The organism is Candidatus Planktophila sp. (assembly GCF_040402315.1).
Classification (GTDB): Bacteria; Actinomycetota; Actinomycetes; order Nanopelagicales; family Nanopelagicaceae; genus Planktophila.
Genome location: NZ_JBBAMU010000007.1, coordinates 1 through 43,093 on the forward strand (window position 1 = coordinate 1; position 43,093 = coordinate 43,093).

Annotated in this window: 42 protein-coding genes; 37 read left to right on the forward strand and 5 right to left on the reverse strand. The window is 49.0% G+C overall.

Annotated elements, in window-relative coordinates; genetic code table 11:
• From AC9UEP_RS02360 to AC9UEP_RS02425, 14 genes are all read left to right on the forward strand, one after another.
• Positions 1-554: DNA polymerase (locus AC9UEP_RS02360; protein WP_509543656.1), on the forward strand; the 554-nt coding region annotated here is incomplete at its 5' end.
• A 123-nt stretch (positions 555-677) separates the two neighbouring features.
• A complete protein-coding gene (rpsA, locus tag AC9UEP_RS02365; protein ID WP_509543658.1) occupies positions 678-2,012 on the forward strand; it encodes a 30S ribosomal protein S1 in 1,335 nt (444 codons plus the stop codon).
• 100 nt (positions 2,013-2,112) lie between these two features.
• Complete coding sequence (gene coaE / locus AC9UEP_RS02370) at positions 2,113-2,709, forward strand: dephospho-CoA kinase (RefSeq protein ID WP_509543660.1); 597 nt, start codon at positions 2,113-2,115, stop codon at positions 2,707-2,709.
• Positions 2,710-2,713: 4 nt separating this feature from the next.
• On the forward strand, positions 2,714-4,789 hold the full coding sequence (gene uvrB, locus AC9UEP_RS02375) for an excinuclease ABC subunit UvrB (protein WP_509543662.1): 2,076 nt from the start codon (positions 2,714-2,716) through the stop codon (positions 4,787-4,789).
• A gap of 2 nt (positions 4,790-4,791) precedes the next feature.
• Positions 4,792-7,662 carry an excinuclease ABC subunit UvrA gene (gene uvrA, locus AC9UEP_RS02380; protein ID WP_509543720.1) on the forward strand — a complete coding sequence of 957 codons (2,871 nt, stop codon included), beginning with the start codon at positions 4,792-4,794 and terminating at the stop codon, positions 7,660-7,662.
• On the forward strand, positions 7,662-9,581 hold the full coding sequence (uvrC, locus tag AC9UEP_RS02385; RefSeq protein WP_509543664.1) for an excinuclease ABC subunit UvrC: 1,920 nt from the start codon (positions 7,662-7,664) through the stop codon (positions 9,579-9,581). Before uvrA ends, uvrC begins: the two co-directional genes overlap by 1 nt.
• Positions 9,582-9,596: 15 nt before the next feature.
• Positions 9,597-10,463 carry an RNase adapter RapZ gene (gene rapZ, locus AC9UEP_RS02390; RefSeq protein ID WP_509543666.1) on the forward strand — a complete coding sequence of 289 codons (867 nt, stop codon included), beginning with the start codon at positions 9,597-9,599 and terminating at the stop codon, positions 10,461-10,463.
• Entirely contained in the window at positions 10,460-11,407 is a 948-nt protein-coding gene (locus AC9UEP_RS02395; protein WP_509543667.1) for a gluconeogenesis factor YvcK family protein, read from the forward strand. Before rapZ ends, AC9UEP_RS02395 begins: the two co-directional genes overlap by 4 nt.
• 4 nt (positions 11,408-11,411) lie before the next feature.
• Positions 11,412-12,392 carry a DNA-binding protein WhiA gene (whiA, locus tag AC9UEP_RS02400; RefSeq protein WP_095674737.1) on the forward strand — a complete coding sequence of 327 codons (981 nt, stop codon included), beginning with the start codon at positions 11,412-11,414 and terminating at the stop codon, positions 12,390-12,392.
• Positions 12,393-12,536: 144 nt separating this feature from the next.
• Positions 12,537-13,535, forward strand: coding sequence for a type I glyceraldehyde-3-phosphate dehydrogenase (gene gap, locus AC9UEP_RS02405; protein ID WP_509543669.1), 999 nt, complete (start codon positions 12,537-12,539; stop codon positions 13,533-13,535).
• Complete coding sequence (locus AC9UEP_RS02410; protein ID WP_509543670.1) at positions 13,535-14,722, forward strand: phosphoglycerate kinase; 1,188 nt, start codon at positions 13,535-13,537, stop codon at positions 14,720-14,722. The genes gap and AC9UEP_RS02410 overlap by 1 nt, the downstream gene beginning before the upstream one ends.
• Before the next feature lie 24 nt (positions 14,723-14,746).
• The gene (tpiA, locus tag AC9UEP_RS02415) at positions 14,747-15,520 is read left to right on the forward strand and encodes a triose-phosphate isomerase (protein WP_509543672.1); all 774 of its coding nucleotides are present in this window, start codon (positions 14,747-14,749) and stop codon (positions 15,518-15,520) included.
• A gap of 59 nt (positions 15,521-15,579) precedes the next feature.
• Positions 15,580-15,810: a preprotein translocase subunit SecG gene (gene secG / locus AC9UEP_RS02420; RefSeq protein WP_509543673.1), complete on the forward strand. Its 231-nt coding sequence runs from the start codon at positions 15,580-15,582 to the stop codon at positions 15,808-15,810.
• 3 nt (positions 15,811-15,813) lie between these two features.
• Positions 15,814-16,152 carry an RNA polymerase-binding protein RbpA gene (locus AC9UEP_RS02425; protein WP_509543674.1) on the forward strand — a complete coding sequence of 113 codons (339 nt, stop codon included), beginning with the start codon at positions 15,814-15,816 and terminating at the stop codon, positions 16,150-16,152.
• 19 nt (positions 16,153-16,171) lie between these two features.
• Here the strand turns inward: AC9UEP_RS02425 and AC9UEP_RS02430 are convergent, their stop codons facing one another.
• Genes AC9UEP_RS02430 through AC9UEP_RS02440 form a run of 3 tightly spaced genes read right to left on the reverse strand, consistent with a single transcriptional unit; the run spans position 16,172 to position 20,646 of the window.
• Positions 16,172-17,707, reverse strand: a complete 1,536-nt coding sequence (locus AC9UEP_RS02430) for a phosphoglucose isomerase-related protein (protein WP_509543676.1) — start codon at positions 17,705-17,707, stop codon at positions 16,172-16,174.
• Positions 17,708-19,756, reverse strand: a complete 2,049-nt coding sequence (tkt, locus tag AC9UEP_RS02435) for a transketolase (protein ID WP_509543678.1) — start codon at positions 19,754-19,756, stop codon at positions 17,708-17,710.
• A gap of 11 nt (positions 19,757-19,767) precedes the next feature.
• The gene (locus AC9UEP_RS02440) at positions 19,768-20,646 is read right to left on the reverse strand and encodes a COX15/CtaA family protein (protein WP_509543680.1); all 879 of its coding nucleotides are present in this window, start codon (positions 20,644-20,646) and stop codon (positions 19,768-19,770) included.
• Between the two features lie 82 nt (positions 20,647-20,728).
• Between AC9UEP_RS02440 and AC9UEP_RS02445 the strand changes: the two genes are divergently transcribed.
• From AC9UEP_RS02445 to AC9UEP_RS02485, 9 genes are read left to right on the forward strand one after another with little or no spacing between them, the layout of a single operon-like run.
• A complete protein-coding gene (locus tag AC9UEP_RS02445) occupies positions 20,729-21,403 on the forward strand; it encodes a helix-turn-helix transcriptional regulator (protein ID WP_509543682.1) in 675 nt (224 codons plus the stop codon).
• Entirely contained in the window at positions 21,400-22,809 is a 1,410-nt protein-coding gene (gene sufB, locus AC9UEP_RS02450; RefSeq protein WP_509543683.1) for a Fe-S cluster assembly protein SufB, read from the forward strand. The genes AC9UEP_RS02445 and sufB overlap by 4 nt, the downstream gene beginning before the upstream one ends.
• Entirely contained in the window at positions 22,809-23,900 is a 1,092-nt protein-coding gene (gene sufD / locus AC9UEP_RS02455) for a Fe-S cluster assembly protein SufD (RefSeq protein ID WP_509543685.1), read from the forward strand. Before sufB ends, sufD begins: the two co-directional genes overlap by 1 nt.
• A 1-nt stretch (position 23,901) precedes the next feature.
• Positions 23,902-24,198, forward strand: a complete 297-nt coding sequence (locus tag AC9UEP_RS02460; RefSeq protein ID WP_509543686.1) for a non-heme iron oxygenase ferredoxin subunit — start codon at positions 23,902-23,904, stop codon at positions 24,196-24,198.
• Between the two features lie 11 nt (positions 24,199-24,209).
• Positions 24,210-24,962, forward strand: a complete 753-nt coding sequence (gene sufC / locus AC9UEP_RS02465) for a Fe-S cluster assembly ATPase SufC (RefSeq protein ID WP_095674749.1) — start codon at positions 24,210-24,212, stop codon at positions 24,960-24,962.
• Between the two features lies 1 nt (position 24,963).
• Positions 24,964-26,208, forward strand: coding sequence for a cysteine desulfurase (locus AC9UEP_RS02470; RefSeq protein ID WP_509543688.1), 1,245 nt, complete (start codon positions 24,964-24,966; stop codon positions 26,206-26,208).
• Between the two features lie 2 nt (positions 26,209-26,210).
• Complete coding sequence (gene sufU, locus AC9UEP_RS02475; protein ID WP_509543690.1) at positions 26,211-26,654, forward strand: Fe-S cluster assembly sulfur transfer protein SufU; 444 nt, start codon at positions 26,211-26,213, stop codon at positions 26,652-26,654.
• Positions 26,655-26,674: 20 nt separating this feature from the next.
• The gene (locus AC9UEP_RS02480; protein WP_509543692.1) at positions 26,675-26,986 is read left to right on the forward strand and encodes a metal-sulfur cluster assembly factor; all 312 of its coding nucleotides are present in this window, start codon (positions 26,675-26,677) and stop codon (positions 26,984-26,986) included.
• Between the two features lie 27 nt (positions 26,987-27,013).
• On the forward strand, positions 27,014-28,879 hold the full coding sequence (locus AC9UEP_RS02485) for an ABC transporter ATP-binding protein (protein ID WP_509543694.1): 1,866 nt from the start codon (positions 27,014-27,016) through the stop codon (positions 28,877-28,879).
• Here AC9UEP_RS02485 and AC9UEP_RS02490 read toward each other — a convergent pair.
• Positions 28,826-29,542, reverse strand: a complete 717-nt coding sequence (locus AC9UEP_RS02490; RefSeq protein WP_509543696.1) for an SURF1 family protein — start codon at positions 29,540-29,542, stop codon at positions 28,826-28,828. The two genes, AC9UEP_RS02485 and AC9UEP_RS02490, sit on opposite strands and share 54 nt — an antisense overlap.
• Positions 29,535-29,807 (reverse strand): DUF3099 domain-containing protein, encoded by a 273-nt coding sequence (locus AC9UEP_RS02495; protein ID WP_509543697.1) that lies wholly within the window; start codon positions 29,805-29,807, stop codon positions 29,535-29,537. The genes AC9UEP_RS02490 and AC9UEP_RS02495 overlap by 8 nt, the downstream gene beginning before the upstream one ends.
• A 27-nt stretch (positions 29,808-29,834) precedes the next feature.
• Here AC9UEP_RS02495 and fabG point away from each other — a divergent pair, with 27 nt between their 5' ends.
• The 14 genes from fabG to tyrS all read left to right on the forward strand — a co-directional run.
• Positions 29,835-30,548, forward strand: a complete 714-nt coding sequence (fabG, locus tag AC9UEP_RS02500; RefSeq protein ID WP_509543699.1) for a 3-oxoacyl-ACP reductase FabG — start codon at positions 29,835-29,837, stop codon at positions 30,546-30,548.
• Positions 30,523-31,314 carry an enoyl-ACP reductase FabI gene (gene fabI, locus AC9UEP_RS02505; protein ID WP_509543701.1) on the forward strand — a complete coding sequence of 264 codons (792 nt, stop codon included), beginning with the start codon at positions 30,523-30,525 and terminating at the stop codon, positions 31,312-31,314. The genes fabG and fabI overlap by 26 nt, the downstream gene beginning before the upstream one ends.
• A 179-nt stretch (positions 31,315-31,493) precedes the next feature.
• On the forward strand, positions 31,494-32,123 hold the full coding sequence (gene infC, locus AC9UEP_RS02510) for a translation initiation factor IF-3 (protein ID WP_223298193.1): 630 nt from the start codon (positions 31,494-31,496) through the stop codon (positions 32,121-32,123).
• A 33-nt stretch (positions 32,124-32,156) separates the two neighbouring features.
• Positions 32,157-32,354: a 50S ribosomal protein L35 gene (rpmI, locus tag AC9UEP_RS02515; protein WP_095674758.1), complete on the forward strand. Its 198-nt coding sequence runs from the start codon at positions 32,157-32,159 to the stop codon at positions 32,352-32,354.
• A 14-nt stretch (positions 32,355-32,368) separates the two neighbouring features.
• The gene (gene rplT / locus AC9UEP_RS02520; protein WP_095674759.1) at positions 32,369-32,728 is read left to right on the forward strand and encodes a 50S ribosomal protein L20; all 360 of its coding nucleotides are present in this window, start codon (positions 32,369-32,371) and stop codon (positions 32,726-32,728) included.
• 29 nt (positions 32,729-32,757) lie between these two features.
• Positions 32,758-33,543 carry a TrmH family RNA methyltransferase gene (locus AC9UEP_RS02525; protein WP_509543703.1) on the forward strand — a complete coding sequence of 262 codons (786 nt, stop codon included), beginning with the start codon at positions 32,758-32,760 and terminating at the stop codon, positions 33,541-33,543.
• A gap of 10 nt (positions 33,544-33,553) precedes the next feature.
• Positions 33,554-34,561, forward strand: a complete 1,008-nt coding sequence (gene pheS, locus AC9UEP_RS02530; protein WP_509543705.1) for a phenylalanine--tRNA ligase subunit alpha — start codon at positions 33,554-33,556, stop codon at positions 34,559-34,561.
• Positions 34,562-37,018: a phenylalanine--tRNA ligase subunit beta gene (gene pheT / locus AC9UEP_RS02535; protein WP_509543706.1), complete on the forward strand. Its 2,457-nt coding sequence runs from the start codon at positions 34,562-34,564 to the stop codon at positions 37,016-37,018.
• Positions 37,019-37,056: 38 nt separating this feature from the next.
• Positions 37,057-38,076, forward strand: a complete 1,020-nt coding sequence (gene argC / locus AC9UEP_RS02540; protein ID WP_509543708.1) for an N-acetyl-gamma-glutamyl-phosphate reductase — start codon at positions 37,057-37,059, stop codon at positions 38,074-38,076.
• The gene (gene argB / locus AC9UEP_RS02545) at positions 38,073-38,858 is read left to right on the forward strand and encodes an acetylglutamate kinase (RefSeq protein WP_509543710.1); all 786 of its coding nucleotides are present in this window, start codon (positions 38,073-38,075) and stop codon (positions 38,856-38,858) included. Before argC ends, argB begins: the two co-directional genes overlap by 4 nt.
• Positions 38,855-40,012: an acetylornithine transaminase gene (locus tag AC9UEP_RS02550; RefSeq protein WP_509543712.1), complete on the forward strand. Its 1,158-nt coding sequence runs from the start codon at positions 38,855-38,857 to the stop codon at positions 40,010-40,012. The genes argB and AC9UEP_RS02550 overlap by 4 nt, the downstream gene beginning before the upstream one ends.
• Positions 40,005-40,481, forward strand: a complete 477-nt coding sequence (locus AC9UEP_RS02555) for an arginine repressor (protein ID WP_509543714.1) — start codon at positions 40,005-40,007, stop codon at positions 40,479-40,481. Before AC9UEP_RS02550 ends, AC9UEP_RS02555 begins: the two co-directional genes overlap by 8 nt.
• Positions 40,481-41,908, forward strand: coding sequence for an argininosuccinate lyase (gene argH / locus AC9UEP_RS02560; protein ID WP_509543716.1), 1,428 nt, complete (start codon positions 40,481-40,483; stop codon positions 41,906-41,908). Before AC9UEP_RS02555 ends, argH begins: the two co-directional genes overlap by 1 nt.
• Positions 41,905-43,093, forward strand: a 1,189-nt coding sequence (gene tyrS / locus AC9UEP_RS02565; RefSeq protein WP_509543718.1) for a tyrosine--tRNA ligase, incomplete at its 3' end; no start/stop codon positions are given. The genes argH and tyrS, both read left to right, overlap by 4 nt.

Genomic DNA, 43,093 nt, shown 5'->3' on the forward strand with positions numbered 1-43,093 from the left:
CAAGTGATGTGGATCCGGAAATGCGCAGACAGATCAAGGCGATGTCATATGGCCTGGCCTATGGCCTGAGTTCTTACGGTTTAGCTATTCAGTTAGATTTAACTCCACCTGCCGCCCAAGATCTAATGGATCGATACTTCGAACGTTTCGGAGGGATTCGTGATTACTTAAAGACGGTTGTCGAAGATGCACGCAAGGTTGGTTACACCGAAACGGTGATGGGGCGTCGCAGATACTTGCCCGATTTGCTTCATGATAATCGCCAACGGCGAGAAGTAGCAGAGCGCATGGCGCTAAATGCTCCGATTCAAGGATCGGCAGCTGACATCATTAAACAGGCAATGCTTAACGTGCAGCAGGCGTTGGTTGCTGGCGAATTCAAATCTCGGCTCTTGTTGCAGGTTCACGATGAATTGATCCTGGAAGTAGTAAAGAGTGAAGTTGATAAAGTCTCTGATCTTGTCCGTATCCAGATGGGCAGTGCATTTCCTCTTCGGGCACCACTGGATGTCTCAGTTGGGGTCGGTAGAAGTTGGAATGAAGCAGCGCACTAGCGATTTAGCCGGATAACTGGCGTTGGTTGTCCATATTTTGAGGCTGGGATTTGCTACTAAATCACCTTCGCACGTATTCTTGCGCAGTCCCATCCCTACTACTTTCTATCCCTACGGAGCACCTTGACTACTCAAATTGCAATAAATGACATTGGTTCAGCGGAAGATTTCTTAGCCGCAATTGAAGGAACAATCAGAAATTTCAGCGACGGAGATCTCGTCGAAGGTACAGTTGTACAAATTGATCGCGAAGAAGTACTCCTTGATGTCGGCTACAAGACAGAAGGTGTGATTCCAGCACGCGAACTTTCAATCCGCCACGATGCAGATCCAAATGACATCGTTAAGGTCGGAGATCGAATCGAAGCCCTTGTATTGCAGAAGGAAGATAAAGAAGGTCGCCTCATCCTTTCCAAGAAGCGTGCTCAGTATGAGCGTGCTTGGGGAGATATCGAAGGCAAGAAAGAGCGCGACGAAGTTGTCGTGGGAACTGTTATTGAAGTTGTTAAGGGTGGACTCATTGTCGACATCGGATTGCGCGGCTTCTTGCCAGCTTCACTTGTCGAAATGCGTCGCGTCCGTGACCTCACTCCTTACATCGGTAAGCAAGTTGAATGTCGCATCATCGAACTTGATAAGAATCGCAACAACGTAGTTCTTTCACGTCGAGCATTCCTTGAGCAGACTCAGTCACAATCACGTACTGAATTCCTGAACCAGCTCCAAAAGGGCCAGGTTCGCACAGGTGTTGTTTCATCAATCGTTAACTTCGGTGCATTCGTTGACCTTGGTGGCGTAGACGGTCTTGTTCACGTCTCTGAACTTTCATGGAAGCACATTGATCACCCAGGTGAAGTTGTTGAAGTTGGCGACGAGGTAACCGTTGAAGTTCTCGAAGTTGATTTCGAGCGTGAGCGTGTCTCACTCTCACTTAAGGCCACACAGGAAGATCCATGGCAGGCATTTGCTCGCACTCACACAATTAACACAGTTGTGCCGGGCGTCGTAACGAAGCTTGTTCCATTTGGTGCATTCATCCGTGTCCACGAAGGTATTGAAGGCCTAGTTCACATTTCAGAGTTGGCAGAACGCCATGTTGAAATTCCAGAGCAGGTTGTTGCCGTAGATGACGAACTATTCGTGAAGATCATCGATATCGATCTTGAGCGTCGTCGCATCTCACTCTCACTTAAGCAAGCAAATGAAGGCCAAGAAGTAGAGATCGAAGCATTTGATCCAACTCAATACGGAATGTCTGCTCGTTATGACGCAGAAGGAAACTTCATCTATCCAGAAGGATTCGATGCTGATACCCAAGAGTGGAAGCCAGGCTTTGACTCACAACGCGAGGAGTGGGAGCGTCAATACGCTGTTGCGCAAGAGCGCTTCCTTGCACACAAGAAGCAGAAGGCAGAAGCAAAGGTTGCGGAAGAAGCAGCTGTAGTCGCCGCCGAATAAGTCTTAAAGAAAGAGAGACTCATACGGGTCGCGGGGTGTCACTTAACCTCGCACACCCCACATGGGTCTCTTTTTTCATGCTCAGAGATAGGCTAGCTTCATGTTAGTTGTTGCACTCACTGGTGGCATTGGTGCAGGAAAGTCGACCGTTGCGCAATGCTTTGCCGAACTTGGGGCGCTAGTAATCGATGCGGATCAACTCGCTCGTATGGTCATTGAAAGAGGAACCGATGGTTTTGCCGAAGTCTTACTTCGTTTCGGAGATGAGGTAATTCAAAATGGTGATATTGACCGCAAAAAACTTGCTGAGATTGTTTTCAGCGATGAGTCAGCACGAGCAGATTTAGAGTCAATTATTCATCCGCGGGTTCAGGCGCTCTTTGCCGAAGCAGTGGCTGACCTAGATCACGATGACATCCTGATTTATGAAATTTCGCTATTGGTTGAGACAAATGCGGCTGAGAAGTTTGACTATGTCATCACTGTTGAATCAGATTTAGAACTACGCAAGGAACGCTTGCTTAAACGAGGACTTTATATTTCACAGATCGAGAAGCGGATTGCAGCCCAGGCGTTGCCAGAATCTCGTGAAGCTCTCGCTGATACTGTTATTTACAACAACTCCGATGAAGATTCACTCTTGCGCCAGGTCGAAAATCTCTGGGAGAGCGTTCTTCTGCCGCTGTCGCTAGGCTAAGTGTGTGCGACCAGTAACTGATCTCCAGCGGAAAGTTGCGCCCTTTCAGGTCATAAGTGATTACATTCCAGCCGGGGATCAACCAGCGGCAATCGAGGAGATCGCAAAACGGATCAATAACGGGGCCCAGGATGTTGTTCTCCTAGGTGCCACCGGAACTGGAAAGTCGGCAACCACGGCTTGGCTGATTGAACGTTTACAACGCCCCACACTTGTTCTTGCTCCCAATAAAACTTTGGCAGCCCAGCTTGCCAATGAATTTAGAGAACTGCTGCCAAACAATGCCGTTGAGTACTTTGTTTCATATTACGACTATTACCAGCCGGAAGCCTACGTTCCACAGACTGACACCTTTATTGAGAAGGATTCAAGTGTTAATGATGAAGTGGAACGACTTCGGCACTCTGCTACTAACTCACTTCTAACGCGGCGCGATGTCATCGTGGTTGCAACGGTTTCATGTATCTATGGGCTTGGAACACCGCAGGAATATATCGACCGGATGATTCGCCTGAAAGTGGGCGATGAAATCGAACGTAATGCGCTGCTACGTAAGTTTGTCGATGTTCAATACAAACGTAACGATATGGCCTTTGAGCGAGGCACCTTCCGGGTTCGAGGCGACACGGTAGAGATCATTCCAATGTATGAAGAGTTGGCTGTTCGTATTGAAATGTTCGGGGATGAGATTGAGAAGATCATGACCCTCAATCCACTGACCGGTGAGATTGTGCATGATGAAACCGAGATCTATATCTTCCCGGCAACCCACTATGCCGCTGGTCCAGAGACGATGAAGCGCGCAATGGGCGAGATTCAAGATGAGCTTCAGGTGCAACTCAACCTATTCACTAAGCAAGGCAAGTTGCTCGAAGAGCAGCGCCTTCGCATGCGCACAACATTTGATCTGGAGATGATGGAGCAACTCGGTTTCTGTTCAGGAATTGAGAATTACTCACGCCATCTAGATGGTCGCGCTCCTGGTTCTGCTCCCAACTGTCTCCTTGATTACTTCCCGGAAGATTTACTTGTTGTCATCGATGAAAGTCACGTGACTGTTCCACAAATTGGTGCGATGTTTGAAGGCGATGCATCACGTAAACGAACCTTGGTGGAACACGGATTTAGATTGCCCAGTGCTCTTGATAACCGACCACTGAAGTGGCCGGAGTTTCTGGAACGCACAGGGCAGAAGGTTTATCTCTCTGCGACTCCCGGAAAATATGAGATGGAGAAGGTCGGAGGAGATGTAGTTGAACAGGTGATTAGACCGACCGGGTTGGTTGATCCACAAATTATCATTAAGCCCATTAAGGGGCAGATTGATGACTTGCTACACGAAATCAATATTCGGGCAGAGAAGAATGAGCGCGTATTAGTTACTACTCTGACTAAGAAAATGTCGGAAGATCTGACTGATTACTTGCAAGAGCGAGGAGTGCGAGTTCGCTATCTTCACTCTGAGGTAGATACCTTGCGCCGTGTTGAATTACTACGTGAGCTTCGAATGGGTGAATATGATGTGCTTATTGGAATCAATTTATTGCGCGAAGGACTCGATTTACCGGAAGTTTCACTTGTCGCCATTCTCGATGCTGACAAAGAAGGCTTCTTGCGCTCTGCAACTTCACTGATTCAAACAATTGGTCGCGCCGCTCGAAATGTTTCAGGTGAAGTACATATGTATGCCGACAATATGACCGCGGCCATGACCAAAGCTATTGATGAGACCAACAGACGAAGAGCGAAGCAGGTTGCCTATAACCTCGAGCGCGGGGTGGATCCCCAACCGCTACGTAAGAAGATTAGCGATATCACCGACCTCATCGCCCAAGAAAGTGATGACACTGATGACATCATGGCTGGAATTAAGGGTAAGAAATCTTCAGCGGCCCTACCATTCTTATCGAAATCAACCGATTCCATGCCGCGCCAAGAACTCATTGCATTGATAGGCTCCCTCACCGAGCAGATGCGTGGCGCAGCCGATCAACTTCAATTCGAACTTGCTGCTCGCCTGCGTGATGAATTAAAAGAGCTAAAGCGTGAACTTCGTGGAATGGATGAGGCTGGTACGTGAGCATCGATAAGTTAGTTGTACGTGGTGCGCGCGAGCATAACCTCAAGGATGTTTCCATTGAACTTCCACGCGATGCACTCATTGTCTTTACCGGCCTTTCAGGCTCTGGTAAATCAAGCCTTGCCTTCGACACTATCTTTGCTGAAGGTCAACGACGCTATGTTGAATCACTTTCAGCCTATGCCAGACAATTCTTGGGTCAGATGGATAAGCCTGATGTCGATTTCATTGAAGGTTTATCTCCGGCAGTTTCTATCGATCAGAAATCAACGAATCGAAACCCACGCTCAACGGTGGGAACAATTACCGAGGTCTATGACTACTTCCGACTGCTCTTTGCACGTGCTGGCCGCCCGCACTGCCCGAAATGTGGCAAGGCAGTTTCGCGCCAGAGTCCACAACAAATCGTGGATCAAATCCTCACCATGCCGCCCACAACTAAGTTCCAAGTACTGGCACCAGTCATCCGTGAACGTAAAGGTGAGTTTGTTGATCTCTTTGCTGAGTTAGTAACGCAGGGCTATTCCCGGGCTCGAGTTGATGGAGAGATTATCCAACTTACCGAACTGCCGAAGCTCAAAAAGCAGGAGAAGCACACCATTGAAGTTGTTATCGATCGCCTGACTGCTAAAGCTGAGAGTAAATCTCGCCTGACGGATTCGATTGAGACTGCCCTCAAACTCGGCAATGGGTTAGTACTTCTTGATTTTGTCGATGCCAAGGGCGGCGAAAAAGAACATACCTATAGCGAACATTTAGCTTGCCACGATTGCAATCTCTCCTTTGAAGAACTTGAACCGCGCTCTTTCTCATTTAACTCACCATTTGGAGCATGTGAAGAGTGTTCGGGAATCGGAACTAAGTTAGAAGTCGATGAAGAACTCATCATCCCTGATGACTCAATCTCCATCAATGAAGGTGCTATTGCACCTTGGGCTGGGGGACAGTCTTCGGAGTACTTTCTGCGCTTACTTGAAGCGCTAGCGCTGGAACTGAAATTCTCACTCGATAATCCTTGGAAGAAGCTTTCAGTGAAGACCAAAGAAGCGATTATGAATGGCTTTGATTATGAGGTTCATGTGAAGTATAAGAATCGTTACGGCCGTGTCCGTAACTATTCCACTGGCTTTGAAGGCGTCATTCCCTTTATTCATCGCCGCCATGGTGAGACCGATAGTGATTACAGCCGTGATAAATACGAGGCATATATGCGCGAGACGCCATGTCCTGCCTGTAAGGGTGCGCGCTTAAAGCCGGAGGTACTTGCTGTCACACTCGGCGGGAAATCAATCGCTGAAGTATGCGCACTTTCCATTGATGACTGCGCAATATTTCTCAAGCAAGTTACCCTCAATAAGCGCGAGGCACAAATTGCTGAGCGCGTTATGAAGGAAGTCCATGCGCGTTTAGGTTTCTTACTTGATGTGGGCCTTGATTACTTGTCACTCGATCGCCCTGCGGCAACACTGTCCGGTGGTGAGGCACAACGTATTCGCCTTGCAACCCAGATTGGTTCCGGACTTGTCGGAGTTCTCTATGTCTTAGATGAGCCATCCATCGGACTTCATCAACGCGATAACCGTAGGCTGATTGAGACTCTTACCCGATTACGCGATCTTGGAAATACTCTGATTGTCGTCGAACATGATGAAGAGACCATTCGCACTGCAGATTGGGTCGTTGATATCGGACCCGGAGCTGGTGAACATGGTGGTCGAGTCGTTGTCTCAGGTTCCTACGAAGAACTTATTGCATCGCAGGAATCAATCACCGGTGCTTATCTATCGGGTCGTAAATCTATTGAGATTCCAAAGACTCGTCGGGCAGTTGATTCAAAACGTCAATTAGTAATAAAAGGTGCGAAAGAGAATAACCTTAAAGATGTCGAGGTTAGTATTCCGTTGGGGCTCTTTGTCTCCGTCACCGGAGTATCGGGTTCTGGTAAATCAACGCTGGTTAATGACATTCTCTATACAACCCTGGCAAATAAACTCAATGGCGCACGCCTTGTTCCAGGTCGTCACCGCACAATCACTGGCATAGATCAGCTCGATAAAGTTGTGCACGTTGATCAATCACCTATTGGGCGCACCCCGCGTTCTAACCCAGCGACATATACCGGTGTCTTCGATAAAGTGCGGGCTCTCTTTGCCGAAACTACAGAAGCTAAGGTGCGTGGCTATCAGCAGGGTCGCTTCTCCTTTAACGTCAAAGGCGGACGCTGCGAGAACTGTTCTGGAGATGGCACCATCACCATTGCGATGAACTTCTTACCTGATGTCTATGTTCCGTGCGAGGTCTGTCATGGCGCGCGATATAACCGGGAAACTCTTGAGGTTCACTACAAGGGAAAGACCATTGCTGAAGTTTTAGATATGCCGATTGAGATTGCGCACGCTTTCTTTGAATCCGTTCCCACTATTGCGCGCTACCTCAAGACCTTATGTGATGTTGGCCTTGGATATGTGCGTCTAGGTCAATCAGCTCCCACTCTTTCAGGTGGAGAAGCCCAGCGCGTGAAGCTTGCAACTGAGCTACAACGCAGATCAACAGGGCGCACGATCTATGTCTTAGACGAACCAACGACAGGGCTGCACTTTGAGGATGTCAATAAACTACTGGGCGTACTCAAGCGTTTAGTGGAGAGTGGAAATACCGTAATTGTGATCGAGCACAATCTCGATGTCATTAAGTCTTCCGATTGGGTCATCGATATGGGCCCAGAAGGTGGATTCCGCGGCGGAACCGTCGTTGCCGAGGGTACTCCAGAAGATGTGGCAAAGGTGAAAGCTAGTTACACCGGGCAATACTTAGCTGAAGTCCTGGCAACTAATCGCGCGATCGTTAAGAAAAGCCCAGCGAAGAAGAAATAATGGCGGAACCTTCCAGTTATCGCCCGCGCGAGATTCCTGAAGAGCCAGGGGTATATCGCTTCTATAACGCTGATGACAAAGTCATTTATGTGGGTAAGGCGAAAAATCTAAAGAATCGATTGACAACCTATTTTGGTTCCAATCTTGCGCAGAAGACCTATCGCATGGTGCATGAAGCGGTGCGGGTGGACTGGACCATTGTTGCAACTGAGCTCGAGGCGTTGGCGCTGGAATTTTCGTGGATCAAGCAGTATCACCCGACCTATAACGTGCAATTTAAGGACGATAAGTCCTATCCATATCTGGCGATTTCAATGGCCGATGAATTTCCACGGATTTTCATAACTCGCAAAGAGAAGCGCCCTGGCCTTAAATACTTTGGTCCATATACAAATGCCTGGGCGCTACGAAACACGTACGAAGTTCTCCTAAAAGTCTTTCCAGTTCGCTCCTGCAGTGCTGGAAACTTCCAGCGTGCGCAACGAACAAAGCGGCAATGCTTACTTGGGGATATTGGTAAATGTGCCGCGCCTTGCGTTGGCTGGGTAACACCACAGGAGCATAAAGAAATTGCGGAGAAGCTCGATTCATTTATGGAAAAAGGGATGGAGAACTTGCTGCCAACCTTACGTACGGAGATGGAATCGGCGTCTGTGTCAGAAGAGTTTGAACGAGCTGCACGTCTGCGAGACCAGATTGAGTCTTTTGAGAAAGCACAACGTTCAACGCAAGGTAATCTCTCTGATGACCTCGATGGTGATTTCATCTCGATTCATGAAGAAGGACTTCATGCTGCGGGCTCAATCTTCATGGTCAGACGCGGTTCCATCAAAGGTTCGCGTTCCTGGATAGTGGATCAGGAGAAAGCACTCGAAGGAGATGATCAGATTGCCTCACTGTTCTTCTCCATTTATAGCCAGAGCGCACCAACAGATATTCCACATGAGATATTCCTTAATCAAGAACCGGTAGATCGCACTGCACTAGAAGACTGGCTCTCTTCCATCCGTGGCGCTCGAGTTGCTATTAAAGTTCCGCAGCGTGGTGAGAAGGTTGAGCTACTCCAAACAGTGGAGCGCAATGCTCATTACGCACTTGTTCAGTACTTAAGTAAGCGCGCAACAGATGCTGCAGTATCGGGTAAAGCACTACTCGAACTTGAGGAAGAGCTACAGCTTTCGCGCACACCTCTTCGCATTGAGTGTTATGACATCTCCAATATTTCAGGAACTACAGTTGTTGCATCTATGGTCGTCTTTGAAGATGGCCTGGCAAAGAAGAGTGAGTATCGTCGATTCATTATTGATACCGATACCGCCCAGGATGACACTCGAGCCATGCACCAAGTGATTACCCGTCGGATGAAGAGGTTGCTGGCAGATAGAGATGTCAATAAGAGCGAGGTTGCCGAAACTGGCGGCAAGCTGAGCAAGTTTGCTTATCCGCCACAACTGATTGTTGTTGACGGTGGTGCACCTCAGGTTACTGCGGCCCAGCGAGCCCTCGAGGAACTTGGAATTACAGATGTTGCCTTGTGTGGGTTAGCAAAGAGACTGGAAGAGGTCTGGATGCCAGGAGATAAGGATCCTTTGATACTGCCACGAACAAGTGAAGGTATGTATTTACTACAGCGCATCCGCGATGAAGCTCATCGATTCGCAATTACCTTTCACCGTAGCCGTCGTTCCAAAGTGATGCTGGAATCTCTCCTTGATGAGATTCCACAATTAGGAGAAACTCGAAGGGCCGCGCTCCTTGATCGTTTTGGGTCAGTCACTGCGATGCGCAAAGCCAGTACGGATGATTTAGCTGCAACACCTGGAATTGGAGCCACCATTGCAGCCATTATCTATAGCCATCTAGCATCGCTATCAATTCCAGCGGTGGATATGAATACTGGCGAGATACTTGACAGCTAGGGGAGAATACGAAGCATGAGCACAAAAGAGCTGCTGGTTCTCACTGGAATGTCCGGCGCCGGGCGATCCACAGTTGCCCACGCGCTAGAAGATCTCGGCTGGTATGTCGTTGATAATTTACCGCCAGCACTCGTTCCTCAGTTGGCAGAACAAGCCCACGACACACACGCATCGTTAGCCGTTGTCGTCGATGTTCGTGGCGGAAAGTTCTTCGATGAACTCAGTAGCGCACTTGATACCTTAAAAAAGTCGAGCGTTCCTTACCGATTGCTCTTTCTAGATGCCACAGACCAAGCACTTGTGCAGAGATTTGAATCAACGCGAAGGCCACACCCGCTACAAGGGAAGGATCGAATCGTCGATGGAATTGCACGTGAGCGAGCAAAATTGGAAGAGATACGAGCCTCGGCAGATATTGTGATTGATACATCTAACCTTAATGTGCACCAATTAGAGAAGCGCACTAGTGAAATCTTTGCCGCTGGAATGCTTGCTAGTCTTCGCATCAACGTTCTCTCCTTCGGTTACAAGTATGGAATACCGGTCGACTCCGACCTGGTTCTAGATTGCAGATTCATTCCCAATCCCCATTGGATTCCGGAGCTGCGACCACTCAATGGTTTAGATGCACCGGTCTCAGAGAAAGTTCTCTCCAGTGAAGGTGTTGCTGATTTTGTGTCGAGTTATGTTTCGGTCGTGCGACAGATGATTCCGGGATATTTTCGAGAAGGAAAGAAGTATGTGACGATTGCAATTGGTTGCACCGGAGGTAAACATCGCTCGGTTGCCATTGCCGAAGAAATTGCCAAGCAGTTGATTACCGTTTCTCCTAATCTCGAGATATCAGCGCACGCAACTCATCGCGATGTAGGGCGGGAATGATTTCCCAGAAAAAAGTTGTCGCACTCGGTGGTGGTCATGGATTAGCTGCCACCCTGACAGCGCTACGACAATTCACAACTGAGATCACTGCGATAGTCACCGTTGCCGATAACGGCGGATCCAGCGGAAGATTGCGGGAAGAATTTTCGATCATGCCACCGGGTGATTTAAGAATGGCACTAGCTGCGCTATGTAGTGATGATGAGTGGGGTCGAAGTTGGGCGCAAATCATGCAATATCGCTTCACCAGCACCGGTGAACTCAATGGCCATGCAGTGGGAAATCTTCTCTTAGCAGCGCTCTGGGATCGTGATGAAGATACCGTTGCTGGCCTTGATCGCGTGGGTGCGCTATTAAAAGTTGTTGGTCGCGTTCTACCCATGGCAGCGCAGGCACTTGATATCGAAGCAACCTTTGAAGACTCTCATGGCACGCATATTGTCCGCGGACAGGCAGAAGTGGCAACAAGTAACGGAAGATTGAAATCACTTCGCATCATCCCGGAAAACCCTGATGCCCGTGCAGAATCGATTGCAGCAATTTCCGATGCGCAGTGGATCACGATGGGACCGGGCTCCTGGTTTTCAAGTGTTATTCCGCATTTACTTGTGCCCGCGCAGCGAGCAGCGTTGGTGGCTTCGCCTGCCAAAAAGATTCTCTTACTCAATCTAGATTCCACCGATAAATCCGCAGGCGAGTATGCCGGGTATTCACCACTAGAGCATTTGATGATTCTCAATGAGTATGCACCGGAGTTAGTATTTGATGTCGTTGTAGTAGATGCCTCATCTTCGGGGGCCAATGAATTACAGCGCCATCTTTCAACTACAGGTTCAGAGTTTATTGCGGCCGATTTGCGCAGCAAAAGCTCGCCTTTGCATCATGATGTCAATAAATTGGGTCAGCTTTTCGCACACATAGATGCAGAAATACTGGTTGGATAACCCCATGGCAATGACCGCTGCAGTCAAAGATGAGCTCAGCCGTCTTTCGGTAACCAAGCCTTGTTGCCGAAAGGCCGAAGTGTCATCGCTACTTCGTTTTGCAGGTGGTTTACATATCGCAGCCGGCAAGGTAGTCATTGAAGTTGAGCTCGACACATCTCAGAGCGCTAGACGGCTGAAGAAAGATATCGCCGACATCTACGGTCACGATAGTGATTTGGCAGTTCTTTCTTCCAGTGGCCTACGTAAAGGTTCACGCTATGTGGTGCGTGTGATTGAGTCAGGTGATGCCCTTGCTCGCCAAACAGGTTTGATTGATGCCAATGGTCGCCCGGTGCGCGGACTTCCGCCACAAGTGGTTGCAGCAAATGTGTGTGATGCCGAAGCAGCTTGGCGTGGTGCCTTTATCGCACATGGTTCACTGACTGAACCTGGTCGTTCCTCATCACTTGAAATTACCTGTCCCGGACCAGAAGCGGCACTTGCCCTAGTTGGCGCAGCTCGCCGTTTGAATATCGTGGCCAAAGCTCGGGAAGTGCGCGGAGTCGATCGTGTTGTTATTCGAGATGGCGATGCCATCGGTGTTTTGCTTACTCGCTTAGGTGCGCATGAAAGTGTGCTCGCTTGGGAAGAAAGGCGTATGCGCCGTGAGGTACGCGCGACAGCCAACAGACTTGCAAACTTTGATGATGCAAATCTGCGGCGTTCTGCGCGGGCAGCTGTTGCGGCCGCAGCTCGCGTGCAACGTGCGATGGAAATTCTCGGTAGTGAGATACCGGATCACCTCAAAGAAGCTGGCGAACTCCGTATTTCACATGGACAGGCAAGCTTGGAAGAACTTGGATCACTTGCAACACCACCTATGACCAAGGATGCAATCGCTGGGCGGATTCGAAGATTGCTGGCTATGGCCGATAAACGTGCCGGTGAGTTAGGTATTCCAGACACCGAAGCCGGATTATCACCTGACTTATTGGGTGAATAGCAGGTTAAAGCTGCGCGGTTACGTGCAAGCAACCGGGGAGTAGTACCTAGAGCACTGGTAGAGTGCGCACTAAGCCCCCAACGTTGTGGCGTTAACAAAAGCCACCTTTATCTGGGGCAATAAAGAATATAAAAGAGGTTTCACATGATTAATGTCGGAATTAATGGTTTTGGACGCATTGGACGTAACTTTTTCCGTGCCGCAATGACCAACCCAAATATCAATATCGTCGGTATCAACGATCTGACTGATAATGCAACACTGGCACATCTACTCAAATATGACTCAATCTTGGGTCGACTCGGACTAGATGTCACATATACCGATGACAGCATGAGCGTTGGCGGTAAGACATTCGCAGTATTTGCAGATCGCGACCCAGCAAATCTTCCATGGGCATCAGTTAAGGCAGATATCGTGATTGAATCAACCGGCCACTTCACCAAGGCTGCAGATGCCAAGAAGCACATTACAGCCGGTGCTAAGAAGGTAATTATCTCAGCGCCAGCATCGGATGAAGACATCACCATCGTGATGGGTGTTAACCACGAAAAGTATGACCCAGCCAACCACCACGTGATTTCAAATGCATCGTGCACAACAAACTGTCTAGCTCCAATGGCAAAAGTTCTCCACGATAACTGGGGAATTGTTAAGGGCTTGATGACCACTATTCACGCCTATACCAATGACCAGGTAATCCTTGATTTCCCTCATAAGGATCTCCGTCGTTCGCGCGCAGCTGCCACAAATATGATTCCTACATCTACTGGCGCAGCGAAAGCGATCTCGCTCGTTTTGCCAGAGCTCAAGGGCAAACTCGATGGTTATGCGATGCGCGTTCCAGTTCCAACAGGATCCGCGACCGACCTCACAGTAGAGCTAGCAAAAGAGGCAACAGTTGCCGAGATTAATGCGGAGATGAAGGCGGCTTCAAACGGAGCACTCAAGGGATTTCTTTCATATACCGAAGATCCAATCGTCTCTTCAGATATCGTCACAGATCCATCTTCTTGTATCTTCGATTCCGGCCTGACTAAGGTAATCGGAAATCAAGTCAAAGTTGTTGGTTGGTATGACAACGAATGGGGTTACTCAAACCGACTAGTTGACCTAGTGGGATATGTTGGTAAATCTCTCTAATGACTTCATTGGTCGATCTAGATGTTGCTGGTAAGCGGGTATTTCTCCGGTGTGATCTCAACGTGCCGCTAAAGGAATCAAAGATCATAGATGACGGGCGTATCCGCGCATCACTACCAACAATTAACGCACTCCTTGCAAAAGGTGCCAGCATTGTTATCGCAGCCCATCTAGGTCGTCCCAAAGGTGAAGTAAAACCAGAACTATCACTAGCTCCAGTAGCCGTGCGTTTAGCTGAATTGCTTGGAAAACCGGTGCAATTTATCCCGGCAATTACAGGAACCGATGTGACAGCAAAGGCGCAAGCCCTTGCACCCGGTGAGATTTTGCTTCTGGAAAACATTCGCTTCGCATCAGTTGAGACATCTAAAGATGAGAGCGAGCGTTTAGCTTTAGCCACAGAGCTAGCGAAGTTAGCTGATATCTATGTGGGCGATGGCTTTGGCGCTGTGCACCGTAAACATGCTTCGGTATTTGATCTTCCTAAGTTGCTGCCGCATGCAGCAGGAACCTTGGTAGCTGCCGAAGTTGAGGTATTGAAAAAACTCACCGTTGATCCGGTGCGCCCTTATGGTGTTGTCCTCGGTGGGTCAAAAGTTTCCGACAAGATTGGTGTCATCGCTAACCTGCTTGGAAAAGTAGATGTGATGGCTATTGGTGGTGGAATGCTCTTTACCTTCTTAGCTGCACAGGGCAAAGAGGTTGGCACTTCATTGGTCGAACTTGATCTAATTGATACCGTCAAAGGACTCATCAAGCAGGCGGAGGACGCCGGGGTTAAATTATTAATCCCTACAGATATCGTAATTGCTCCCACATTTTCAGCCGATGCAACTGCAACTCTGGTCAGCTCAGATGCGATTCCAAAGTATCAGATGGGACTTGATATCGGTCCGGAATCAGCTGCCGCCTTTGCTGCTGCGATTAAAGGTTGCAAAACAGTTTTTTGGAACGGTCCCATGGGTGTCTTTGAATTTCCTAAATTTGCAGCGGGAACTAAAGTTGTCGCACAAGCGTTGACTGAGGTTTCTGGAATATCGGTAGTGGGCGGCGGCGACTCAGCGGCGGCAGTTCGAGCCCTTGGATTCAAAGATTCAGAATTTGGTTATATCTCAACTGGCGGCGGAGCATCACTTGAATACCTTGAAGGTAAAGAGCTCCCTGGCCTGACCGCACTTGATCTGTAGCATTCGACACCAAAGGAGAACGAAATGCGCAAACCGTTAATGGCGGGCAACTGGAAGATGAACCTCAATCACCTGGAGGCGATTGCAGTGGCTCAGAAACTCGTCTACTCACTTGCTGATAAAGATTACGACGAGGTCGATGTTGCAATTATTCCCCCCTTTACCGATATCCGTTCCATTCAGACCATGGTCGATGGTGATCGCCTTCGTCTGCAATACGGTGCGCAAGATCTCTCTCCGGAAGCATCCGGTGCGTTCACAGGCGATATTTCTGGCGCCATGCTTGCAAAATTAGGCTGTACTTTTGTTGTTATTGGTCACTCGGAACGACGTGCAATTCATCAGGAAGATGATGCACTAATCAACCGCAAGATCAGAGCCGCGCTTACACATGAGCTCACACCAATATTCTGTGTCGGCGAAGATTTACCAGTGCGCGAATCAGGTTCTCACGTTTCACATGTCATCCGTCAGGTGCTGGCAGGACTTGCGGGATTTCATAAACCAGAACTTAAGAAAATTGTGATTGCATATGAACCGATATGGGCAATTGGAACTGGCAAGAGCGCCACACCAGAAGATGCGCAAGAAGTATGTGCAGCAATCCGAGAAGAGATCGAGCAGATTGGCTCGGCTGAGATTGCGGCAAATATGAGAATCCTCTACGGGGGTTCAGTGAAATCTTCCAACGCTGCTGAAATCATGAAGCAGCCCGATGTCGATGGCGCCCTCATTGGGGGAGCAAGCCTTGACCCAGAAGAGCTGGCAAAGATTGCCAAGTTCCACGCCCAGGCGTGATTCAAGAGTTTTCCATTCGTTCGGGTATCCTTTACCCCTACCTCTAGAGGAGTTTCACCGTGGCTTTAGCGCTTTCAATCTTTCTCGTCATCACCAGTTTCTTGATGATTCTCTTAGTTCTTCTGCATAAGGGCAAAGGATCAGGACTCTCTGATCTCTTCGGTGGCGGAATCTCATCTAACTACGGAGGCTCATCTGTAGTGGAAAAAAATCTTGATCGCATCACCATTGCCGTTGGTGGTCTTTGGTTCGCCAGTGTCGTAGCTCTCTCTCTTGTTTTGAAAGGTTAATTCATGGCAAGTGCAATTCGCGGCAGTCGTGTCGGTGCTGGCCCAATGGGCGAGGCCGAGCGCGGAGATCAGATTGAACGCGCCACAGTTTCGTATTGGTGTGCAAAAGGCCATGAAGTAAGACCATCATTTGCAGTTGAAGAGACAGTCGTTATTCCTGATCAATGGGATTGCCCTAAGTGTGGACTTCCCGCAGGTCACGATAAGGCTAATCCACCATCAGCTGTAGTAAACGTTCCTTACAAGACTCACCTTGCCTATGTGAAGGAACGACGCACAGATAAAGAGGGCGAAAAGATTTTAGAAGATGCCCTGCGCAAACTTCGCGGTGACGATATTTAATAAGGGAAAAGTGTAAAGCTTAGAGATTCTTCGCTGCGGCGAGAATCTGGTCAATACCCGCGTTGCGGTTCTGCAGATGCAGGCGCAATAGCGGGTATTTTCTTGCGGCAAGTGCTCGGTAATCACCGATTGCTTGCGCCATTAACAAGGTGCGCAATGAGAACGCGCTACCTGGAATTAGATAATCTCTTTCAGTCGCACCTGTTATCTGCAAGAACGAGCCATTGCTCTGTCCGCCTTTATGGAACTGTCCGGTGGAGTGCAGAAATTGCGGACCCCAACCAAAAGATGTGGGACGTCCTGATTTTCCGGCCAAGATTGAACGAAGCTCCGAAATTTTCTGATCATCTCTGCGGTCTAGGTAAGCCATGATGGCGATGTAGCCGCCTTCTTTGACATCTTCAATAAATGTGGCAAGTGCATCTGTCAGTGATTGCCCATCTCCAAAGATTTCAACTCCGGAATCCACTTGCTCAGGTTTCAGCTCGGGAAGTTGGTTATTCCACTCTGCTAAACAGGAAGAAGTATGTTCTTTCGCCTCGTTGACATTGGGTTGGTTAAATGGATTAATCTTTAGCGCCACTCCAAGGAGTGCGGTGACCCATTCCCAAAAAATAAAGTGAGCACCTAGTGCGCCTTCAACAACTAGGTCTGTCTCCGTTCCTGCAAAACTTACTGTGAACGCACCACCTGTTGCAGCGTTAGTGGCGCTTTCTGTGACAATCGGCAGCCGACCCGCTGAGTTCTTTCCAGTTGACTCTGCTATCAGTTGTTCGATCCAATCGGATAAACCAGGCATATCCGATAGCGCATCTGTGAAGCCGATGTATTGTGCGCTTTGGGTGGCTAAGAGATAGGCGGTATCTAGAACTGGTTGGGCTTCAGCGATGAAAGAATCTTTTTCAATGCGGGAATCTTCCAGCACTGTTTTCATGGGCGAACCAGATAGCGCAGCGGGTGCGAGTCCGAAGGCGCCCAGAACACTAAATCTTCCACCGACATTTGGGTCAGCGTTTATCACTGTGAAGCCTTGTGCGCGAACATCAATATCTAGCGGAGAACCAGGGTCGGTAATAAATAGGAAGTGGTCTATTGGGTTAAGTCCTGCATTCTTAATCTGTTCTTCCAGAAGCGCACGCTGGGAAGCAGTCTCAATAGTGGATCCAGATTTAGAACTGACTATCACTAGCGTCTTACTCAGATCACCATCGAGTGCATGAACTGCATAGTCCGGATCAGTTGAGTCAAAGATGAAAATATCTTTTTTGAAAGTCTTAGCGATGACCTCAGGGCCAAGTGAGGAGCCACCCATACCGCAGAGGATGATGCGCGAGAGAGCGGAAAATTTCTTGCCTAGGTCATCTAGCTGGGGGAGTAAGGCGGTAGAGGTCGATGGTAAATCAACCCAGTTCAAACGGATGGCAGCTTCTGGCGCAGCATCTGCTCCCCACGTAAGTGGATCTTTTGCAAGAATTTTCAGATGTACCTGCTGCAAAGTTTGATAGAGCTCCGAATGGCGGTCGATCTTGGAAAGTGAACGACCAGATAATTTCATCTAGCCCAGTGCTTTCTTTACCGTGCTCACAATCGCATCGGGTGTGAAACCAAATTCGGTGAATAGCTTATTACCTGAGGCTGAGGCTCCAAAGTGGTCGAGCGAGATAATCACACCGTTATCGCCAACGTATTCACGCCAACCTTGAGCGATTCCCGCCTCGATACTCACTCGTAGCGATTTCTTTGGTAGTACCGATTCCCGATATGCAGGAGTCTGCTCGTCAAACCATTCCAGGCATGGCGCACTCACAACGCGAGTTGAGTGGCCCTCCTGTTCTAGCAAAATCTGAACATCGAGTGCGATGCCAACCTCTGATCCTGTTGCAATAATGACAACTCCTGGATCAGTAGAGGCTTCCTTCAAGATGTATGCACCCTTATCAACACCTGTTGCTGGGCCATGGGTCGTGCGATCAACGGTTCGTAAGTTCTGACGAGACAGAAGCATGCCTGCGGCTTTGCGGCGGGTGAGTATTGAACGCCACGCTTCGGTAACTTCATTAGCATCTGCAGGGCGAATGACAGCAAAGTTCGGAATTGCACGTAGCGCGGCAAAATGTTCAATAGGTTGATGTGTAGGGCCATCTTCACCTAACCCAATTGAATCGTGGGTCCAGATGTAGGTGCTGGGAATATCCATCAGAGCTGCCAGGCGAACTGCAGGTCTCATGTAATCGCTAAAGACTGCAAATGTTCCACCGAAAGCTCGGGTCAGACCATGCAGCGTTATTCCATTAAGGATGGAGCCCATTGCGTGCTCTCTAATACCGAAGTGAATAATGCGACCATATGGATCGGCGTTCTTCATCGCACTAGTTGCAGGCAAGAATGAGTTGCCGCCTTCAATAGTTGTGTTATTGCTATCTGCTAGATCGGCAGATCCTCCCCAGAATTCAGGTAGTACCTTAGCAATTGCGTTTATGACGTGTCCTGAAGCAGCGCGAGTTGCTACCTCTTTTCCACTTTCGAATACAGGCAGGTCTTTATCCCAGCCTTTCGGCAGTTCATTTGCCACAAGGCGTTCCAGAAGACCGGCCCGCTCTGGATGTGAAGACTTCCATTCGGTGAACTTCTCACTCCAGGTGGCATGGGCCGCGGTGCCACGATCCTTAACAGCGCGCACATGCGCAAAAACATCTGCTGGCATGGCGAACTTCTCTTCAGGATTAAGACCCAATTCAACTTTAGTTGCCGCAATTTCTTCATCGCCTAGCGCTGAACCATGAGATTTCGCGGTGCCACGCAACCTTGGCGCTGGCCATGCGATAACAGAGTGCATGTGAATTAGCGAAGGCCGAGCAGTGTTGCCTTTCGCCGCAATCATCGCTTTATCTAGTGCAGCAAGATTGATGTTGCCATCAGGTAGGGCTGAAACTTCGTGCACATCCCAGCCATATGCGCGATAGCGAGCAGCGACATCTTCAGTAAAGGCCAGGTGTGTGTCACCCTCGATTGAGATGCGATTAGCATCGTAAATAATATTGAGATTACCTAGCGCCTGCGTTCCGGCAAGTGAAGATGATTCACCTGATACGCCTTCTTGTAGATCACCATCAGAACAGATAACCCAGATCGAGTGATCAAAGAGAGATTGGCCAAGTGGTGCATCTGGATCGAGTAATCCTCGTTCAAAACGCGCAGCCATTGCAAAACCAACAGCAGTGGCAACTCCAGCACCAAGTGGGCCAGTTGTCATCTCAACTCCGACTGTGTGGCCGTATTCGGGATGTCCTGGAGTCAGTGAATCAAAAGTTCTAAATGATTGCATATCTTTCATCTCGAGCCCGTACCCACTGAAGAAGAGTTGTGTGTAGAGAGTTAGTGATGAATGACCACAAGAGAGAATGAAACGGTCGCGGCCAAGCCAATTTGGGGCAGCCGGATCGTGCACAAGATGTCTTTGAAATAAGTTATACGCTACTGGAGCGAGTGACATCGCGGTTCCGGGGTGTCCATTTCCCACTTTTTGTACCGCATCCATCGCGAGGGCGCGAGCATAGGCAACCGCGCGATCATCGAGTTCGGTCCAACCGGCTATCTGAGTCATCTTTCTTCTCCTTATGCGTGTTTACGTATAACTGAAAGACGGATTCGCCACGCTGCTATCCAGACGAGAACGGATCCGATGAGATGCATTACAACCAAACCTTCCGGCACCCCTAGGAAATACTGAAGGTATCCAAAGCCACCTTGCAGGAGCGCGAGAAAAAAGAATATTTTAAGCCAACGCTTCGTTTCATAGCGCAAATTGGGGGAGAGATAGAAAACAACAGTACAAATCATTAAGGTCCAGACCGCGGCGCTATGGAAACGTGTGATGGTAGTAATAGCAAAATTTAGCCGGGGAGCATCGAGATCACCGGCGTGTGGTCCTGTACCGGTCACCAAGGTTCCAATAGTTATGGCTATGAATGCCAGGCTCACATGGAGTGAGGAAATACGTGAAATGCGTACTTGCGTTGAAGATGTTCGAACTTGTGCGTGATGGCGCCGTGAATGTAATGAGGTAGCTGCCGCAATCAGAAATATTGAAAGAATAAAGTGTGATGCCACAGTTAGCGGATTGAGATCAGTTAATACTGTAACGCCGCCCAAAACTCCTTGTCCTAATATTCCCAATATCTGAGTGATGGCTAAAAATCTAAGGTCGCGACGTCTGCTGCGAAATACTGCAATGAAGGTCGCAACTGCTGCGATGAGAAGAGCGAATGTGAGTAAGCGATTTCCAAATTCAATCCATGCGTGTAAAGCACCTTCAGCTTGGCCTTCAACAGGCAGATAGGAACCTGGCACGCATTCTGGCCAGGTAGGACATCCAAGTCCTGAGCCTGTCACGCGGACCGCGCCACCAGTAACCACTAGCGCTGACTGAAGAAAGAGCAGGAGGCCGGTCAGTGTCGGAAGTAAGCGATTTGCGATGCTCCCGTATTTACTCATGAAGCGAAGCCTATGACCTACACATCAGAAGGACACGCCGGCTCGAGTGGCAAGGTCGAGCGAATTACGACACAATAGTGTTGTGAAAATAGATGACCTCAGCACACGTGATGCTGTGGCGCGCTCGGTCCTAGAAAATGGCCCCTCCACCGCGGTAGACCTGGGAGTACGTCTGCGACTGACTCCGCCGGGGATTCGCCGACACCTGGATCTTCTCATAGCTAATGGAATCTTAGAAGCTCGCGATCCACATTTTGCGCTCACTCGCGGCCGCGGCCGCCCTTCCAAAGTTTTCGTGATGACCGATGCTGGTCGTGAACAGTTTGAGCATTCCTACGATGACTTAGCGGTTGCCGCGTTGAAATTCATGTCATCGCAATCTGGTGAACATCAGGTCTATGCCTTTGCGCAATCTCGCGCCGATGACATTGAACGCAAAGCAACTGTGGCCCTTGCGAAATCACCGAATAAAACAGAATCACTTGCAACATTTTTGACCGAGCAGGGTTACGCCGCCAGCATTGAGGTTCATGCAAATGGCGAGCAACTCTGTCAGCATCATTGCCCGATTGCACACGTAGCGGCTGAATTCCCACAGCTATGCGAGGCCGAGACTGAGATCTTCTCCAAGATTCTAGGAACACATGTGCAACGACTTGCAACCATTGCTCATGGTGATGGGGTGTGCACAACGTACATTCCAAAGACTGCCAATAATAAAAAAGTAATAACTACCGCTAGAAAGGCACACAAATGACAACAGCACATCCAGAACTCGAAGGCCTCGGAAATTATGAGTACGGCTGGTCAGATAGCAACGACGCCGGATCTAATGCAAAGCGTGGTCTGAGTGAAGAGGTAGTTCGTGATATTAGCTCAAAGAAATCAGAACCACAGTGGATGCTTGACCTGCGCCTGAAAGGCCTTGATCTCTTCTATAAGAAGCCAATGCCATCATGGGGTTCAGATCTCTCCGGAATTTTCTTCGACACCATTAAGTACTTCGTGCGCTCTACTGAGAAGCAGGCAGCTACCTGGGATGACCTTCCAGATGATATTAAGAACACATACGATCGCCTTGGTATCCCAGAGGCAGAAAAGCAACGCCTAGTTTCTGGTGTTGCAGCCCAGTATGAATCTGAAGTTGTCTATCACTCAATCCGGGAAGACCTTGAGAAGCAAGGCGTCATCTTCCTTGATACCGATAGTGGTCTAAAGCAGCACCCAGAACTCTTCAAAGAGTACTTCGGAAGCGTTATTCCGGTTGGTGATAATAAGTTTGCAGCTCTTAATACCTCTGTCTGGTCTGGTGGTTCATTTATTTATGTTCCTAAGGGTGTCCATGTTGATATTCCTTTACAGGCATATTTCCGCATCAACACTGAGAACATGGGTCAATTCGAGCGCACACTGATTATCGCTGATGAAGACTCATATATTCACTATGTTGAAGGTTGCACCGCACCTATCTACAAGTCAGATTCGCTTCACTCAGCAGTTGTTGAAATCATCGTTAAGAAGGGTGCCCGCGTTCGTTACACAACGATTCAGAACTGGTCGAATAACGTGTACAATTTGGTAACCAAGCGCGCTACATGTGCCGAAGGTGCAACGATGGAATGGGTCGATGGAAATATTGGCTCAAAGGTCACCATGAAGTATCCAGCTGTCTTGTTAATGGGTCCTCACGCAAAGGGTGAGACTCTCTCACTTGCATTTGCCGGTCCTGGTCAACACCAAGATTCTGGTGCAAAGATGGTTCATGCTGCGCCATACACATCTTCTTCAGTTATCTCTAAATCAGTTGCCCGCGGGGGAGGCCGTACCTCTTATCGCGGACTCGTTCAGGTTCAAGAAGGCGCTCATCACTCAGCAAGCACAGTTAAATGTGATGCGTTGCTGGTAGATACCATTTCGCGTTCTGACACATACCCGTATGTAGATATTCGTGAAGATGATGTTTCCATGGGTCACGAGGCAACCGTTTCGAAGATTTCAGATGATCAGCTCTTTTATCTCATGTCACGTGGACTTAATGAGGATGAAGCGATGGCGATGATTGTTCGCGGCTTTATCGAACCTATCGCACGCGAACTTCCGATGGAGTACGCACTTGAACTTAACCGCCTGATTGAATTGCAGATGGAAGGTGCTGTCGGGTAATGACAACACTGCAATCAAATATTCTGGAAAAGCACACTCCTTCCGGTCGCGAAGAGGCGTGGCGCTTTACCCCGCTCAAACGATTAGGTGGAATGCACGATGGCAGCGCCACACCGGTTCTGCGAAACTCCCTGATCGCTAAAGGAGAATTACCTGCAGGAGTCTCTTTAACTCGTACCACAATCACTGCGGTGACAGAGACTGATGATGCAATCGTTAATCGAATTCGTGAATTCACTGATCAGGGAATAATCCTTGAAATTGCACCCAACACTGAAGTCGCGAGCCCAATTTTCCTGGGCCGCGCACCTGGTGCGCTAGATTCTGCAGAGTTTGCTCGAGTACTAATCAAGGTTGGTACACATGCGAAAGCAACGGTCATTATCGAAAATACCGGTGATACTCATCTTGCAGAAGATTTAGAAATTGTGGTGGGACCAGGCTCTAACCTGACTCTCATCAGTCTCCAGGAGTGGGGCGCGCAGACAATCCACGCGGGTCGACATCACGCAATCGTGGATCGCGATGCAACATTTAAATCAATCGTGGTCACTGTTGGTGGCAATCTAGTTCGCTTACTTCCCACCGTTGATTTCATAGCACCGGGTGCATCATGTGATCTCTCTGGTGTTTATTTTGCAACTGCCGGTCAATTCTTTGAACATCGTATGTTCGTTGATCACAAGGTACCGAATGCTAAGTCGCGCGTTAATTACAAGGGTGCACTAGCGGGGGATAAGGCACACACAGTGTGGATCGGTGATGTCTTCATCCGCGCAGCAGCTGAAGGCACTGACACCTATGAACTTAATCGTAATCTCTTGCTATCAGATGGGGCACGAGCTGACTCTGTGCCCAACCTAGAGATTGAAACCGGGGAAATTGTTGGCGCAGGACATGCATCCACAACTGGACGCTTTGATGATGAACAGCTCTTCTATCTGATGTCTCGTGGTATCAATATGGAAGATGCCCGTCGCCTTGTAGTTCGAGGCTTCTTCAATGAAATAGTTTCAGAAATTGGAATTGATAAGATTCAAGACCGTATAATGTCGCGCATCGATAACGAATTAGCAAAGGCAGGCAAGTGAAATGTCTGATCTGTCGCTAGCTACCCTCACGGAGGGAAAACCACTACGCATTGAGAAAAATGGTGAGTCAATCTGCCTTACCCGAGTGGGCTCTGAAGTGTTTGCAATATCTGACACATGCAGTCATTCCGAAGCCTCGCTTTCTGAGGGCGATATTGAAGGATTCAAAATTGAATGCTGGCTCCATGGCGCAGAGTTTGATGTGCGCACGGGTGAAGCCCTTACACCACCAGCTGTAGCACCAGTGAAGTCATACCCAGTAACCATCGACGGAGACTCCGTCACGGTAGAGATGTAACGGAGATAGATATGAGTACTCTAGAAATTCGCGGACTGAAAGTATCTGTCGAGACAGAACAAGGTGCTATTGAAATTCTTAAAGGTGTAGACCTGACAATTAAGTCTGGTGAAACTCACGCAATCATGGGTCCCAACGGTTCTGGTAAGTCAACACTTGCCTACTCCATTGCCGGACACCCGAAATACACAATTACTGGCGGAACAGTGACACTCGATGGCGCAGATGTCTTAGAAATGACTGTTGATGAGCGTGCAAAAGCTGGACTCTTCTTAGCGATGCAGTATCCAGTTGAAGTTCCTGGAGTTTCCGTCTCCAACTTCCTTCGCACCGCAGCCACTGCGCTACGCGGTGAAGCACCAAAGCTTCGTGAATGGGTCGGAGAAGTTAAAGCCGCGATGGAGACACTAAAGATGGATCCGTCATTTGCACAACGCAATGTCAACGAAGGTTTCTCAGGCGGAGAGAAGAAGCGCCACGAAATCATGCAGCTCGAGCTGTTAAAGCCTAAGTTTGCCATCCTTGATGAGACAGACTCTGGGCTTGATGTCGATGCTCTTCGTATCGTTTCAGAAGGTGTTGTTCGCGCAAAAGAAGCCAATAACCATGGCATCTTGCTCATCACGCACTACACCCGAATCTTGAAGTACATCAAGCCAGATTTCGTACATGTTTTCGCAAATGGCCGCATTGTGGAAGAAGGCGGCCCAGAGCTTGCAGATAAACTCGAAGCCAACGGATATGCCGAGTACGTGAGCGCTTAATATGTCCTTGAATGCATCTGTCATCGCACAGGATTTTCCAATTCTCTCCCGGAAAATTCGTGATGGAAAACGCCTTGTTTACCTCGATTCCGGTGCAACAAGTCAGAAACCAAATGTAGTTATTGAAGCTCAAAGTGATTTCTATCGACTTCATAATGCTGCAGCGCATCGAGGTGCGCATCAGCTCGCTGAGGAAGCAACGAACGCGCTCGAAGGTGCTCGTCAGATCGTGGCGACCTTTATCAACGCTCATGTCGATGAAGTAGTTTTCACTAAAAGTGCGACAGAGTCTCTCAACCTAGTTGCTTATGCGATGGGCAACGCTGAAAAAGGTAATAGATTTTATTTGACTGCCGGTGACGGAATTGTCGTCACTGAGATGGAGCACCACGCCAATCTCATTCCTTGGCAGCAATTAGCTGCGCGTACCGGCGCTTCGCTTTCCTGGTTTGAAGTAACCCCTGATGGACGCCTTGACCTATCGAACATCGAATCTGTCATCACTGAGAAAACCAAAGTTGTCGCACTCACACATCAATCAAATGTCTTGGGCACAATAATTCCGCTGGATGAAATTGTGAAGCGCGCTCACGCAGTTGGCGCCGTCGTTGTACTAGATGCATGTCAATCCGTTCCGCACATGGCCGTTGATATGAAAGCACTCGATATCGATTTTCTAGCTTTTTCTGGACATAAAACTGTTGGTCCCACAGGTATTGGAATCTTTTGGGGACGCAGAGAACTTTTAGCTGAACTTCCCCCATTTCTCACTGGTGGCTCCATGATTGAAAACGTGACAATGACGGGTGCGACGTGGGCACCTGCGCCTAAGAAGTTTGAGCCTGGAGTGCCAAGTATGGCTCAGGCTGTTGGGCTCGGCGCTGCGCTTTCCTATCTCTCAAAAATCGGTATGAATGAAATTCATCATCATGAAATAACGCTCACTGAGTATCTTCTTAATGAGTTTTCAACTATTGACGATTTAAAGGTGATTGGCCCGCGAGATTTGCATATGCGCGGTGGCATTGTGTCATTCTCGCTGGGAGACATTCATCCGCATGATTTAGGACAATATCTTGATAGCCAGGGGATAGCCGTACGAACTGGTCATCATTGCGCATGGCCATTGACTCGTAAGTTAGGCGTTCCGGCTACCACTCGAGCATCCTTCCACTTATATAACACCAAAGATGATCTCGATGCCTTAGTCGTAGGAATTCGCGGCGCACAGAAGTATTTTGGATAGCCATGCAATTAGATAATCTCTATCAGGAGGTGATTCTTGATCACTATAAGAACCCACAGCACAAGAAGTTAAATCCTGTTTTTGATGCTCAAGTTCACCATATCAATCCAAGCTGTGGAGATGAAATCACTCTTAATGTCACCCTCGATGATGGTGTAGTTAAAGAGGTGTCCTGGGATGGAGTTGGCTGTTCTATCTCACAAGCTAGCACTTCGATTCTAACTGATTTACTCATAGGAAAGAGTCTTGATCGGAGTCAAGAAATCTCCGATGGATTTATGCACCTGATGCAGAGCAAAGGTACCGAGACCGGAGATGCCGAACTCCTGGAAGATGCAGTAGCCCTAGCCGGAGTTTCGCAATACCCGGCTCGCATTAAATGTGCGCTCTTAGGTTGGATGGCATTTAAAGACGCTTCAGTGCAAGCAATTGCAAAGAATTCATAAAAAGAAAGTAGGATACGGATATGGTTGCAAAGATTGAAGATGTAAACGAGGCGATGAAGGATGTTGTTGACCCAGAGCTAGGAATCAACGTCGTTGATCTTGGGCTGATTTACGACATCATGGTTGATGAGAACAACATCGCCGTGCTTAACATGACTCTAACTTCAGCTGCATGTCCACTGCAAGATGTCATCGAAGATCAGACTCGAGAAGCTCTTAAACCTTTTACTGATGATGTGAAAATCAATTGGGTCTGGATGCCACCATGGGGGCCAGATAAAATTACTGAAGATGGCAGAGAACAACTGCGCGCTCTCGGCTTTACTGTTTAGTTTTTTATGTCTCAGTACGCAGTCTGGATGACCTTTCGCTCCATGACCGCTGATCCTTCGGTGAAGTCGCAGAAGTTAAAGCCGGGAACAATCAAGCGAATCTTTACTTATGGGGCGCCGTATAAATCACATATCCTGATCTTTCTTGCAACCGTTGTGATTGAAGCGCTCTTAATAATTAGCACGCCACTTCTACTGCGTGAACTGATTGATAAAGGCGTGATTCCCAAAGATCCCGGCTTGGTGACCAAGCTCGCTCTTCTGGTGGGCCTGCTGGCGGTTGTAGATGCGCTATTTAATATCTTTGGACGTTGGTTTTCGGCGCGTATTGGTGAGGGCTTAATTTATGACTTACGTTCCCAGGTTTTTGCACATGTTCAAAGGCAATCCATAGCATTCTTTACTCGCACACAGACCGGCGCGCTTATTTCAAGGATCAATTCGGATGTCATGGGAGCTCAGCAAGCATTCACGGGCACCCTTTCAGGTGTTGTAAGCAACGTTGTTTCGCTAGTACTTGTTGTTACTGCGATGCTCATTCTTTCCTGGCAGATCACAGTTGTTTCGTTGCTTCTTCTGCCGGTCTTCCTACTTCCTACAAAGTGGGTTGGTAAGCGTATTCAGGCTCTGACTCGCGAGGCATTTAATCTCAATGCCACGATGTCGAGCACTATGACCGAGCGCTTTAACGTTTCGGGTGCGCTCCTAGTATCACTCTATGGGAATCCCGCAAAGGAAGAGAGCTTCTTCCGCGCACGCGCACGTAAAGTGGCCGATATTGGAATTCAAACGGCAATGCTCAATCGCATCTTCTTTGTCGGCATCACTAGCGTTGCAGCCGTTGCCACTGCATTTGCATATGGAATAGGCGGCCATCTTGCTCTTGATGGTTCCATTACTGTGGGAACGCTTCTAGCTATTACCGCCTTATTAGCGCGTCTATACGGACCACTGACTGCGCTCTCTAATGTGCGCATCGATGTCATGACCGCACTCGTCTCCTTTGAACGCGTATTTGAGGTGCTAGATCTTCATCCGATGATTGTGGATCGCCCCGGAGCCCAGCAACTTAAGCAACAAGAGCTCAGCATCGAATTCAGAAGCGTTTCATTTTCCTATCCAAAGGCAGAGGAAGTATCACTGGCATCCCTGGAATCAGTTTCCAAACCAGAGACAGTTGATAGCGGACAGATATTAAATGCAGTCTCATTTACTGCGCCAAAGGGAACGCTTACGGCGATTGTGGGACCATCTGGTGCTGGTAAAACAACCATGAGTGCCCTCTTGCCACGACTCTATGACGTGACAGATGGTGCAATTCTTATCGGCGGCCACGATATTCGCGATTACACCGTGCAATCACTCAGAGATAACATTGGTGTAGTAATGCAGGATGCACATCTTTTTCACGAAACAATCGCTGAGAATTTACGCTATGCCAAGGAAGATGCAACTGAAGCAGAGATGATTCAAGCGTGTAAGTCGGCGCAAATATGGAATCTCATATCAACGCTGCCCAATGGTTTCGAGACTATGGTGGGAGAGCGCGGCCATCGACTCTCCGGAGGAGAGAAGCAACGTTTAGCTATTGCCCGTCTTTTACTTAAAGCCCCATCTATAGTCATTCTCGATGAAGCAACCGCTCATTTGGACTCTGAAAATGAAGATCTCGTGCAGGAAGCTCTGCGGCATGCACTAAAAGGTAGAACATCTATCGTCATTGCACACAGATTAAGCACAGTGATGCAGGCAGATCAGATCCTTGTACTGGAAAAGGGTCAGATTGTTGAGCGCGGAACGCACGAAGAGTTAATTCAAGGAGCGGGTCTCTACTCTGAACTATTTGCGCGTCAAGACCTCACGACGAATGAGAAATCTTCCGTAAACGATTAAACCACCGAAGAAAACCCATTGCGCCGCATAAGCCATGTGAGGTCCATCAGAGAGTTCAGGAAGTTCGGCAGGTGCAGCCGGTGACAAGGTGGGTACGGTGCCAGATACCAAGTCGAGATAGAAATCTTCACTCGTAGCTCCTCCTTGTGCATTTGCCTTTGAAACTAGCCCGGTATCTGAGTTAGTTGGGATAGCAAAAAATGATCCCCGAGGCAGCGAACTATCTAATCGAAGACGTCCAACTATCTCGACACTACCTATTGGAAGTTGTGGCAGCGTGGGTCTGGTTTGAGCGTTCCTTCCCGCCTGAACCCATCCACAATCAACCCAGTAACTTCTTCCACCCGTGTCATTAAATTTAGTGAGAAGTTCGAATCCATATTTGCCCTCGAAGTATCTATTTCTGAGCAGTATCTGGGTGTCGGGATCAAAGACTCCGCGAGTAATAACCGGCTGCCATTCGTGGTTCTCGGGTTGCTCTTGTACTGAGACAAGTGAGACTGGAGTCATTGTTGAATGCTTTTCGATGATGAAATTACGATCGTGCCGGGCAACACCACGATGGTATTGCCATTGCGCCGCCCAGAGACAACCTGCAATCAGAACTAGCGCAATAACTGACTTAAAAAAAGCAAACTGCTCACGCTTTTTTGTACTACTCAATTCCTCGCGGCCTCTTCTTAAGTATCGCTTGTCCCGGAATTACTGTCTCACGACCAGCATTTGCTACAACCACGGCAATGTAGGGGAGAATAACAGCGCCTACGAGTGCGAACCATCGATACGGGCTGGGCAGTATCACAGTCAAAATAAAGCAAGCTGTTCGCACCATCATGGAAAGAAAATATCGACGTTGACGCGCTCTCTGGTCTTGGGAAAGGCCGGTTGACGCGCTAGTAATATCGAAAGCAGCATCTTCTTTAGCCATAGCCCAACAGTAGGGTAGTTTTCTCTCATGAGCGAGCCCACATCCATCGCGCTAGTTACCGGTGGCAATCGCGGAATCGGCTTAGCTATTGCGACCGCTCTCAAAGATGCTGGTCATCGCGTTGTCATCACATACCGCAGCGGCACCCCACCTACTGGGTTTGATGCAGTGCAGATGGATGTCACCAACTCAGAAAGTGTTGACTCAGCTTTTACAAAGATTGAAAGTGAGATAGGACAGCCAGAAATTATTGTGGCAAATGCCGGAATTACGAAAGACACTCTGGTCCTACGTATGACTGATGAAGATTTTGAAAGTGTGATTGATGCAAATCTCACAGGTGCTTTTCGCGTAGCAAAGCGCGCTACCAAAGGTCTCCTGAAATTAAAGCGTGGTCGTCTGATCTTTATCGGTTCTGTTGTTGGTGGGGTAGGAGCTGCCGGACAAGTGAACTATTCAGCTTCCAAGTCTGGGCTGGTGGGAATGGCTAGATCTTTTTCAAGAGAACTCGGATCACGTGGCATCACTGCCAACGTTGTTGCCCCTGGATTTGTAGAGACAGATATGACGGCCGAACTCGATGAGAAGCGCCGGAGTGAAATCGCAGCACAGGTTCCGCTCGGTCGTTTTTGTTCGGCGCAAGAGATTGCCGACGTGGTCACATTTATTGCATCGGCAAAGGCTAGCTATATTACTGGAGCCATCATTCCTGTTGATGGCGGACTTGGAATGGGGCACTGAATTGGGAATTCTTGAAGGTAAGAATATTTTAGTAACTGGTGTACTCACCGATGGATCCATTGCTTTTCATATCGCTCGCTTGGCACAAGAAGAAGGCGCACAAGTTGTACTCACAGGCTTTGGACGCGGCCTTAGTCTGACAACTCGTATTGCAGGACGTCTTCCAAAGTCCGCTCCAATTATTGAACTAGACGTTACCAATCAAGAGCATCTTGATGGGTTAGCAAAAGAGGTAAAGAAACACCTTCCACACCTTGATGGTGTTGTTCACTCGATTGGTTTTGCACCTGAGGCCGCACTCGGGGGTAACTTCCTCAATACCGCTTGGGAAGATGTGGCAACAGCCGTTCAGGTCTCTGCCTACTCTTTGAAGTCATTGACGATGGCTTGCCATCCACTCTTTAAAGATGGAGCATCTGTTGTCGGACTTGATTTTGATGCCCAAGTTGCCTGGCCAAAGTATGACTGGATGGGAGTTGCCAAAGCAGCCCTAGAATCCACATCGCGCTATCTCGCTCGCGATCTTGGAAAAGATAATGTTCGCATCAACCTCATTGCAGCAGGTCCCATTAGAACCATCGCGGCTAAATCGATTCCTGGATTTAATGAATTTGAAAACGTCTGGAATGAGCGCAGTCCTTTGAAGTGGGATGTTGCAGATCCAGTGCCGGCAGCGCAAGGCGCGGTTGCGCTACTCAGTGATTGGTTTCCAAAAACGACGGGGGAGATTATTCACGTCGATGGTGGCCTGCACGCGATGGGCTAAAGCCCTTTTCAGGCGCGATTTTTCTATTTGCCCGCACTCGGGTAGCCTTTGCCTCAGACTAGTAGCCCACAGCTGCTGCAAGAGGAGCTCACCGCTCCCACCTCTACTGCTTCGGCGGATTGGTTTGTCGGATGTAAATCTAGGTTTCTAGATTTATCTGCCTATGCGGTGCGCGAATTTTGCGGCAACTTGGATACACAAGTGAACCGAACATAGGAGCAGAAATCACAACAGAGCCCCGCATTAATGACCGTATCCGCACACCCCAAATTCGTCTCATCAATTACACAGGTGAACAAGTTGGAGTAGTAGATATCGAAGCAGCGCTAGCTATGGCAGATGAAATCGGACTCGATCTCGTAGAGATTGCACCCGAAGCTAATCCGCCAGTTTGTAAGATCATGGACTTTGGAAAGTACAAGTACGAGATCGCACAAAAAGCTCGCGAAGCACGTCAGAACCAGACCCACATTGTGGTGAAGGAAGTGCGATTGACGCCAAAGATCGAGAATCACGATTACGAGACAAAGCGCTCGTCGGTCGAGAAGTTTCTTAAAGGTGGCGACAAGGTGAAGATAACGATGAAGTTTCGTGGCCGTGAGCAAACACGTCCAGAGCTCGGATTCAAACTCTTGCAACGTCTTGCAGAAGATGTTAAAGATATAGCATTCGTTGAATTCGCCCCTAAACAAGAGGGTCGACAGATGACGATGGTGTTGGGTCCGACGAAGAAGAAGACCGAAGTAGTAGCAGAGCAGAAGGCGGCGAAAGCTGCGAAGGAAAAAGCAGCCGAAGAAGCTGCTAAATAGTTTTACTCACGACGACGTAACAGGAGATAAGAAATGCCAAAGATGAAAACCCACAGTGGTGCGAAGAAGACCTTCCGCGTCACAGGTACCGGAAAGATCATGCACGAGCGTGCAGGCAAGCGCCACCTTTTGGAGCACAAGTCATCACGCGTTACTCGTCGTTTGAGCCAAGAGTCATCAGCTAAGTCAACCGTCACAATGACAGCCAAGCGCATGCTTGGTTTGAAGTAAGGGAGCGCCACTAAATGAGAGTCAAGCGCGGAGTACACGCAGCAAAGAAGCGTCGCACAACCCTTGAACGTGCCAGCGGATATCGCGGACAACGTTCACGTCTTTTCACAAAGGCGAAGGAGCAAGTTACGCACTCAATGGTTTATGCCTTCAACGATCGTAAAGATAAGAAGGGTGATTTCCGTCAGCTCTGGATTCAGCGTATCAATGCTGCATCCCGCGAAAACGGAATGACATACAACCGCTTTATCCAGGGTCTTAAGGCTTCCGGACTTGAAGTAGATCGTCGCGTTCTCTCAGATATCGCAACGAATGATCCAGCAGCATTTAAAGTTCTTGTCGACGTTGCTCGCAAGAACCTTCCAGCTGCCTAAGTCCATCTAGAAACTAGGTTGTAGAGCCAATGATTGAGAGCCTTCACTCGCCGCATATTGCGCGAGTGAAGGCTCTTATTGGTTCTAAAGGGGCGAAAGAACGCCGCGAACAAGGGCTCTTTGTGGCAGAAGGCGTGCAATGTGCGCGAGAGGCACTTACCTCAGCCAACGGTCCGGAAATCAAAATTATCTATGCAACAGAGCAAGGGCTCTTAAAGATTGCCGAACTCGATCTTTTCGCTGTTGAAATTGTTGAGGTCTCCGAGCCTGTTCTTAAGGCGATGTCAGATACTGTTTCACCACAAGGCCTCATCTCTCTTTGTTATTCACCGGAAAACTATATTTCCGAGCTCACACTTACGGGTAGTTCTACCGTTATCTATCTCCATGAGATGCGAGATCCTGGAAATGCGGGAACGATTCTTCGCACCGCAGATGCAATGGGGATCACTGCTGTGGTTACTTCTCCGGATTCGGTAGATATGTACTCGCCAAAAGTGGTTCGATCCACTGCCGGATCACTGTGGAATATCCCCGTTTATGAGGGTGTAACTTTCCAAGCGCTAGCTTCCGTTTTCCCTAACACCCAGAAAATTCTCCTTTCATCTCATGCATCGACATCAATACTCGATTTGAGGATTACCGGGGATTGCATAGCAATCTTCGGTAATGAAGCACGGGGAGTAGATGCAGCAGCCCTTGGCGTGGCTGTGACGGAAGTGACTATTCCTATGGCTGGCAATGCCGAAAGCCTTAATTTATCGGCAGCGGCATCAATCGTTATGTTCACCCTTTCGGCAAAGGTCGCGGGATAGAATCACGACCATGAATCCGGCAGATGTAGCATCGTGGATAAGCGATGCACAGGGCGCATTTGCCGCCGCTGCAGATTTAGATCAACTTAAATCAGCTCGCCTGGCACACGCTGGTGATAAGTCACCGGTAGCACTTGCTAGCAGAGCACTCGGCACGCTCTCAGCCGATCAGAAAGCCTCCGTTGGAAAGCTTGTTGGCGAAGCTAAGGCAGAAATTGCAAAAGCGTTAGCGCAGCAGACTGCAAAGCTTGAGCAAGAGCGTGACTCCAAAGTATTACTCGAAGAGATTGTCGATATCACCTTGCCGGTCCGTCGTGCGCACCGCGGGGGGCTACATCCCATCTCAATTATTAAAAATGAAATCTCAGATTTCTTCCTTGAGCAAGGTTTCTCAGTTGAAGAAGGACCAGAACTTGAATCGGGTTGGCTTAACTTTGATGCACTTAATATTCCGGCCGATCATCCCGCGCGCACAATGCAAGACACTTTCTTTATTGAACCAATCGAGTCAGGGTTGGTTCTTCGCACCCACACTTCACCGGTGCAGATTCGTACGATGTTGGCCCAAGAACCGCCTATCTATGTCATCTGTCCAGGTCGAACATTTCGCGCCGATGAACTCGATGCTACTCACAGCCCAGTTTTCCACCAGGTTGAAGGTCTCGTAATCGATAAGGGAATCACGATGGCCCACCTAAAGGGAACCCTTGATAACTTCGCCCGACACATGTTTGGTCCCGATGTCACGACACGTTTGCGTCCTTCATTCTTCCCATTTACCGAGCCGAGTGCTGAAGTAGACATCTTCTTTAACAATCGATGGATCGAATGGGGCGGATGCGGAATGGTCAACCCTAAAGTTCTTGCAACGTGTGGCATCGATATAGATATCTATACCGGTTTCGCATTTGGAATGGGACTCGAGCGCACGTTGATGGTTCGCCATGGAATTACTGACATGCACGACATTGTGGAAGGCGACTTGAGATTCACTCGCCAGTTTGGAGTCGGACTCTAAATGCGCGCACCGTTATCGTGGATCAAAGAATTTGTAGAGATACCTAAATCCATTACCGCAGATCAAATCTCTGATGCCCTGATCCGCGTTGGTTTTGAAGTAGAAGAGATTATTCATCAAGGTGCTGACCTCACCGGGCCCTTGGTATTTGCCAAGGTATTAAGCATTGAAGAGATTACTGAGTATAAGAAGCCCATTCGATATGTGGGCCTTGATTGTGGTGAGAAAGAAACCCGTTATGTCATTTGTGGGGCAACGAATTTTGCTGTTGGAGATCTAGTAGTCGCAGCTCTTCCGGGAGCAGTACTGCCAGGCGACTTCAAAATCGGTGCTCGTGAAACATATGGCAAGGTCTCCAACGGAATGATCTGCTCTGCTCGCGAGTTGGGCATAGGAGATGATCACGCCGGAATCATGACCTTCAGTGAAGGCTCGGTGGCAATCGGATCAGATGCTATTGAGGGCTTACTCATCAATGATGTTATTTTCGATGTTGCCGTCAATCCGGATCGTGGCTATGCCTTGAGTATTCGCGGCATTGCTCGTGAGGTTGCTGGCTCGCTAGGTCTTTCATATACCGACCCAGTTGATGCGCTTCGCACACTTAAATTTACTGACACAGGCAAGGGTGTGAGTGCAAAGATTGCCGACCCAGTAACAGCTTCCGTGTTTTACTTACGAACCCTTTCACACTTTGATGCCAAGGCCACAACTCCAATCTGGATGCGCAGACGTATTGAAAAGATGGGCATGCGCTCTATCTCCTTGGTTGTAGATGTCACTAACTATGTGATGCTTGAACTGGGTCAGCCACTCCACGCCTTCGATAAATCAAAGATTAGAGGCGGGCTCACCATTAAGCGCGCGGGCAAGGCCCAACCATTTACCACTCTCGATGGTCAGGTGCGCCAATTAGATCCTGATGATCTTATGGTCTGCGATGACGAACAACCCCTTGCACTTGCAGGAACCATGGGTGGAGCGTATTCAGAGATTTCAGAGACAACAACTGAGATAGCACTTGAAGCAGTTCGATTTGATCCAACCTGCGTTGCTAAGAATTCACGTCGCCACAAGCTTTCCTCGGAGGCCTCACGTCGCTTTGAACGAAGTGTCGACCCATTACTTGCGCAATATGCTTCGGCTCGCTTCGTGCAGTTACTGACTGAAAATAGCCCAGCGCAGCATGTTGCAACTGTGGTTGCTGGAGAGCCGCGATTTAGCCCCATGGTCAAAGTAGATCCGGCATTTATCTCACGCATTATGGGTGTGGATGTGGGCCCGACTGAGATTGTAAAGATTCTTCGCACAATTGGTTGTGAAGTAAATGAGAAGACTTTCGAAGTGATTCCACCATCGTGGCGCGCTGATTTACTCGGCCAAGCAGATTTCACAGAAGAAGTTGCCCGCATGGTTGGCTTTGACAAGATTCCATCGATTCTTCCACCTCGGCCCAAGCATGCTTCCCTCACTCATTCCCAGAAGCGTCGCCGGGCAGTTTCGATGATGCTAGCTAGTCGCGGTTTGGCTGAAGTTCAAACTTTTCCATTCACCAACCAAGAAACAATCGCGGCCTTGGGCTTCTTGGGTGAGCGAGCATCCACCTATCGCATTGCAAATCCGATGTCGGAAGAGTTCCCGTTGCTGCGCGTTCACATGGTTCCAGGATTGTTGGAAGTGGCGCAACGCAATATCAGCAGAGGTGCGAAAGATTTTGCAATCTTTGAGATGGGATCTATTTTCCGCAGTGCACAGAAACTGGTGCCGATGATTTCACCCGCACTGGATAAGAAGCCGAAGAAGGAAGAGATCGAGGCAATATTTGCAAGCTTGCCGATTCAACCTTTCCATGTTGCTGGTCTGCTCGTTGGAAAGGTAGAGAACGAGGACTGGCAGGGTAAGCCGCGTTCTTACACCTGGCAGGATGCAATCGCATTTGCGCAAGAAGTGCTGCAACTGTGCAATCATTCTTGGACGATAAAGCGTTCGGATATTGCGCCATGGCATCCTGGTCGTTGCGCCGAATTACTTATCGATGGAAAGCCGGTAGCTCATGCCGGTGAACTTCATCCAAGGATCGTAGAGATGTATGGTCTGCCTGAGCGCTCTTCAGCTTTTGCAGTTGCACTCAATGCGCTGCCAGATTCACCTTTGGTCCGTCCCTCTACCGTGGGAACTATGCCGGCGGCGCTCCAAGATGTGGCGCTCATTATCGATGCATCGGTCTCAGCGCTAGAGGTCGAGCAGGCGCTGCGGGCAGGTGCGGGCGAGCTCCTAGAATCAATCTCCCTCTTTGACCGCTACGACAAAATAGGTGATGGCAAAATTTCCTTGGCCTTCTCCCTAGTTTTCCGAGCCGCAGATCGCACTCTCACGGGGGCCGAAGTAAGCGCGCTGCGTGATTCAGCGGTGAAATCAGCGGAGAAAGCAACTGGCGCAGTTCTGCGCACTGCATAAATATGCACATCCGTGCATAAATATGCTATAGTGAAATTATGAAAACCGGGATTATCGGCGGCAGTGGATATGCAGGAGGAGAACTCCTGCGGCTGCTTGCTGGGCACCCACATTTTCAGATAGCCGCTGTTGCGGCTCATTCAAATGCGGGGGAGTCGATCACTTCGATTCATCCACAACTAAGAAGTTATGACAATCAGAGGTTCATCGCCTTCTCAGCCGAAGCATTTACTGATTGCCAGCTGATCTTTCTTGCACTGCCACATGGAGAATCTGCCAAGATAATTTCGCAACTTCCTAAGGAAGCAAGGGTTGTTGATTTAGGTGCCGATTACAGATTGAGCGATACCCAGCAGTGGGAGAAGTATTACGGTGGCACACACGCCGGGACCTGGAGCTATGGGCTAGCTGACATCGCGCAGTACAAGAGCGCAATCGCACAAGCGCAGTATGTTGCAAACCCAGGATGTTATGCGACAGCTATCGCTCTGGGAGCTGCACCGGCTGCAGGGGTCGCTGATCTCTCTGATTGCGTGGTCGTTGCTGCATCAGGAACAACCGGTGCGGGCAGAAATGCAAAGGTAAATCTACTTGCCAGCGAGGTTTCAGGATCTCTGAGTTCGTATAAATTCGGTGGATCACATCAACACACCCCTGAAATCGAAGAGACGTTGAGCAAGATTAGTGGGCAAGATGTGAAGATTTCTTTCACTCCAGTCTTGGCTCCGATGCCAAGAGGAATCCTGGCAACGGTTACCGCCAAGCTGACAAAGAAGATTACCTCTGAAGAGGCACATCAGCTTTATAGCAATTACTACGCGGATTGCGCATTTGTTTCAGTGCTTGAATTTGGAGTCATGCCAAAGACATCAGCTGTTTTGGGATCTAATAATGTGCAGATGCAGGTTGCAGTTGACGCTCACACCTCAAGACTTGTTGTTTCAGTTGCGATAGATAATCTAGGTAAGGGTGCTGCGGGACAAGGGATTCAGAACGCCAACATCATGTGTGGTTTTGCTGAGACTGCCGGACTTGATTTCGATGGGATTGGCGCGTGATTGTCGTGAAGTTCGGTGGCCATGCGATGTCTGACTCGCATGGTGAATTCGCGCAAGCTATTGCAGATGCCATCTCTCAGGGGGTCGAGATCGTGATTGTTCATGGTGGTGGGCCACAAATTGGGTCGGCACTTGAATCAGCTGGGATTACAACAGAATTTATCGGCGGGTTTCGCGTCACCACCCCTGAGGTTTTTGAGATCGTTGAGAGGGTGTTAGCAAAAGAGATTGGTCCTGCCGTCGCACAATCCCTATGCAACCACGGAATCAAAGCGGTTGCTATCTCTGGTCGAGATTCTAAAACGCTGATTGCAGAGAAGTTGACCACTTTAGTAGACGGAACAAGAGCTGATTTAGGTCTTGTCGGAACTGTTTTTGAAGTGAACCGCCAAGAGATTCAAAGGCTAGTGACACAAGGAAGCGTTCCAGTAATTTCACCGGTAGCAACGGATGCACTTGGCACACATGGATTTAACGTCAATGCTGATATCGCAGCAGCGGCAATCGCAGGTGCGTTGGAAGCCCAATGGCTGATCATCATGACTGATGTCGAGGGAATCTATCGGAATTGGCCGGATAAGGATTCATTAATCTCGGAGATATCTGTGGAAGAGCTGCAAGGGATTAAATCCACATTTGCAGATGGCATGGCCCCCAAGGTGCAATCTTGTTTAGATGCCATTGGCGCAGGTGCACATGCGGTGCGGATTATTGATGGCAGAAACCCCGAGGCCCTGAAGAGCGCACTCCTCGGCGTTGGCGGAACGTTGGTCTTCGCATGAAACGTTGGATTAATTCACTTCAGGATAATTACGGAACTCCTTCCATCGAGTTGGTCTCTGGAAAAGGTTCATATGTCAAAGATGCCCAAGGCAAGCTGTACCTAGATTTCTTGGCCGGCATTGCCACTAATGTTTTGGGCCATGGCCACCCTGCAATCGTGAAAGCTGTGACGAAACAGGCATCTACATTGGGTCATGTGAGTAACCTCTACGCCCACCCAAATGTGTTGCAATTGGCTGAGAAACTACAGAAGCTCACCGGTGATAAGTCAGCACGAGTCTTCTTCTGCAATTCTGGTGCAGAAGCAAATGAGGCGGCCCTGAAATTAAGTCGTCGCACGGGCAGAACTGGCGTTGTTGCAACGAAAGAATCTTTCCACGGTAGAACGATGGGTGCGCTATCACTCACCGGTCAGCCATCAAAACGAGATCCATTTAAGCCCTTACTTCGCGGTATTTCCCACGTCACCTTCGGTGATTCACGTGCGATGAAGCGAAAGACCAATAAGAGAACTGCCATGGTAATTATCGAACCCATCATGGGCGAAGCCGGGGTCATTGTCCCACCTGCTAATTACTTACAAGATGTTCGTAGATATTGTGATGACAACGGTGCTCTCCTCGTCTTCGACTGCGTGCAGACAGGGATGGGTCGTACGGGTGACTGGTTTGGCTATGAGTATTCAGGAATTAAACCGGATGTGATTACTTTGGCTAAAGGTTTAGGAGGAGGACTCCCACTTGGTGCCATGATCGCACTTGGCCCCGCCTCTCATCTTTTCAAGGTTGGTGATCATGGCACTACATTTGGTGGAAATCCGATTGCAACAGCTGCAGCCCTTGCTGTGATTTCCGCAATCGAGAAAGAGAAGATTCTCATCCATGTTAATGAAGTGAGTTCCTATCTTTTTGCCGAACTCGCTCTTGTTCCGGGTGTTACCGAGGTACGAGGAGCAGGGCTACTGATTGGACTTACCCTGGATCAGGGATGTGCAAAGGAGCTTGTGAAGAAGAGCCAAGAACTGGGGCTTCTGATAAATGCCCCAAGTGAATCAATTATTCGTATTGCGCCAGCTCTGAATATTTCATTACGTGATGCAAAGAAGTTTGTAACGATATTCACTGCAGCCCTAGCGCAGGTGCGTCATGGCTAGTGTGAGCGCACGTAGGGCGAAGGCGATTTCACTGATTAAGGGCGGGCTCATTCACTCCCAATCTGATCTAGTGAAAGAGCTGAAAAGGGCTGGCTTTGCAGTTACCCAAGCCACCGCTAGCCGTGACCTGGAAGAGATCGGCGCAGTGCGGGGCAGATCTGCCACTGGCGATTCGGTCTACACGATCTCGGCTTCAGGTGAGGCTTCACTTTCGCGTTCTATGCCGCTGCCTTCTGAACTAATTCTCTCAGTCGAATCGAGTGGAAATCTAGCGGTCATTCACACTCCACCCGGGGGAGCGCAGTTGCTTGCAAGTTCACTCGATCACTCTGGCATATCTTCGATTATCGGAACTATCGCAGGTGACGACACGGTCTTAGTAGTCTCCAGAAAAGCCAGCGGCGGGGCGCAACTAGCGAAAGAATTACTCTCATACGGGCAAGTCAAAAAGGTTAGAGGGAGAAAATAATGGCTCTGTGGGGCGGAAGATTCTCGCAATCTCCAACGGAAGCTGTTTTTGCACTCTCACAAAGTGTGCAATTTGATTGGCGTTTGGCTCCTTATGATCTTCGTTCATCACTTGCCCATCTTGCGGTACTAGAAAGCAGTGGCCTGCTTGATAAGAAGGTGGCTGCAGCTATTCGAAAGGCTTTAGAAGAGCTGGTTGCGGAAGTGGCTTCCGGAAAGTTCACCTATCTTGCAACTGATGAAGATGTTCATAGCGCCTTAGAACGCGGGCTTACTGAAAAACTCGGTGAAATCGGAGGCGCACTGCGCGCCGGTAGATCACGTAATGATCAGGTGGCAACAGATCTGCGACTTTACGCCATAGATGCGATGGTTTCGATTGCTTTATCAATAGCCGAACTGCAAGAAGCGCTGATTGCAAAGGCAACCGAATACTCGGATGCTCCGGCACCTGGATTTACTCACCTGCAACACGCACAGCCCGTGCTCTTTGGGCATGAGCTAGCAAAGCACGTGCACGCATTTGCACGAGATCTAGATCGTATTCAGGATTGGCTTACTCGCACATCTGTCAGTCCGCTTGGCTCAGGTGCGCTAGCTGGGTCATCCCTGCCGTTAGCACCGGAGGTAACTGCGAAATCACTTGGTTTTACATCAAGTGCTGCCAATTCAATTGATGCCGTATCTGATCGTGATTTCGTGGCCGAAGCGCTATTTATTCTCTCCATGGTGGGAGTTCATCTCTCACGAATTGGGGAAGAGTGGTGCATTTGGTCGACCACTGAATTTGGTTGGGCCCGAGTATCAGATGCTTACTCCACTGGCTCTTCCATCATGCCGCAGAAGAAAAACCCTGACATGGCAGAACTCGCACGAGGTAAGTCAGGTCGTCTGATTGGGAATCTCACTGGCGTGCTTGCAATGCTTAAAGGTCTGCCCTTTGCCTACAACCGTGATCTGCAAGAAGATAAAGAGCTACTCTTTGATTCCATCGATACCGTCCTGCTCGTTCTTCCGGCAGTAACTGGGATGGTGGCAACTACTGAATTCGATCGCGAGAAGATGGCACTTGCCGCACCCCTTGGTTTCTCACTTGCAACCGAGATAGCTGATTACTTGGTCAGGGCACACATTCCTTTTGCGCAAGCACATGAAGCTGCTGGCAAATGTGTTGCGGTCTGTGAATCATCTGGCCGCCAACTTCATCAGCTCACCGATGAAGAGTTTGCAGGTATTCATCCAGAACTTAGGAGCGATGTCCGCAACGTTCTTACCGTTCAAGGCGCACTGGCATCACGCACGACACGTGGTGGCACCGCTCCATCTGCACTGGCTCAACAATTGAGCGAGGCAAAGAGTTCTCTGGAAAAGACTCGTAGTGAATTCACCGCTGCAGCCAAAGCATTTTCGACCATGATGGGTGCATGAGAGCCGTGACTTACGATTTGCTAGCTGACCTAAAGTGGCGTGGTCTTATTGCGCAGACAACAGATGAAGTCGAGCTGCGTAAGGCGCTAGCCAAGCCAATCACGCTCTATGTGGGATTCGATCCCACGGCGCCGAGCATCCATGTGGGAAACCTCGTTGTTCTCTTCGTGCTACGCCGCTTTCAACTAGCTGGCCACAATCCACTCCCACTTGTTGGGGGAGCCACTGGCTTGGTGGGAGATCCCAGCGGTAAACATGAAGAGCGTACGCTGAATACAACTGAAGTTGTTGGGCAGTGGGTAGATCGTATAAAGGGGCAGCTTTCGAAGTTCATGGACTTTGAGTCGAGTAAGAATCCGGCGGTGATGGTCAATAACCTCGATTGGACTGCGCCCATGTCGGCCATTGAGTTCCTGCGCGACATTGGAAAGCACTTTAGCGTAAATCAAATGTTGAATAAGGATGCAGTTTCATCTCGACTTGAAAAAGATGGCATTTCTTACACTGAGTTTTCATATCAAGTTCTCCAGTCGATGGATTACTTAGAACTTTACAAACGCTATAACTGCACACTTCAAATTGGTGGCTCAGATCAGTGGGGAAATATCACAGCTGGCCTAGATCTGATTCGTCGTGTTGAAAGTGCAAGTGCCCATGCACTGACCGTGCCACTACTGACAAAAGCTGATGGAACTAAATTTGGCAAGACAGCCGGCGGAAGTGTGTGGCTCGATCCAGAGATGACATCGCCATATGCCTTCTTCCAGTATTGGCTGAACTCTGATGATAAAGATGTCATCAATTTCCTTAAGGTGTTTTCATTTAAATCACGCACCGAGATAGAGGCACTCGAATCAGTACACACCGCAAACCCTGGTGCACGTGAAGCTCACCGCGAACTTGCTAGAGAACTCACCTCACTTGTTCATAGCCCGGAGACTGCAGTGCGTGTGGAAGAGGCAGCTCACGCACTCTTTGGTCAAGGTGATCTTGCAATACTGGATGAACCGACGCTGGCATCAGCTTTGGCTGAACTTCCACATACGCGAATAGAAAAGGGAGCCGAGATACCCACTTGGGTGGATTTATTGGTGGCCACCGGTGTGGTTGATTCAAAATCTGCTGCTCGCCGGATCGTTAAAGAAGGTGGCGCATATCTCAATAATGAGAAGGTGGTTGGCGAAG

What these genes read in the sequence shown, in the direction of transcription:
- rapZ (WP_509543666.1), top strand. Translation starts at nt 9,597, where the DNA reads ATGAGCACAAAAGAGCTGCTGGTTCTCACTGGAATGTCCGGCGCCGGG.
- AC9UEP_RS02425 (WP_509543674.1), top strand. Translation starts at nt 15,814, where the DNA reads ATGGCAAGTGCAATTCGCGGCAGTCGTGTCGGTGCTGGCCCAATGGGC.
- sufU (WP_509543690.1), top strand. Translation starts at nt 26,211, where the DNA reads ATGCAATTAGATAATCTCTATCAGGAGGTGATTCTTGATCACTATAAG.
- AC9UEP_RS02410 (WP_509543670.1), top strand. Translation starts at nt 13,535, where the DNA reads ATGACTTCATTGGTCGATCTAGATGTTGCTGGTAAGCGGGTATTTCTC.
- AC9UEP_RS02440 (WP_509543680.1), bottom strand. Translation starts at nt 20,646, where the DNA reads ATGAGTAAATACGGGAGCATCGCAAATCGCTTACTTCCGACACTGACC.
- AC9UEP_RS02555 (WP_509543714.1), top strand. Translation starts at nt 40,005, where the DNA reads ATGGCTAGTGTGAGCGCACGTAGGGCGAAGGCGATTTCACTGATTAAG.
- coaE (WP_509543660.1), top strand. Translation starts at nt 2,113, where the DNA reads ATGTTAGTTGTTGCACTCACTGGTGGCATTGGTGCAGGAAAGTCGACC.
- pheS (WP_509543705.1), top strand. Translation starts at nt 33,554, where the DNA reads ATGAATCCGGCAGATGTAGCATCGTGGATAAGCGATGCACAGGGCGCA.
- gap (WP_509543669.1), top strand. Translation starts at nt 12,537, where the DNA reads ATGATTAATGTCGGAATTAATGGTTTTGGACGCATTGGACGTAACTTT.
- sufC (WP_095674749.1), top strand. Translation starts at nt 24,210, where the DNA reads ATGAGTACTCTAGAAATTCGCGGACTGAAAGTATCTGTCGAGACAGAA.
- AC9UEP_RS02470 (WP_509543688.1), top strand. Translation starts at nt 24,964, where the DNA reads ATGTCCTTGAATGCATCTGTCATCGCACAGGATTTTCCAATTCTCTCC.
- whiA (WP_095674737.1), top strand. Translation starts at nt 11,412, where the DNA reads ATGGCAATGACCGCTGCAGTCAAAGATGAGCTCAGCCGTCTTTCGGTA.
- sufB (WP_509543683.1), top strand. Translation starts at nt 21,400, where the DNA reads ATGACAACAGCACATCCAGAACTCGAAGGCCTCGGAAATTATGAGTAC.
- AC9UEP_RS02525 (WP_509543703.1), top strand. Translation starts at nt 32,758, where the DNA reads ATGATTGAGAGCCTTCACTCGCCGCATATTGCGCGAGTGAAGGCTCTT.
- AC9UEP_RS02395 (WP_509543667.1), top strand. Translation starts at nt 10,460, where the DNA reads ATGATTTCCCAGAAAAAAGTTGTCGCACTCGGTGGTGGTCATGGATTA.
- tpiA (WP_509543672.1), top strand. Translation starts at nt 14,747, where the DNA reads ATGCGCAAACCGTTAATGGCGGGCAACTGGAAGATGAACCTCAATCAC.
- AC9UEP_RS02460 (WP_509543686.1), top strand. Translation starts at nt 23,902, where the DNA reads ATGTCTGATCTGTCGCTAGCTACCCTCACGGAGGGAAAACCACTACGC.
- argC (WP_509543708.1), top strand. Translation starts at nt 37,057, where the DNA reads ATGAAAACCGGGATTATCGGCGGCAGTGGATATGCAGGAGGAGAACTC.
- argH (WP_509543716.1), top strand. Translation starts at nt 40,481, where the DNA reads ATGGCTCTGTGGGGCGGAAGATTCTCGCAATCTCCAACGGAAGCTGTT.
- rpmI (WP_095674758.1), top strand. Translation starts at nt 32,157, where the DNA reads ATGCCAAAGATGAAAACCCACAGTGGTGCGAAGAAGACCTTCCGCGTC.
- fabG (WP_509543699.1), top strand. Translation starts at nt 29,835, where the DNA reads ATGAGCGAGCCCACATCCATCGCGCTAGTTACCGGTGGCAATCGCGGA.
- AC9UEP_RS02480 (WP_509543692.1), top strand. Translation starts at nt 26,675, where the DNA reads ATGGTTGCAAAGATTGAAGATGTAAACGAGGCGATGAAGGATGTTGTT.
- AC9UEP_RS02430 (WP_509543676.1), bottom strand. Translation starts at nt 17,707, where the DNA reads ATGAAATTATCTGGTCGTTCACTTTCCAAGATCGACCGCCATTCGGAG.
- tkt (WP_509543678.1), bottom strand. Translation starts at nt 19,756, where the DNA reads ATGACTCAGATAGCCGGTTGGACCGAACTCGATGATCGCGCGGTTGCC.
- uvrC (WP_509543664.1), top strand. Translation starts at nt 7,662, where the DNA reads ATGGCGGAACCTTCCAGTTATCGCCCGCGCGAGATTCCTGAAGAGCCA.
- AC9UEP_RS02495 (WP_509543697.1), bottom strand. Translation starts at nt 29,807, where the DNA reads ATGGCTAAAGAAGATGCTGCTTTCGATATTACTAGCGCGTCAACCGGC.
- AC9UEP_RS02485 (WP_509543694.1), top strand. Translation starts at nt 27,014, where the DNA reads ATGACCTTTCGCTCCATGACCGCTGATCCTTCGGTGAAGTCGCAGAAG.
- sufD (WP_509543685.1), top strand. Translation starts at nt 22,809, where the DNA reads ATGACAACACTGCAATCAAATATTCTGGAAAAGCACACTCCTTCCGGT.
- rplT (WP_095674759.1), top strand. Translation starts at nt 32,369, where the DNA reads ATGAGAGTCAAGCGCGGAGTACACGCAGCAAAGAAGCGTCGCACAACC.
- AC9UEP_RS02550 (WP_509543712.1), top strand. Translation starts at nt 38,855, where the DNA reads ATGAAACGTTGGATTAATTCACTTCAGGATAATTACGGAACTCCTTCC.
- pheT (WP_509543706.1), top strand. Translation starts at nt 34,562, where the DNA reads ATGCGCGCACCGTTATCGTGGATCAAAGAATTTGTAGAGATACCTAAA.
- fabI (WP_509543701.1), top strand. Translation starts at nt 30,523, where the DNA reads ATGGCGGACTTGGAATGGGGCACTGAATTGGGAATTCTTGAAGGTAAG.